This is a genomic window from Azospirillum oleiclasticum, from assembly GCF_013423485.1.
GTDB classification, from domain to species: domain Bacteria; phylum Pseudomonadota; class Alphaproteobacteria; order Azospirillales; family Azospirillaceae; genus Azospirillum; species Azospirillum oleiclasticum.
In genome coordinates, this window is sequence record NZ_JABFFR010000013.1 from 51,093 (window position 1) to 107,757 (window position 56,665).

At 70.4% G+C, this 56,665-nt stretch carries 48 protein-coding genes (2 of these 48 only partly in view); 25 read left to right on the forward strand and 23 right to left on the reverse strand.

Features of this window, described 5'->3' with window-relative positions; all coding sequences use genetic code 11:
- A protein-coding gene (locus tag HL658_RS16010) for an SDR family NAD(P)-dependent oxidoreductase (RefSeq protein WP_180283316.1) crosses the window boundary here: on the forward strand, positions 1-223 show its final stretch. It extends 572 nt beyond the left edge of the window; the window shows 223 of its 795 coding nt (coding positions 573-795); its start codon lies beyond the left edge, outside the window; it ends in the stop codon at positions 221-223.
- Between the two features lie 8 nt (positions 224-231).
- On the opposite strand, the gene HL658_RS16015 is transcribed toward HL658_RS16010, so the two are convergent.
- Entirely contained in the window at positions 232-2,262 is a 2,031-nt protein-coding gene (locus tag HL658_RS16015; RefSeq protein ID WP_180287643.1) for an ATP-binding protein, read from the reverse strand.
- 242 nt (positions 2,263-2,504) lie between these two features.
- On the opposite strand from HL658_RS16015, the gene HL658_RS16020 reads away from it, so the two are divergent.
- The 5 genes from HL658_RS16020 to HL658_RS16040 all read left to right on the forward strand — a co-directional run bounded on the left by HL658_RS16020 (position 2,505) and on the right by HL658_RS16040 (position 8,470).
- A complete protein-coding gene (locus HL658_RS16020; protein ID WP_180283318.1) occupies positions 2,505-2,873 on the forward strand; it encodes a hypothetical protein in 369 nt (122 codons plus the stop codon).
- 117 nt (positions 2,874-2,990) lie between these two features.
- Positions 2,991-5,300: a glycogen debranching protein GlgX gene (gene glgX / locus HL658_RS16025; RefSeq protein WP_180283319.1), complete on the forward strand. Its 2,310-nt coding sequence runs from the start codon at positions 2,991-2,993 to the stop codon at positions 5,298-5,300.
- A gap of 58 nt (positions 5,301-5,358) precedes the next feature.
- The gene (fbaA, locus tag HL658_RS16030; RefSeq protein WP_180283320.1) at positions 5,359-6,438 is read left to right on the forward strand and encodes a class II fructose-bisphosphate aldolase; all 1,080 of its coding nucleotides are present in this window, start codon (positions 5,359-5,361) and stop codon (positions 6,436-6,438) included.
- A gap of 96 nt (positions 6,439-6,534) precedes the next feature.
- On the forward strand, positions 6,535-7,566 hold the full coding sequence (locus HL658_RS16035; protein ID WP_180283321.1) for a YeiH family protein: 1,032 nt from the start codon (positions 6,535-6,537) through the stop codon (positions 7,564-7,566).
- A 10-nt stretch (positions 7,567-7,576) separates the two neighbouring features.
- Complete coding sequence (locus HL658_RS16040) at positions 7,577-8,470, forward strand: LysR family transcriptional regulator (RefSeq protein WP_180283322.1); 894 nt, start codon at positions 7,577-7,579, stop codon at positions 8,468-8,470.
- Here HL658_RS16040 and HL658_RS16045 read toward each other — a convergent pair.
- From HL658_RS16045 to HL658_RS16060, 4 genes are all read right to left on the reverse strand, one after another.
- Complete coding sequence (locus HL658_RS16045) at positions 8,451-8,816, reverse strand: response regulator (protein WP_180283323.1); 366 nt, start codon at positions 8,814-8,816, stop codon at positions 8,451-8,453. The two genes, HL658_RS16040 and HL658_RS16045, sit on opposite strands and share 20 nt — an antisense overlap.
- Positions 8,817-8,827: 11 nt before the next feature.
- Entirely contained in the window at positions 8,828-10,300 is a 1,473-nt protein-coding gene (locus HL658_RS16050) for an ATPase domain-containing protein (RefSeq protein ID WP_180283324.1), read from the reverse strand.
- Between the two features lie 226 nt (positions 10,301-10,526).
- A complete protein-coding gene (locus tag HL658_RS16055; RefSeq protein WP_180283325.1) occupies positions 10,527-10,940 on the reverse strand; it encodes a DNA-binding transcriptional response regulator in 414 nt (137 codons plus the stop codon).
- Positions 10,937-11,740: a Crp/Fnr family transcriptional regulator gene (locus HL658_RS16060; RefSeq protein ID WP_246337634.1), complete on the reverse strand. Its 804-nt coding sequence runs from the start codon at positions 11,738-11,740 to the stop codon at positions 10,937-10,939. Before HL658_RS16060 ends, HL658_RS16055 begins: the two co-directional genes overlap by 4 nt.
- A 225-nt stretch (positions 11,741-11,965) precedes the next feature.
- Here HL658_RS16060 and HL658_RS16065 point away from each other — a divergent pair, with 225 nt between their 5' ends.
- Both HL658_RS16065 and HL658_RS16070 read left to right on the forward strand, forming a co-directional pair.
- Positions 11,966-12,220 carry a hypothetical protein gene (locus HL658_RS16065; protein ID WP_180283327.1) on the forward strand — a complete coding sequence of 85 codons (255 nt, stop codon included), beginning with the start codon at positions 11,966-11,968 and terminating at the stop codon, positions 12,218-12,220.
- Positions 12,221-12,311: 91 nt separating this feature from the next.
- A complete protein-coding gene (locus HL658_RS16070) occupies positions 12,312-12,530 on the forward strand; it encodes a hypothetical protein (protein ID WP_180283328.1) in 219 nt (72 codons plus the stop codon).
- 45 nt (positions 12,531-12,575) lie between these two features.
- Here HL658_RS16070 and treY read toward each other — a convergent pair whose 3' ends face one another.
- The 3 genes from treY to HL658_RS16085 form a co-directional block, all read right to left on the reverse strand.
- The gene (gene treY / locus HL658_RS16075; RefSeq protein ID WP_180283329.1) at positions 12,576-15,359 is read right to left on the reverse strand and encodes a malto-oligosyltrehalose synthase; all 2,784 of its coding nucleotides are present in this window, start codon (positions 15,357-15,359) and stop codon (positions 12,576-12,578) included.
- A gap of 105 nt (positions 15,360-15,464) precedes the next feature.
- Positions 15,465-17,159, reverse strand: coding sequence for a methyl-accepting chemotaxis protein (locus tag HL658_RS16080; RefSeq protein ID WP_180283330.1), 1,695 nt, complete (start codon positions 17,157-17,159; stop codon positions 15,465-15,467).
- A gap of 43 nt (positions 17,160-17,202) precedes the next feature.
- Positions 17,203-18,168, reverse strand: a complete 966-nt coding sequence (locus tag HL658_RS16085) for a tripartite tricarboxylate transporter substrate binding protein (RefSeq protein WP_180283331.1) — start codon at positions 18,166-18,168, stop codon at positions 17,203-17,205.
- Positions 18,169-18,509: 341 nt separating this feature from the next.
- On the opposite strand from HL658_RS16085, the gene hutU reads away from it, so the two are divergent.
- The 3 genes from hutU (at position 18,510) to HL658_RS16100 (ending at position 23,452) form a co-directional block, all read left to right on the forward strand.
- Complete coding sequence (gene hutU / locus HL658_RS16090; protein WP_180283332.1) at positions 18,510-20,198, forward strand: urocanate hydratase; 1,689 nt, start codon at positions 18,510-18,512, stop codon at positions 20,196-20,198.
- Positions 20,199-20,214: 16 nt separating this feature from the next.
- Positions 20,215-21,219, forward strand: a complete 1,005-nt coding sequence (locus HL658_RS16095; RefSeq protein ID WP_180283333.1) for an ornithine cyclodeaminase family protein — start codon at positions 20,215-20,217, stop codon at positions 21,217-21,219.
- 100 nt (positions 21,220-21,319) lie between these two features.
- A complete protein-coding gene (locus HL658_RS16100; RefSeq protein WP_180283334.1) occupies positions 21,320-23,452 on the forward strand; it encodes an AMP-binding protein in 2,133 nt (710 codons plus the stop codon).
- 15 nt (positions 23,453-23,467) lie between these two features.
- Here the strand turns inward: HL658_RS16100 and HL658_RS16105 are convergent, their stop codons facing one another.
- Positions 23,468-24,208, reverse strand: coding sequence for a DUF6065 family protein (locus tag HL658_RS16105; protein ID WP_180283335.1), 741 nt, complete (start codon positions 24,206-24,208; stop codon positions 23,468-23,470).
- 160 nt (positions 24,209-24,368) lie between these two features.
- Here HL658_RS16105 and HL658_RS16110 point away from each other — a divergent pair, with 160 nt between their 5' ends.
- The 3 genes from HL658_RS16110 (at position 24,369) to HL658_RS16120 (ending at position 28,272) form a co-directional block, all read left to right on the forward strand.
- Entirely contained in the window at positions 24,369-24,875 is a 507-nt protein-coding gene (locus tag HL658_RS16110) for a hypothetical protein (RefSeq protein WP_180283336.1), read from the forward strand.
- Between the two features lie 128 nt (positions 24,876-25,003).
- Entirely contained in the window at positions 25,004-27,772 is a 2,769-nt protein-coding gene (locus HL658_RS16115) for a bifunctional diguanylate cyclase/phosphodiesterase (RefSeq protein WP_180283337.1), read from the forward strand.
- Between the two features lie 71 nt (positions 27,773-27,843).
- Entirely contained in the window at positions 27,844-28,272 is a 429-nt protein-coding gene (locus HL658_RS16120) for an OsmC family protein (RefSeq protein WP_180283338.1), read from the forward strand.
- A gap of 10 nt (positions 28,273-28,282) precedes the next feature.
- On the opposite strand, the gene HL658_RS16125 is transcribed toward HL658_RS16120, so the two are convergent.
- A complete protein-coding gene (locus HL658_RS16125) occupies positions 28,283-29,434 on the reverse strand; it encodes an SDR family oxidoreductase (RefSeq protein WP_180283339.1) in 1,152 nt (383 codons plus the stop codon).
- Positions 29,435-29,526: 92 nt separating this feature from the next.
- Between HL658_RS16125 and HL658_RS16130 the strand changes: the two genes are divergently transcribed.
- The 3 genes from HL658_RS16130 to HL658_RS16140 all read left to right on the forward strand — a co-directional run bounded on the left by HL658_RS16130 (position 29,527) and on the right by HL658_RS16140 (position 32,426).
- Positions 29,527-30,036 carry a cupin domain-containing protein gene (locus HL658_RS16130; protein ID WP_180283340.1) on the forward strand — a complete coding sequence of 170 codons (510 nt, stop codon included), beginning with the start codon at positions 29,527-29,529 and terminating at the stop codon, positions 30,034-30,036.
- 78 nt (positions 30,037-30,114) lie between these two features.
- A complete protein-coding gene (locus HL658_RS16135) occupies positions 30,115-30,567 on the forward strand; it encodes a hemerythrin domain-containing protein (protein WP_180283341.1) in 453 nt (150 codons plus the stop codon).
- A 167-nt stretch (positions 30,568-30,734) separates the two neighbouring features.
- A complete protein-coding gene (locus HL658_RS16140; RefSeq protein WP_180283342.1) occupies positions 30,735-32,426 on the forward strand; it encodes a methyl-accepting chemotaxis protein in 1,692 nt (563 codons plus the stop codon).
- Positions 32,427-32,432: 6 nt separating this feature from the next.
- Here the strand turns inward: HL658_RS16140 and HL658_RS16145 are convergent, their stop codons facing one another.
- The 3 genes from HL658_RS16145 to HL658_RS16155 all read right to left on the reverse strand — a co-directional run bounded on the left by HL658_RS16145 (position 32,433) and on the right by HL658_RS16155 (position 34,723).
- Positions 32,433-33,242, reverse strand: a complete 810-nt coding sequence (locus HL658_RS16145) for a helix-turn-helix domain-containing protein (protein ID WP_246337635.1) — start codon at positions 33,240-33,242, stop codon at positions 32,433-32,435.
- Between the two features lie 30 nt (positions 33,243-33,272).
- Complete coding sequence (locus HL658_RS16150; protein WP_180283343.1) at positions 33,273-34,127, reverse strand: alpha/beta fold hydrolase; 855 nt, start codon at positions 34,125-34,127, stop codon at positions 33,273-33,275.
- A gap of 131 nt (positions 34,128-34,258) precedes the next feature.
- Positions 34,259-34,723, reverse strand: a complete 465-nt coding sequence (locus tag HL658_RS16155) for a YaiI/YqxD family protein (protein ID WP_343055152.1) — start codon at positions 34,721-34,723, stop codon at positions 34,259-34,261.
- Between the two features lie 330 nt (positions 34,724-35,053).
- Here HL658_RS16155 and HL658_RS16160 point away from each other — a divergent pair, with 330 nt between their 5' ends.
- Entirely contained in the window at positions 35,054-36,532 is a 1,479-nt protein-coding gene (locus HL658_RS16160; RefSeq protein WP_180283435.1) for a DEAD/DEAH box helicase, read from the forward strand.
- 6 nt (positions 36,533-36,538) lie between these two features.
- Here HL658_RS16160 and HL658_RS16165 read toward each other — a convergent pair whose 3' ends face one another.
- Positions 36,539-38,128, reverse strand: coding sequence for a regulator (locus HL658_RS16165; RefSeq protein ID WP_180283345.1), 1,590 nt, complete (start codon positions 38,126-38,128; stop codon positions 36,539-36,541).
- Positions 38,129-38,176: 48 nt separating this feature from the next.
- Positions 38,177-38,872 (reverse strand): cysteine hydrolase family protein, encoded by a 696-nt coding sequence (locus tag HL658_RS16170; protein ID WP_180283346.1) that lies wholly within the window; start codon positions 38,870-38,872, stop codon positions 38,177-38,179.
- 280 nt (positions 38,873-39,152) lie between these two features.
- Here HL658_RS16170 and HL658_RS16175 point away from each other — a divergent pair, with 280 nt between their 5' ends.
- On the forward strand, positions 39,153-39,980 hold the full coding sequence (locus HL658_RS16175) for an SDR family oxidoreductase (RefSeq protein WP_180283347.1): 828 nt from the start codon (positions 39,153-39,155) through the stop codon (positions 39,978-39,980).
- Between the two features lie 79 nt (positions 39,981-40,059).
- On the opposite strand, the gene HL658_RS16180 is transcribed toward HL658_RS16175, so the two are convergent.
- On the reverse strand, positions 40,060-41,751 hold the full coding sequence (locus HL658_RS16180; RefSeq protein ID WP_343055141.1) for a methyl-accepting chemotaxis protein: 1,692 nt from the start codon (positions 41,749-41,751) through the stop codon (positions 40,060-40,062).
- A gap of 158 nt (positions 41,752-41,909) precedes the next feature.
- Complete coding sequence (polA, locus tag HL658_RS16185; RefSeq protein WP_180283349.1) at positions 41,910-44,789, reverse strand: DNA polymerase I; 2,880 nt, start codon at positions 44,787-44,789, stop codon at positions 41,910-41,912.
- A 210-nt stretch (positions 44,790-44,999) separates the two neighbouring features.
- On the opposite strand from polA, the gene HL658_RS16190 reads away from it, so the two are divergent.
- The 3 genes from HL658_RS16190 to HL658_RS16200 all read left to right on the forward strand — a co-directional run bounded on the left by HL658_RS16190 (position 45,000) and on the right by HL658_RS16200 (position 46,640).
- Positions 45,000-45,422: a hypothetical protein gene (locus tag HL658_RS16190; protein ID WP_180283350.1), complete on the forward strand. Its 423-nt coding sequence runs from the start codon at positions 45,000-45,002 to the stop codon at positions 45,420-45,422.
- Positions 45,419-45,844, forward strand: a complete 426-nt coding sequence (locus HL658_RS16195) for a periplasmic heavy metal sensor (RefSeq protein ID WP_180283351.1) — start codon at positions 45,419-45,421, stop codon at positions 45,842-45,844. Before HL658_RS16190 ends, HL658_RS16195 begins: the two co-directional genes overlap by 4 nt.
- A 133-nt stretch (positions 45,845-45,977) precedes the next feature.
- On the forward strand, positions 45,978-46,640 hold the full coding sequence (locus tag HL658_RS16200; RefSeq protein WP_180283352.1) for a hypothetical protein: 663 nt from the start codon (positions 45,978-45,980) through the stop codon (positions 46,638-46,640).
- Positions 46,641-46,738: 98 nt separating this feature from the next.
- Here HL658_RS16200 and HL658_RS16205 read toward each other — a convergent pair whose 3' ends face one another.
- Together HL658_RS16205 and HL658_RS16210 are read right to left on the reverse strand one after the other, a co-directional pair.
- Positions 46,739-48,802 carry a putative bifunctional diguanylate cyclase/phosphodiesterase gene (locus HL658_RS16205; RefSeq protein ID WP_180283353.1) on the reverse strand — a complete coding sequence of 688 codons (2,064 nt, stop codon included), beginning with the start codon at positions 48,800-48,802 and terminating at the stop codon, positions 46,739-46,741.
- 331 nt (positions 48,803-49,133) lie between these two features.
- Positions 49,134-49,316, reverse strand: coding sequence for a zinc-finger domain-containing protein (locus HL658_RS16210; RefSeq protein WP_180283354.1), 183 nt, complete (start codon positions 49,314-49,316; stop codon positions 49,134-49,136).
- A 156-nt stretch (positions 49,317-49,472) separates the two neighbouring features.
- On the opposite strand from HL658_RS16210, the gene HL658_RS16215 reads away from it, so the two are divergent.
- Both HL658_RS16215 and HL658_RS16220 read left to right on the forward strand, forming a co-directional pair.
- Positions 49,473-50,471: an ABC transporter ATP-binding protein gene (locus HL658_RS16215; protein WP_180283355.1), complete on the forward strand. Its 999-nt coding sequence runs from the start codon at positions 49,473-49,475 to the stop codon at positions 50,469-50,471.
- A complete protein-coding gene (locus tag HL658_RS16220) occupies positions 50,468-51,478 on the forward strand; it encodes an alpha/beta fold hydrolase (protein WP_246337636.1) in 1,011 nt (336 codons plus the stop codon). The genes HL658_RS16215 and HL658_RS16220 overlap by 4 nt, the downstream gene beginning before the upstream one ends.
- Here the strand turns inward: HL658_RS16220 and HL658_RS16225 are convergent.
- Positions 51,432-51,605, reverse strand: a complete 174-nt coding sequence (locus HL658_RS16225) for a hypothetical protein (protein ID WP_180283356.1) — start codon at positions 51,603-51,605, stop codon at positions 51,432-51,434. The two genes, HL658_RS16220 and HL658_RS16225, sit on opposite strands and share 47 nt — an antisense overlap.
- Positions 51,606-51,874: 269 nt before the next feature.
- Between HL658_RS16225 and HL658_RS16230 the strand changes: the two genes are divergently transcribed.
- The gene (locus HL658_RS16230) at positions 51,875-52,294 is read left to right on the forward strand and encodes a response regulator (RefSeq protein ID WP_180283357.1); all 420 of its coding nucleotides are present in this window, start codon (positions 51,875-51,877) and stop codon (positions 52,292-52,294) included.
- A 21-nt stretch (positions 52,295-52,315) separates the two neighbouring features.
- On the opposite strand, the gene HL658_RS16235 is transcribed toward HL658_RS16230, so the two are convergent.
- The 3 genes from HL658_RS16235 to HL658_RS16245 form a co-directional block, all read right to left on the reverse strand.
- Positions 52,316-54,877, reverse strand: a complete 2,562-nt coding sequence (locus HL658_RS16235; RefSeq protein WP_180283358.1) for a methyl-accepting chemotaxis protein — start codon at positions 54,875-54,877, stop codon at positions 52,316-52,318.
- A gap of 77 nt (positions 54,878-54,954) precedes the next feature.
- Positions 54,955-56,082 (reverse strand): hydrogenase formation protein HypD, encoded by a 1,128-nt coding sequence (hypD, locus tag HL658_RS16240; RefSeq protein WP_180283359.1) that lies wholly within the window; start codon positions 56,080-56,082, stop codon positions 54,955-54,957.
- Between the two features lie 75 nt (positions 56,083-56,157).
- A protein-coding gene (locus tag HL658_RS16245) for a Fic family protein (RefSeq protein ID WP_180283360.1) crosses the window boundary here: on the reverse strand, positions 56,158-56,665 show its 3' portion. It continues 659 nt past the right edge of the window; the window shows 508 of its 1,167 coding nt (coding positions 660-1,167); the start codon falls outside the window, past its right edge — the gene reads right to left on this strand; its stop codon occupies positions 56,158-56,160.

Here is a 56,665-nt window from a genome sequence, read left to right on the forward strand (position 1 = left end):
GGTGATCGACTTCCTGAAGAGCCTGGCGGACGCCAGCGGGCGCAGCGTCGAGGAGGTGGAGACCGAGTTCTTCCGGACCGAACGGCCCGGCTCCCTGATCCGCCGCTTCGCCGATCCGGAGGAGGTGGCGAACCTCGCCGTCTATCTCAGCAGCCCCGCCGCGTCCGCCACCACCGGGGCCGCCCTGCGGGTGGACGGCGGGCTGGTCGGCACCATCGCGTAGGGAGGGCGCTACGGCGGCGGTGGGGACTCCCCCAGCGCCGCTTCCAGCAGCGTCACCAGCTCGGCGATCTGGTAGGGTTTGGGCAGGACGTGCACGTCCTGGATGTTCGAGACGTCCTCGCTGTAGCCGGTGGTCAGCACCACCGGCAGGCCGGGGCGGGCGCGCCGTGCGGCGTGGGCGAGGTCGATGCCGTTCATCGCGCCGGGCATGACCACGTCGCTGAACAGCAGGTCCACCGGCGCACCGCTGCTCAGCACCTCCAGCGCCTCCGCGGCGTTGCCGGTGCGCACCACCGCATAGCCGGCATCCTCCAGCGCCGCGGCGACCATGGAGGCGACCACCGGGTCGTCCTCCGCCAGCAGAACGCGGGCGCCGGCCCGGTTCCCCGTGGCGGCGGGCAGGTCGGGTGCCGTACCGGAGACCGGCTTGGTGGTGCGTGGCAGCAGCAGCGTGATGGAGGTGCCGCGGCCGGGTGCGCTGTCGATCTCCACCCGCCCGCCGGACTGGCGGGTGAAGCCGTAGACCTGCGCAAGCCCGAGGCCGGACCCCTTGCCGACCTCCTTGGTGGTGTAGAAGGGCTCGAAGGCGCGCGCCTGCACTTCCGGCGCCATGCCGGTGCCGGTGTCGGCGACCGTCAGCCGCACCATGTCGGGCGCATCGTCGCCGCCCGGCAGATTGGCGGCGCTGACCGTCAGCCGGCCGCCGGCGGGCATCGCGTCGCGGGCGTTGACGGCAAGATTGATCACCGCCAGCTCCAACTGCGTCGGGTCGACCTCGACCGGCCACAGGTCGGCAGCGAAGGCGGTTTCGATCGCGATGTCGGCGCGCAGCGCCCGCAGCAGCAGTTCCGACATGCCGAACACCCGGTCGCGCAGGCTCAGCGACTCCGGGTGGAGGCTCTGGCGCCGGCCGAAGGCCATGAGCTGCTGGATCAGCCGGGCGCCGCGGTGGATCGCCTGTTGCCCGGCCTCCACCAGCGGGCGGATGGCGGGGGCGCCGCCGGTCCGGCGCTCGATCATCTGCAGGCAGCCCGTCAGCGCCTGGAGCAGGTTGTTGAAATCATGGGCGACGCCGCCGGTGAGCTGGCCGATGGCCTCCATCTTCTGGGACTGACGGAGCTGCTCCTCCGCCAGCCGCTGCTCGGTCATGTCGCGCCCGCAATAGAGGAACAGCCCCTCGGTGCCCGTGGTCCCCTTCTCCAGCGGCGCCACTACGACGTTGAGCGTCATGGGCTGGCCGTTGAACCGCCGCTCCGTCTCGTAGCGCACGGGGCGGCCGAGCTTCAGGCATTGCCGGGCGCGCCGCACGATGTCGGCCGCGGTGGCGCGGTCCCACAGCTCCTCGGGCGACCGGCCGACGATGTCGCGCCGTGACAGCCCGTACTGGCGCTCGCCGGCCGGGTTGACGTCCTCGTAGACGAAGCGCCCGTCGGGTGTGATCCGGGCGAGGAACAGGAACTCCGGCGAGGCGTCGAAATAGCCCTGGAAGCGCGCCTCGCTGTGCAGCAGGGCGCGCGTGCGCTCCTGCACGCGCTCCTCGCCGGCCTTCAGCCGGGTAAGGGCGCGGGTGTGCGCCACCGCCGCCCAGATGCGGTCGGCGGCGATGCGGGCGAAGGTCACCTCGGCGCCGTTCCAGGCGCGCGGGGCCGAATCCTCGATCGTCAGCACCGCGGCGGTCCGGCCGCCCAACTCCACGGGAACGACCAGCAAAGCCCGGCGTAGGGCGTCGGCGGGGCGGCCGGTGGTGATGGTGCGCGGATCGGTGCCGGTGTCCCCGACCACCACCACCCGCCCGCCACGCAATTCGTCGGCCAGGCCCGACCATTGCCGGCCGGGCCAGGACGGTGCGCCGCCGTCACGGTCGCCATCGCCGCCATCCAGATCGGTGAATTCGGCCCGTGCCGGAGCAAGCGCCCGGCCGACGACCTCGAGCGCGCCAGCGGTGACCGCCGCGGCGTCATCCAGATCGCGCAGGCGGTCACCGAGCTCGATGAGTGCCCGGTCAAGCGCATCGCCGGTGGCCGCGGTGTCGTCATGCAAGGGATCGGCCGGAGGGCACGTCATCGTCGTCCCGCCGGGGCAAGGCGGGCCGGTGACGCAGGACCGAACTGACCGACACCCGTTCTCATGGACCAACTATACGCGCTACCACCGAATGCGCACAATCTTGGCGCGCGTGGACTTTGGGCATAGGCGGACATCCCCGGGCAACGGCGCCCGTGGACGGAACCACCGGCCGACACGATCTCACACGCGTCAGCCCCTCGAACCGGGAGACGGCCATGGCCGCCCGCAGAACCACGACAGCGCTCGCCCTCCTCATCCTCACCGGGTGCGCCACCGCCATCGCCCCGCCGCCGCGCGCCGCACCGGACCCGGGCACGTTGTCGGCGCTGGAACGGTTCGGCCGCCATCCCTGCACGGGCCGGGTGGCGGAGGTGCTGGCCGGCCTGGGCGTGCCGGGATCGGCGGTGACGGGCGTGACCTACGACGAGCGCCGCTACCTGAACCGCGAGCGGCCCTGGGGCTACGATGTCTGGGTCCAGCGCGCGGGGGAACCCGGCGCCCTCGTCGTCAGCGTCGACGACATCTGTGTCCCGCAGCAGGTCTATGCCCGCGGCGGGGCCAGCCTGCCAGGCGGGAGGGGCTGAACCGAGCCGGGCGCGCGGACGGAACATCCGGGCGCGTCCGGGGTTACCCCGCCGCCGCGGCGCACATGCCGCGGCTTGGCCGCGCTCTCGGCGCGGCAGCGGATCGGGGAGCCACGCATGGCGTTCATCAACAGGACCACCTCGCGCATCGCCGAAGGATCGCCTTTCCCACTCGGCGCCACCTGGGACGGGCTGGGCGTCAACTTCGCGCTGTTCTCGGCCAACGCCACCAAGGTGGAGCTGTGCCTGTTCGACGAGAACGGCGACACCGAGCTGGAACGCATCGAGCTGCCGGAATTCACCAACGAGATCTGGCATGGCTATCTGCCCGACGCGCGGCCCGGCATGGTCTACGCCTACCGCGTACACGGCCCCTACGCGCCGGAGGAGGGGCACCGCTTCAACCCGAACAAGCTGCTGCTCGACCCCTACGCCAAGGGGCTGATCGGCGAGATCCGCTGGGACCCGTCGCATTTCGGCTATGTGATGGACTCGCCGGACCTCGACCTGTCCTTCGACGAGCGCGACAGCGCGCCCTTCATGCCGAAATGCAAGGTGGTCGACCCCGCCTTCACCTGGGGTCACGACCGCCGGCCCTCGATCCCGTGGGAACGCACGATCTTCTACGAGACGCACGTCAAGGGCTTCACCAAGCTGCACCCGGCGGTGCCGCCGCAGCTGCGCGGCACCTACGGCGGCCTCGCGGTGAAGGAGGTGATCGACTACATCAAGAGCCTGGGCGTCACCTCGGTTGAGCTGCTGCCGGTGCACGCCTTCGTCCAGGACCAGCATCTGGTCGACAAGGGGCTGGCGAACTACTGGGGCTACAACTCCATCGGCTTCTTCGCGCCCGAGCTGCGCTATTCCGCCACCAACAAGCTGACCGAGTTCAAAGAGATGGTCGCCCACCTGCACGACGCGGGGCTGGAGGTGATCCTGGACGTGGTCTACAACCACACGGCGGAAGGCAACGAGCGCGGCCCGACCCTGTCCTTCAAGGGCATCGACAACGCCAGCTACTACCGGCTGATCCCCGACCAGAAGCGCTACTACATCAACGAGACGGGGACGGGGAATACGCTGAACCTGTCCCACCCCCGCGTGCTCCAGATGGTGACCGACAGCCTGCGCTACTGGGTCAACGAGATGCACGTGGACGGCTTCCGCTTCGACCTCGCCACCATTCTCGGCCGCGAGCCCTATGGTTTCGACGAGGGCGGCGGCTTCCTCGATTCGTGCCTGCAGGACCCGGTTCTGTCCAGCGTCAAGCTGATCGCCGAGCCGTGGGACTGTGGCCCCGGCGGCTATCAGGTCGGCGGCTTCCCGCCGGGTTGGGCGGAGTGGAACGACACGTTCCGCGACACCGTGCGCGCCTTCTGGAAGGGCGACGAGGCCAAGATGCCCGAACTCGCCGCCCGCCTCACCGCCTCCGCCGACCTGTTCAACCGCCGCGGCCGCAAGCCTTGGTCCAGCGTGAACTTCATCACCGCGCACGACGGCTTCACGCTCCAGGATCTCGTCTCCTACAACGACAAGCACAACGAGGCGAACGGCGAGGGCAACAACGACGGCCACTCCCACAACCTGTCCTGGAACCATGGTGCGGAGGGGCCGACCGACGACCCCGAGATCTGTGACCTGCGCTTCCGACAGAAATGCAACCTGCTGGCGACTTTGCTGTTGTCGCAGGGCACGCCCATGCTGCTGGCCGGCGACGAGTTCGGGCACAGCCAGGGCGGCAACAACAACGCCTATTGCCAGGACAACGCGGTCACCTGGCTCGACTGGGAGGCCATCGACGAGGACGGGCAGGCGCTGACCGCCTTCGTGCGCCGGTTGATCGCCATCCGCCAGTCCTTCCCCATGCTGCGCCGCAGCCGCTTCCTGACGGGGGACTACAACGCGGCGCTCGATGTGCGGGATGTGCGCTGGCTCACCCCCGACGCCACCGACATGGACGAGGCGCATTGGCACGACGGCAACGCCCGGTGCATGGGCATGCTGATGGACGGCCGCGCCCAGGCCAGCGGCATCCGCCGCCCGGCCATGGACGCCACCACCCTGCTGGTGGTCAACGCCCACCACGACGTGGTGCGCTTCACCCTGCCGGAGGTGGCCGGCGGCGACAGCTGGCGCTGCCTGCTCGACACCAACCTGCCGGAGCGCGACGACTCGCCCCGCTTCACCACCGGGCAGAGCTACGACGTGACCGGTCGCTCCCTGCTGCTTTTCGCCCTGGAGCCCAAGGACAAGTCGTCCGTGGCGCTGCGCCGCGCCGCCCGTGCGCTCCGTGCCATCAGCGAGGAACCGGCCCCCACGCCGCAGCTGGCGCCGGTCGAACCCGCCGCCCAGTCACCGGTGGAGCCGGCGCCTCCTGCGCCGACCGACCCCGCATCGACGGGACCGGCTGTGCCGACGCGCCCTTGACCAGGGGGGCGGGTGCGGGCAGGCTTGGTTGGAAACGCCGCCGAAAGGATCGCGCACCATGGCAGCCACGGCCCGACTGAAGCCCGGCGTCGTCTCCGGCCCCGACTATCGCGCGCTGATCGCCGCCTGCCAGGAGGGCGGCTACGCCCTCCCGGCGGTCAACGTGGTCGGTACCAACAGCGTCAACGCGGTGCTGGAGGCGGCGGCGAAGAACCGTTCCGACGTCATCATCCAGCTTTCCAACGGCGGTGCCCGCTTCTTCGCGGGGGAGGGGATGAAGGACGCCTTGCAGGCCCGCATCCTGGGGGCGGTGTCGGCCGCACGCCATGTCCATCTGCTGGCCGAGCATTACGGCGTGGCCGTGGTGCTGCACACCGACCACGCCAACAAGGGCCTGATCCCCTGGGTGGAGGGGATGATCGCCCATGGCGAGGCGGAGTTCGCGCGCACCGGCCGGCCGCTCTTCAGCTCCCACATGCTCGACCTGTCGGAGGAGCCGCTGGAGGAGAATCTGGAGGCCTGCGCCCGCATCCTGACGCGCCTCGCCCCGCTGGGCATGAGCCTGGAGATCGAACTGGGCGTCACCGGCGGCGAGGAGGACGGCATCGGCAGCGAGGATCTGGACAGCGCGCACAACGCCCATCTCTACACCCAGCCGGAGGACGTGCTGCGCGCCTACGAGCTGCTGGCGCCGATCGGGCATTTCTCGGTGGCGGCCAGCTTCGGCAACGTGCATGGCGTCTATGCCCCCGGCAACGTGAAGCTGAAGCCGGAGATTCTCGGCGCCTCGCAGGCGCTGGTGGCGGAACGGCATGGCGGCGGGCCGAAACCGCTGCCGTTGGTCTTCCACGGCGGTTCCGGCTCGGAGAAGGCGAAGATCGCGGAAGCGGTTGGGTATGGCGTGTTCAAGATGAACATCGACACCGACTTGCAATTCGCCTTCGCCGAGGCGATCGGCGGCTTCGTTTTCGCCAACCCCGCCGCCTTCCGCCACCAGATCGACCCCGACAGCGGCAAGCCCCTGAAGAAGCTCTACGATCCCCGCAAATGGCTGCGCGAGGGCGAAAAGGGCATCGTCCACCGCCTCGACGAGGCCTTCGCCGATCTGGGGTCGGCGGGGCGGTCGCTGGCCGGCTGATCCATCGATCCAGTCGAACGTTTCAACAAAACCAATGCGTTTGACCGAACGGTTGAGCGGCGCACATAAGGGGCGCCCTCAACGGTCTCCACGGTCATGAACGCCCACGCACCCGCCCGCCAACCCGCCGCATCCCTCGCTTCCCCCACCACCGGCCTCTGGCCCGGCCTTCTGTTGTCGGCCGGCATCGCCGGGCTGGCGATGGGGCTGAACCGGCTTCCCGGTCTGGCGGCGGTCAGCCCGATGATCCTGTCCATCGTGATCGGCATGGCCATTGGCAACACGCTGGGCATTCCGGCCAGCGCTCGCGCCGGGGTCGTCTTCGCCATGCGGCGGCTGTTGCGGGCCGCCATCGTGCTGCTGGGTCTGCAACTGTCGGCCGCGCAGGTGATGCAGGTCGGTGCCAGCGGCGTGGCGGTGATCGCGGCGACGCTGGGGGCCAGCTTCCTGTTCACCCTATGGCTCGGCCGGCGGCTCGGGGTGGAGCGGGGGTTGACCGAACTGATCGCCGCCGGGACCGCCATCTGCGGGGCCTCGGCGGTGGTCGCCGCCAACACGGTCACCCGCGCCCGCGACGAGGATGTGGCCTACGCCGTCGCCTGCGTCACGGTGTTCGGGTCGCTCGCCATGGTCGCCTACCCGCTGCTGGCCGGGCTGATGGGGCTGGGGCCGCACGCCTTCGGGCTGTGGGCCGGGGCGTCCATCCACGAGGTGGCGCAGGTGGTGGCCGCCGCCTTCCAGGCGGGGCCGCAGGCGGGGGAGTTCGGCACGATCGCCAAGCTGACGCGGGTGATGATGCTGGCGCCGGTCGTCCTGTTGCTCGGCCTTGTTGCCGCGCAGCGGATGGGTGGCGCCGGCCGGGAAAGGGCGTCGGTGCCGGTGCCGTGGTTCGTGCTGGGCTTCGCGGCTCTGGCCGCACTCAACAGCGTGGTGACCATCCCGACGGGGGTGAAGGAGGCGGCGGGGCTGGCCACCGGATTCCTGCTGTCCACCGCGCTGGCGGCCATGGGGCTGGAGACCGATGTCGGGAAGCTGCGCGCCAAGGGGCTGCGCCCGCTGCTGCTGGGCTTCGCGTCGGCGCTGTTCATCGCCGCCGTCGGGCTGGCGCTGGTGACGGTGACCCTGTAATCCCGTCGGCATGACCCTCGAACAGCTCCGCATCTTCGTCGCCGTCGCCCTCCGGGAGCATGTGACCCAGGGTGCCCGCGACCTCAACCTGACGCAGTCGGCGACCAGTGCGGCCATCGCCGCGCTGGAGGCGCGCTACGCCACCCGGCTGTTCGACCGGGTCGGCCGGCGGGTGGTGCTGACCGAAGCCGGCCGCCTGTTCCTGGCGGAGGCCAGGGCGGTGCTCGCCCGCGCCGCGGAGGCGGAGACGGCGTTGGCGGATCTGGCCGGGCTGAAGCGGGGGACGCTGCGGCTGGCCGGCAGCCAGACCGTCGCCAATTACTGGCTGCCGCCGCTGATGAACCGCTACCACGCGCTCTATCCCGGCATCGCGCTGTCGCTGGTGATCGGCAACACCAACAGCGTGGCCGCGCAGGTGCATGACGGCAGCGCCGATCTCGGCGTCGTCGAGGGGGAGGTGGTGGACCCCGCCCTCGGCGTCGAGCCGGTGGACGGGGACGAGCTGGTGCTGGTCGTCGCCCCCGGCCATCCCTGGGCATCCACGGCGCCCGGCGCACCGGCGGCCTTCGCGGCGGAGCGCTGGATCCTGCGCGAGCGCGGCTCGGGCACCCGCTCCGCCTTCGAAGCGGCGCTGCCGGAGTGGGGGCTGACGCCGGGCGACCTGCGGGTGGCGCTGGAGTTCCCGTCCAACGAGGCGGTGCGGTCGGCGGTGGAGGCGGGAGCGGGAGCGGCGGTGCTGTCGCGGCTGGTCGTGGCGGCGTCGCTGCTGGCCGGTTCGCTGGTCGCGGTGCCGGCCGCCTTGCCGCGGCGGCGATTCTACGCGCTGCGCCGGCAGGAGCGCCACGTCACCCAGGCGCAACGCGCCTTCCTGGCGCTGGCCGCCTCTACCGCGCGTCCGCCGTGAGGCTGCGCACGGCGTTGACCAGGGCATCGGCGCCGTAGGGCTTCTGGAGGAAGGCGGCGAACAGGCCGGGGTTGCGGGACACCACATCGCCCGGCACGGCGCTGACCAGCACCACCGGGATGCCGGCGTGCACGGGGTCGGCCCGGAGCGCCAGCGCCAGCTCCAGCCCGTTGCGCCGCGGCATCATATAGTCGGTCACGACCACATCCACCGTGCGTTGCGCCAGCATGGTGAGCGCGCGGTCCCCGTCGTGCGCTTCCAGCGTCTCGAAGCCGGCATCGCTGAGCACCATCGCGGCGGTCAGCGCCACCAGCGGCTCGTCATCGACCACCAGAACCGTGACCATGATTGCCCCCCTCAGTGGGGCTGGTCGGCGGGCGGGGTCTGCACTCTGGCAGACCCGGCGAGCAGCGCTTCGGCACTTTCCGCGGTCGGAGCGAGTTCGATCCCATGCCCGGTAATCCTGAACTCCCTGATCTGCGGATCGTAGGCGCTGTCGCGCATCTTGAGGATGGCGAGCAGCCGGTGGACCCGGGCGCCGACCTCCGCGAACCGGAGCAGGAGCAGGTTCTCCACGATGCTGGATATCTCGGGCATGGGCGCTTCCACGCTGCCGCCGAACAGCCTGGGCACCTCCCAGGTGGCGACCGTGGTAACACCGCGGGCCCGAAGCTCGTTCACCAGCGCCGTCGCGAAATTCAGGAAACGCGCCGGGTTCGTCGAGGCCTTGTGGAATCCGCCGAACCCATCGATGAACAGACGGCGCACCCCGCGACGCTCCACCGCGTCGAGCAGCCGGTGTCCGACCGCGTCGAGCAGGTTTTCCGTGGCCGGCTGCCACAGGATGTCGAGAGCGCCGGACGCGACCATACCGTCCAGATCGATCCCGAGGAGCTGCGCCTTCGCCCGCAGACGGGGCGGCGTCTCGTAGAAGCCGAAATGCAGCGCCGGCTCCTCCGGCGAAGCCTGGCCGAGGAAGTTGAGGCCGAGCGTGGTCTTGCCGGTCCCCGACGCGCCGAGCACCAGCGTGGTGGACGCGCGCGCGACCCCGCCGCCGAGGATGAAATCCAGCGCCGGGATGCCGGTGCTGGTCCGCTCGGTCAGCACGGTGTCCTCGATCGACGGGGTGGCGTAGACGGCTTCCAGCCGCGGATGCACCGACATGCCGCGCGCGCTGATCTCGAACTGATGCAGCCCGCCCAGCTTCTCGCTGCCGCGGTGCTTGCTGACGGTCAGACGCCGGATGGCGCGCACGCCGGCCAAGTCCTCGGCCAGTTCGATGATGCCGTCGGCCATGGTGTGCTCGGGGCTGACCTCGTCCAGGTCGGCGCTGGTCAGCATCAGCACCGTGCAGCCGGCGAACTCCGCATGCCCCTGCACGGCCTGGAGGCACTCCTTGAGGTCGATGTGCGAGCCCGCGGTCTCGCGGATGGTCAGCAGGCCGTCCACAACCAGCAGGGTGGCGCGGCGCCGCTTCATCTCCCCGCGCAGCAGGTCGACGAAGCCCGGCAAGCCGCTGTCCGCCAGCGTCCCGTTGGCGTTGATGTAATAGACTTGGTCGGGAATGAGCCCGCGGTCGAAGAACTCGAGCGTGGACAGATGACGGAAGAGGTGGGTGTGGCTTTCCGCCAGAAGCGTGACATACAGCACGCAACCGCCCTGACGGGCGTGATGGAAACAGGTCTGGTTGGCAAGGATCGTTTTGCCGGCGCCCGGCCGCCCCTGGACGATGTAGGCACCGCCCTGGACAAGTCCACCACGGAGAACCCGGTCGAGCCCGTCGATACCGGTGGTCAGACGTTCCAGAATATCCGCCAACCGTCCCCCCATCACCGCGGCGTCCGGCACCCGGGATACGTCGACATGAAGGAGGCCGTCAAACAAAAACGGGGCATCTCCACCGCCCTCGGGCTTTCGGCCAGGGTGGTGATATCCATTCGGGCAAGGTTGTAGGAAACGCGGTTCCACGCATTTCTTGCGTGTGAAAGCGTCACCGGAGATTCATGGCGAGCTATATTGCCGCTGTTCGAAACCCTCCATTACATTGCTACAGCGGCTACGGACGCCCCGAAGCACCCCCGTGTCCCGGCGATTCGGCCAGGGATTGCACGAGGGTCCTCAGTGTTTCCGGGGCGTACGGTTTTTCCAGCAGCAGCCAGCCGCGTGCCAGCAGCGCCGATGCCTCCTTCCGGGTGCGGTTGCCGGTGGTTACCACCACGGGCACCGGCCGGCCGAGCGTGGCCTGGATCTGGTCGACGGCGTCCGGGAACCCCGTCTCGCGACCATGGACGAGATCGGCGACGAGCACGTCGGGTTGGCGTCCCGACCGTTGCACCGTGCGCAGCAGCGCCGCGACCGAGCCGCCGCTCAACAGCCACATACCCCAGGCTTCGAACGCCATGTCCAGGGAAAGGCAGAGGACGGCGTCCGTCTCCAGGATGGCGACGGTCATGCCGTCCGCGTGCGTCATGCCAGTCTCACATCACCGCGATCGCCGCGGGTCGTGTCGAAGACCTGGTCCAGGCGCTTGGGCGCGCGGATCAGATGCAGGTAGAGTTCGTCGAACTGGCCGACCGAGGCGAGCTGCCGCAGGTCGTTCACGGTGATCTTCTGGCCGTTCAACTCGATGAGGCCGCCGTCGCGCAGGCGGCGCAGCGTGCGGTTCATGTGCACGATGCTGAGGCCCAGCGCGTCCGCCAGGATCTCCTGCGTCACCGGCAGCGTGAAGCGGCCGTTCTCCGCCAGGTTGACCACGGTGAGGCGCCGCAGCAGCTCGACGATCAGGTGCGCGGTCCGTTCCAGCGCCGTGCGCCGGCCGAGGCTCAGCAGGCGCTCGGCGACGATGGCCTCCTCCTTGGCACCGGCCCAGGCCAGTGCGGCGGCCAGACGCGGAAAGCGCTGGAACAGCTCCACCACCCGCTCGGGCGGAAAGTTGGCCACGCTTACGGCGGTCAGCGTGGTCACGCTGTGGTCGGCGATGTCGAACAGGTTGCAGTAGATGCCGATGATGTCGCCGGGGAGCACGAAATTGACCACCTGCCGCCGGCCGTCCGGCAGCGCCTTGTGGCGCATCGCCCAGCCGTCCCGCATCACGCGGACATCGCCGTAGCGTTCCCCCTGCCGAAGCAGGTCGGTGCGCGGAGGATGACCGACGATGGTGCGTTCCAGCTCGGCCAGAAATCCCTTCTCCTCGTCCCTGATCTCGAGATAGCTCCCGAGCTTTCGCCACAGGGGCGTTGCGGAAGGGGCCATCGCCCGCGCGCGTGTCATGCCTTCTCGTGCCTTCTCTCTCCCGCGGGCGACGGGTCCTTTCGGACGCGTACCCTTCCGGGTCTTGCCGAACCATTCCGCCTTTTGCGGGCGGTCGGCCATAACATAGGTTAAGGGCCTGCCGGATTCTTACCGTCCTGATGGGACACCCCTCCGTTCCAACTGTTGGACAAAGGGTTATCCGCGTCAGGTGAATCGGGCCGGTGAAGCGAACGGGAGCGTGAAATGGCTGCGCAAGGGGATGCGGCGGGTCTTGCGGCGCTTTCCATCTGTGAATCCTTGATGATTGCACTGGTTGAGAAAGGTATCCTTGAAGTGGAGGAGGCGAGGTCGGCGCTGGAGGATGCGGCGTCCGCCCATCAGGTTCTCCGATCCTCGCATCAGGACGATCCTCCGCACGCCCTTGCGGCCGAGTTGATCGAGCGCCTGATCACCCAGATGAACGCGGCCAATCCGAACGGTGGGAACGGCCAGGGCTGACGGCCAGGGCTGACGGCCAGGGCTGACGGATCGTCCGGATTTCGGGTACACTGGAATCCACGAATAACCCATCCGCGCAGGGGGCCAGGCCGTGTTCATGGTGAGCGACGAGGAAGCGGAGCTGATCCAGACCGCGTATCACCGCGGCGGCGAGCTGGCGGCCGTGGCCGAGCTGCGCCGCGTGTTTCCCGTGTTCCAGGGCAACGAACGGGCTGTGGACGCGGTGCGCATGATCGCCGGCTGGCGGCGCGTGCAGGTGGCCGGTGCGGTGGCGCGCCGCTCCCCGCGCGCTTCCCGCGACCCCGCCTGAACACCCGGGCAAGCGATCCGAGTCGCCCGCAACCGGCGCCGTCGGTCAGTCCCGCAGCGGAACCAGAGCGGCCGCCGGCAGCGTGGCGAACAGGTCGCCCGCCGCGAGCCGCCCGGCGGCGGTCGTGAGGTCGCGGCCGGTGAGCAGGTCGCGCCAGCGCAGACCCGCGGCGCTCTCCGGCACGGGGATGGCGGTGTCGTCCCAGCCCGGCCCGGCCTCGCCGCGCGCCGGAAATCGGGCGGCGGCGACCAGCAGGGCGGAGTCGTCGTGTCGGCGCAGGAAGGCGCAGACCCGGTCGGCCTGCGTCCCCTCCGCCGTCAACGCCTCGTAGCCGCCCGCGGCGTAGAGTTCCGCATGGTCGCGCCGGTGCGCCAGGATGGCGGCCACGACCGCCAGCTTCACCGCCCCATCGCGCCAGCGCTCCAGCAGCGCGGCCATGTCGGCACGGCCGCCGTCCAGCTCGTCCAGAAGCCGGATGCGGGCGTCGTAATCCACCGGACGGCGGTTGTCGGGATCAACGAGGCTGAGGTCCCACAGCTCCGCCCCCTGGTAGAGGTCGGGCACACCCGGCACCGTCAGTTTCAGCACCGTCTGGGTCAGGCTGTTCAGCACACCCAGCCGCGCCACCCGCTCCTGGAACGGCAGGAACTGGTCGAGGAAGGCGTTGGGGCGCGAGACGTCCAACGCGTCGCGCATGAAACCGGTCAGCGCCTCCTCGTAGGCGGTGTTGGGCGCGGCCCAGGTCGAGTGCAGCTTGGCCTCCCGCACCGACTTGATGAGCGCCCCTTCCATGCGGTCCGCGAACGCCGTCAGCGCCGCCTCGTCCGGCGTGCCGGTGCCGGTCAGCTCCGCCGGCCAGGCGCCGAGCATGAGCTGGTACAGCAGATACTCGTCGTTGCGGTCGGGCGGGGCGGTGCCTTCCACGTCGCCGCGCCGGGCGCGCAGGATGCGGCTCCAGGCGCGCACCTGCCGCTCCCACTCGTCGGGGATCTCGGACAGGACATGGAGGCGCGCGCGCGTGTCCTCGCCGCGCTTGGTGTCGTGGGTTGAACTGCCGAGCATCGCGTGCGGCCAGCGCCGCGCCCGCTCCGCGTTGGCGAAGTGGAAGGCGGCGAGGCTGACGCCGAAATGGTCGGGATGGCCGCCCACCTCGTTCAGCGAGACCAGCCGGTTGTAGCGGTAGAAGGCGGTGTCCTCCAGCCCCTTGGCCATCACCGGTCCGCTGTATTGCTGGATCTTCATGGCGAGCCGCACCACCGCCTGCCGGCTGAAGCCGCTGCGGGGGGCAGCCACCAGATCGCTGGTGAGCAGCTTGTGCAGGAAGTCGAAGACGCTGCCGTCGGGCGCGTTCTCCATCCGCCGCGCCTGCGCCACCGCCCAATCGATGTCGCGGCGGTCGGCGGCGTCGGGCTCCGACCCGTCGATGTAGGTGCGGTAGACGGGGAAGCTGGCGACGATCGCCTTCAGCCCCTGGTGAAGGATGTTCTTGGTGAAATCGGCGGTCAGCGGGTTGGTGCGGGCGACGCGCCCCGCCTCGCGCGCGAGCGTGTTCAGCTCGCTCGCCATCTCCTGCTCCATGATGCGGATCTTGCAGTCGACCACGATGTCGGCGAAGGGCCGCGTCTGCCCGGTGACGTCGGCGTAGAGGCGGGAGAAGGCCTCCTCCCCCGCGGGATCGACCAGCAGCCCGCCGACGAGGTTGGCGAACTCGTAGCCGCTGGTCCCCTCCACCGGCCAGTCGTCGCGCAGCTTCTCGTGCCGCGCCAGGATCTTCTCCACCACCAGATAGAAGGGCCGCGGCGCCTTGGCGCGCAGCCGCTCGAAATAGCCCTTGGGGTCGAGCAGCCCGTCCACATGGTCGAGCCGGATGCCGTCCAGCGTGCCGTCGGCCAGCAGGTCGAACACCAGCCGGTGCGCGTGCTCGAACAGCTCCGGCTCATCCATGCGCAGCCCGGCGAGGTCGTTGATGTTGAAGAAGCGGCGGTAGTTGATGTCGTCGGCCGCCACCTTGAAATAGGCGACGCGCCAGTGCTGGCGCTGGATCAGCGCGTCCAGGGCGCGGAAGCTGTCGGGATCTCCGGGGCGGCCGTTGAAGCGGGCGACGGCGGCGTGGATCCCGTCGGCCACACCCGGCTCGCCACGCGCGGCCTGCGCCAGCTCGGCCTTCAGATCGCGGGCGCGGCGGGCGACGTGCGGACGCGCGTTGGGCAGGCCGGCGAAGGCGTCGCCCAGCCGCTCCAGCGCCGGGTGCCCGTCGCCCAGTATGTCCACATAGTCGAGCGGGCAGACCGGCAGCTTGTGGCTGCCATAGGCCCAGACGGCGAACATGCCCTGCTCCGCGTCGAAGGCCAGCACGAGCTGGCCGTCGTGGAGGACGGCGCCGTACTGGTCGCCCAGGAAGGGCACCAGCACCTTGTCGTCGAGGTAGCGGCGGTCGGGCGACCAGTCGATGTCGAACCAGCCGGCGTAATCGGAGTCGGGCCCCCACTCCAGAACGTCCAGCCAGAAGCGGTTGTCCGACCCGCCCACACCCATGTGGTTGGGCACGAAGTCCAGCACCTGCCCCAGCCCCGCGTCCCGCAGCGCCGCGACCATGCGGTCGAAGTCGGCGCGGCTCCCGACCTCCGGGTTCAGCGCGTTGTGGTCGACGATGTCGTAGCCGTGCGTGCTGCCCGGCCGCGCCGCCAGATAGGGGGAGGCGTAGAGGTGGCTGACCCCCAGGCGGGCCAGATAGGGCGCCAGCTCCGCCGCCCGGCCGAAGCCGAAGTCCTTGTTGAACTGCAGCCGGTAGGTGGCGCGCGGGACGGGTCGATCGGATGGACGGTTCATGGACTTCCCCAGTGACGGGCGCCGGGCGATCGGCGCGCGGGCCGGCTGGGAAACCCCGGCCCGCGGCGCTGGTTCCTTGACCGGAAGGAAAGCCCGGCGGAACCGTCAGGCGGCGGTGATGCGGCGGGTGAACCCCTCGATCTCGCGGTCCAGGCTGGTGAAGTTGTCGGACAGGGTGGCCGCCGTGGTCTGCACGCTGCCGGCAGCCCGGCCGGTGGTCTCCGCCGCCTCCTGGACGAGGCGCATCTCCTGGAGCACCGCCATGGTGTCGGCGGCGGCGCGCTGGGAGCGCTCGCTGATCTCGCGGGTGGCGGCGTCCTGCTCCTCCACCGCGGCGGCGACGGTGCCGAGCGAGCCGTCCACCTCGCGGATGGTGGTGGCGATGCTGCGGATGGCGTTCACCGCGGCGGCGGTGGCGGCCTGCACCGCGGCGATCTCCGAGCCGATCTCCTCGGTCGCCTTCGCCGTCTGGTTGGCGAGGCTCTTGACCTCCGACGCCACGACCGCGAAGCCCTTGCCGGCCTCGCCGGCGCGGGCGGCCTCGATGGTGGCGTTCAACGCCAGCAGGTTGGTCTGACCGGCGATGTTGTTGATCAGCCCGACCACCTCCTCGATCTTGCGGCTGGCCTCCGACAGGCCCTTGACGATCTCGTCGGTGCGGCCGGCCTCCTCCACGGCACCACGGGCGAGCCCGGTGGAGCGGGCGATGGAGCGGGTGATCTCGTCGATGGAGGAGCGGAGCTGCTCCGCCCCCGACGCCACGCTCTCCACCTCCGTCGTCGCCTCCTGCACGGCGTGGGCGACGGTGTCGCTGTGGTGGCTGGTCTGGCGGGCGTTCTCCAGCATGCCGTTGGCCTCCTCCCGCATGGATGCGGCGGAGCGGATGACCTCGCCCATGGTCTTCTTGACCGACGCCTCCAGGTCGGCGGCCAGCTTGGCCAGCACCGCGCGCTGGTCGCGCTCGGACTTGGCGCGGAAGGCCTCCTGCTCCTCGGCCAGTGTGCGCACGCGCTGGGCGTTCTCCTTGAAGACCTGGACCGCGCGGGCCATGGAGCCGATCTCGTCCCGGCGGTCGGCGCCGGGGATCTCGCCGTCCAGATGTCCGGTCGCCAGCCAGTCCATCGCCGCGGTCAGCAGCCCGACGGGCCGCGTGATGTTGCGCCCGACCAGCAGGGCCACGCCCATCGTGACCAGCAGCGCCAGCACCGCCAGCGTGTAGAAGCCGTCGGTGATGACGCCGACCGAGGCGTTGACCGTGCGGTAGCGTGCCGTCGCCTCGTCACGCTGGAGGTTCAGATACTCCCGCGCGCCGCCGTTCACCCCGTCGTAGCCGGCCTGCAGCGCCTTCAGGAAGTCGAGCGGGTCCACCCCCATCTTGAGCAGGCCGAGGAAGCTGCCGACCGTCGCCTGGTAGGAGGCGGCGTCCGCCGCCATCTTGCCGGCCAGCGCCCGTTCATGGTCATCGAGGTCCGGTGTGTCGCGCAGCCGGACCAGCCGCTCGTTCAGCGAGCGCAGCAACCCGTTCAGCGCCTTCACCTCCTCGTCCACCGCGCTGTCGGGGGCGTTGGCGGATTTCAGCACCATGGCGCGGTACAGCCCGCCATGGGCGAGCGCCAACGTGTCGGTCAGCCCTTGCACCTCCGCCTCTCGCGCCAGCGAGCGGTTGAACAGGCTGTCGAGCAGGTCGGACTGCATGCGGATGGCGATGCCGCCGAGGACCGCGATCGCGACGATGGCCAGCACCGCCGTGGCGGTGGGGATCCCCAGCTTCCTGGGAATGCGGATGTGGTCGAGAAACATGTGGGGACCCTTGCGGATGGGCGGCAATGACGGGTGCGGGGGCTCACTTCAGCCAGGGGGCGTCCTTCCACAGCCGCTGGAACTCCACCGTCGCCCGCGCCAGCTCGGCGGCGTAGGCGTCGGGCGGCAGCACGCGCAGCGGCTGGTAGGTCTCCGCCGCCTTGTGCTTGAATTCGGGCTCCTCGACCGCCTTCAGGATGGCGTCCACCAGCTTGGCGCGGACGTCGGCGGGCAGCCCCTTGGGGGCGCCGATGCCGCGCAGCGCCGACAGCACGATGTCGAATCCCTGCTCCTTGAAGGTCGGAACCGATGTCGCCGGCTCCAGGCGGGTCGCGCTCATCTGCCCCAGGATGCGCATCGCGTCCGTCTTCAGGTGCTGCATCGCCTCGCCGACATTCACCGAGCTGACGGCGATCCCCTTGCCCAGCAGCGCCTTCTGATTCGGTCCGCCGCCGGGGAACGGGACATGGATGAGCTGCACCCCGGCCTGGCGCTGGAACAGCAGCAGACCGATGTGGTCGTCGGACCCGGCGCCGGACGTGCCGACCGCGACCGTGTTCGGGTTGGCCCTGGCGTGGGCGGCGAGGTCGGCCAGCGACTTGAAGGGGCTGTCGGCCAGCACGGCGAAGGCGCCGGGGTCGTCCACCAGATTGACCAGGGGGTCGATGCGGTCGAAGGAGAAGCGCGCCTGCCGCTCGATCGGGATGGTGATGACCGGCGGCGAGTTGATGAAGCCGATGGTGTAACCGTCCGCCGGGGCGTCGGCGATCACCGAGAAGCCGATCTCCCCGCCGGCGCCGGGCTTGTTCACCACCTCCACCTTGGCGCCGTCGCCGAGGTTCTTCGCGATGAAGGGGGCGATGGCCCGCGCCAGGATGTCGGTGCCGCCGCCGGTGCCGAAGGGGACGACCAGGGTGACGGGCTTTTCGGGGAAAGCGGCCCTGGCGGCGGGCGCCGCCAGGGCCAGGGCGCCGGCCGCCAGGGCCAGGAGAGCCGAACGGAATCGCATGTCGCACCTTCTTGGGTGGTCGCTGTTGTTCGATAGCGAACGAAGAATCTTCCGATCGCGGATGTCCGGAAAGAGGATATCCGCAGCATTCACGATCAATCCATGAGTTCATTACGAACGCACGGTGGAAATATTGCCGCACGTGTCCGCATATCCGAATATTTGAGTTTTGAAATCTTGTGTCTGTGGGTGGAAGAGCCATGGTTTTCCTTATGTAAACATCTCGTATTCAAACGAATGACCGTGCGTGCCTTGGCGTGACCCGGCGGAAAATCGGGCTGGTCATCGGCATCGGATGGGGGTAGAACCTTACTTGTCTATACAAGCCTAGGGGGGCTGGAATGGGATCGGGAACGGTGGACAACCGCAGGATCATCCGCGCGCCGCACGGCACGGCGCTGTCGGCGCGCTCGTGGCTGACCGAGGCCCCCTTGCGGATGCTGATGAACAACCTCGACCCCGACGTGGCGGAGAACCCGGACGAGCTGGTGGTCTATGGCGGCATCGGCCGCGCCGCGCGCAACTGGGCCTGCTTCGACGCCATCGTCGACGCGCTGCGCGCGCTGGGCGACGACGAGACGCTGCTGGTGCAGTCCGGCAAGCCGGTCGGTGTCTTCCGCACCCACGCCGACGCGCCGCGCGTGCTGATCGCCAACTCCAACCTCGTGCCGGCCTGGGCGACCTGGGAGCATTTCCGTGAGCTCGACGCCAAGGGGCTGATGATGTACGGCCAGATGACGGCCGGCTCCTGGATCTACATCGGCAGCCAGGGCATCGTGCAGGGCACCTACGAGACCTTCGCGGAGGTCGGGCGGCGCCATTACGGTGGCGACCTGAAGGGCCGCTGGATCCTGACCGGGGGCTTGGGCGGCATGGGCGGGGCGCAGCCGCTGGCCGCCACCATGGCCGGCGCCTCCATGCTGGCGGTGGAATGCTCCGCCCGCAGCATCGAGCGGCGGCTGGAGACCCGCTACCTCGACCGCAAGGCGGCCACGCTGGACGAAGCGATGGCGATCATCGGCGAGGCGAAGGCGCAGGGGCGGGCGGTGTCCGTCGGGCTGCTCGGCAACGCGGCGGAGGTCTTCCCCGAGCTGGTGCGCCGCGCCAAGGCGGACCCGTCCTTCCGCCCGGATGCGGTCACCGACCAGACCAGCGCCCACGACCCGCTGAACGGCTATCTGCCGGCCGGCTGGACGCTCGCCGAGGCCGAGGCCCTGCGCCTGAGCGACCCGGAGCGGGTGGTGAAGGCGGCCAAGCTGTCCATGGCCGCGCATGTCCGCGCCATGCTGGATTTCCACCGCATGGGCGTGCCGACGCTGGATTACGGCAACAACATCCGCCAGATGGCGAAGGACGAGGGAGTCGCCGACGCCTTCGACTTCCCCGGCTTCGTCCCCGCCTACATCCGCCCGCTCTTCTGCCGCGGCATCGGGCCGTTCCGCTGGGCCGCGCTCTCCGGCGACCCGGAGGACATCTTCCGCACCGACCAGCGCGTCAAGGAGCTGATCCCCGACGACCCGCACCTGCACAACTGGCTGGACATGGCGCGCGAGCGCATCGCCTTCCAGGGCCTTCCCGCCCGCATCTGCTGGGTCGGGCTGGGGCAGCGGGCGCGGCTCGGCCTCGCCTTCAACGAGATGGTGGCGCGGGGCGAGCTGAAGGCCCCCGTCGTCATCGGCCGCGACCATCTCGACAGCGGCTCCGTCGCCAGCCCCAACCGCGAGACGGAAGGGATGATGGACGGCTCCGACGCGGTGTCCGACTGGCCGCTGCTCAACGCGCTGCTGAACTGCGCGTCGGGGGCGACCTGGGTCAGCCTGCACCATGGCGGCGGCGTCGGCATGGGCTACAGCCAGCACGCCGGCATGGTCGTCGTCGCCGACGGGACCGAGGCCGCCGCCCGGCGGCTGGAGCGGGTGCTGACCAACGACCCCGCCACCGGCGTGATGCGCCACGCCGACGCCGGCTACGACATCGCCAAGGACTGCGCCCGCGAGCAGGGGCTGAACCTGCCGATGCTGGGACGCTGAGGAAAAGGGGCAGGGCATGGATCCGATCGACTTCACCTTCCTGAACCGGGCCGACGTCGAGGCCCTGGCGCTCACCGACGACGAGATCCTGGCGGCGGTCGAGGCCGGGCTGCACGCCCAGGGCAACGGGCAGACGGTGATCGAGCCGCGCGTGCATCTGGTGCCGGAAAGCTCCGCCAAAGGGCATTTCAACGTGCTGCGCGGCTATGTGAAGCCGATGGGCTTCGCGGGCGTGAAGGTGGTCGGCGACTTCGTCGACAACTACAAGCGCGGCCTGCCGTCGGAACTGGCGATCCTCAACCTCTTCGATCCGGAGACGGGGGCGCTGCGCGCCATCATCGACGCCACCGGCATCACCGAGATGCGCACCGGCGCCATGACCGCGCTGGGTGCCAAGCATCTGGCCCGAAAGAACAGCCGCGTGCTGGGCCATATCGGGGCGCGGGGCACCGCCTATTGGAACGTGCGGCTGCTCGACCACCTCTTCGACTTCGACGAGATCCGCGTGCATTCCCGCCGGCCGGAGAGCCGCAACGGCTTCGCCGAGCGGCTGTCGCGCGATCTTGGCAAGCCGGTCGTGGCGACCGACGACTGGGAAAGCTGCGTGCGCGGCGCCGACATCGTGGTCGAAGCCTCCCGTCTGCCGGAGCCCACGCCGATGCTGCGGACGGAATGGATCAAGCCGGCCGCTTTCGTCGTGCCCTACGGCACCATGAGTGCGGTGGAGCTGTCGCTCACCGACATCATGGACAAGGTGGTTGTGGACGACTGGGGTCAGTGCCGCAAGGGTCTGCCCTACGGCGCGCTGCGCCGCCACGTGGACGAGGGCAAGGTGACGGAGGAGAACCTCCACGCCGAACTCGGCCAGATCGTCGCCGGGCTGAAGCCCGGCCGCGAGAGCGACGAGGAGACCATCCTGTTCTGGCACCGTGGCCTCAGCCTCAGCGACATAGCACTCGGCCACGCCATGCTGGAGAAGGCGGCGCGGCTCGGCCTCGGCCGCATGCTGAACTTCGCCTGACGGCGCGGGGCGGCGGTGTGATACCGTCCCGCCCTTGACGAGCCGGGCGCGCCCCTCGGGGGAGGGGCGCCGGACGGCGTGCGCGGAGATGGGGGCGGGCATGGCGGGTGGGATCGTTGCGGCGCTGCTGCGGCTGCTCCATCGGGTGGAGGTGCGCGGGATCGAGGCTGCGCGCGGGGTGGGCGGCTGCGTGGTGGTCGCCACGCGGCGTTCGACCATCGACGCGCTGCTGATCGCCTCCGCCCTGCCCGAACCGCCGGTGATCCTCGGCCGTCCGGACGAGGGGGCGCCGGGCTGGGCGCGCCGGGCGCTGGACCGTTTCGAGCGGGTGGGGGGACTGCGCGCCGCGGTGCGGGCGGCGCGCGCCGGGCGCTGCTGTCTGGTGCTGACCGGCGACCGGCCCGACCTGGACGGGGTGGCGGCGGTGTACGGCCCGGCCGCCCTGATCGCCGGGGCGGCCGGGGTGCCGGTCCTGCCGCTGCACATCGACGGCAGCGGCGCCACGCCGCACGCCCTGGTGCGCTGGCCGGGAACGCGGCGGTTCCCGAAGATCGCGCTGACCGTCGGCACGCCGCGGCGCCTGTCCGCGCCTGCCGAGGCGCGTGGCCGGGCGCGCCGGGTGGCGTTGGCGGAGGGGGTGTACGACGCGCTGGCCGCCACGGCCTTCGCCGCCTTCGACCTCGACCGCAGCGTGTTCGACGCGCTGCTCGACGCCCGCCGCCGCTTCGGCCACGACACCCCGATCCTGGAAGACGCCGAGCGCCACCCCATGGGCTTCGGCCGGCTGGTGCTGGGCAGCGTGGCGCTGGGCCGCGCGCTCGCCCGCACCGCCGCGCGCGGGGAGGTGGTCGGGGTGCTGCTGCCCAACGCCAACGCGGCCGCCCTCACCATCTTTGGGCTGCACGCCTTCGGCCGGGTGCCGGCCATGCTGAACTACAGCATGGGGGCGGAGACGCTGGTGTCGGCCTGCCGCACCGGGCGTATCGGCACCATCGTGACCTCGCGCCGCTTCATCGCGCTGGGCCGCCTCGACCGCATCGCCGAGGCGCTGGGGGCCGAGGCGCGGCTGGTCTATCTGGAGGATCTGCGCAAGCAGGTCGGGCCTTTGGACAAGCTGTGGGGCCTCGCCGTGTCGCGCGTCCCGTGGCTGCTGCGCGGGCGCACGGCGCCGGCGGACAGCCCCGCCGTGCTGCTCTTCACCTCCGGCTCGGAAGGGGCGCCCAAGGGGGTGGTGCTGAGCCACGCCAACATCCTCGCCAACGTCGGGCAGGTCGGGGCTGTCGTGGAGCTGGTGCCGCAGGACCGGGCGGTCGACCCGCTGCCGCTGTTCCACAGCTTCGGCCTGACCGCGGGGATGCTGTTTCCGCTGCTGCACGGGGTGCCGGTCTGCCTCTACCCCAGCCCGCTGCATTACCGCGCGGTCGCCGAGCTGGTGGCCGACGACAAGGCCACGCTGCTGTTCGCCACCGACACCTTCCTGGCCGGTTACGGCCGCGCCGCGTCGGACGGGCAGCTTTCCAGCGTGCGCTACGCCGTCGTGGGGGCGGAGCCGGTGCGCGACGGCACCCGCCGGCTCTACCGCGAGCGCTTCGGCGTGGAGATCCTGGAAGGCTACGGGGCGACCGAGACGGCGCCGGTGCTGGCGGTCAACACCCCGACCCACAGCCGGCCGGGCACCGTCGGCCGTTTCCTGCCCGGCATCGCGCACCGGCTGGAGCCGGTGGAGGGGATCACCGACGGCGGCCGGCTGGCGGTGAGCGGCCCCAACGTCATGCACGGCTATTACTTGCCGGAGGAGCCCGGCGTGCTGCGCCCGCCGGCCGCCGGCTGGCACGAGACCGGCGACATCGTCGCTGTGGACGGCGACGGCTATGTCCGCATCGTCGGCCGCTTCAAGCGCTTCGCCAAGATCGCCGGCGAGATGGTCTCGCTGGCGGCGGTGGAGGCGCTGGCCGGGCAGCTCTGGGCGGACGAGTCGCATGTGGCGCTGGGCCTGCCCGACACCCGCAAGGGCGAGCGCGTCGTGCTGCTGACCACCCGCGCCGGGGCCGGGCGCGACGAGCTTGCCGCCTTTGCCCGCGAGCGCGGCATGCCCGAGCTGATGGTGCCGAAGACGGTCCTGTGGGTGGACAGCATCCCGACGCTGGGCTCCGGCAAGGCGGATTATCCCGCCGTGCGGCGGATGGCGGAGAACGCGCTCAGCGACGGTGCGGAGCGACGGACCGGCACCTGACTCGGCGGGCCGGTGTCACTCCCCGCCGTCGACGAAGGGCTTGGGGCGAAGCTTGGTCTGGTGGCCGGGGCAGCCGGGGGTGCCGTCGGGGTTGACGCCGCGGAAATAGCCCTTCTGCCAGCGTTCCCTGGCGGCCGTGGAGGCGGGGTCCGCGAGGTCCTTGTTGAACTGCCCGCGGGACGACGCCCAGCTGCGGTAGCGGGCGGCCAGGTCCGGGTCACTGTCGATATCGCGGAACTCCGGCTCCATGGCCTCCATCTGGCCGCGCTGGACGGGGAAGAGCAGGGCGATGGGCTCGTTCTCCTCCCATGTCACGTCCATGCCGGCGGTGGTGAATTTCCAGTTCATGGTGAAGGGATAGGGCGACCAGTCCGTCTCGACGATGCCCGACAGCGGCGCCACTCCATCCTTGGGGTCGTTCAGCGGGCCGGTGACGAACAGGTTTATGCCGGGATCCGTGCGGAACAGCGCGCCGACATGGAAGGTCATGATGCCGTGGCCGAAGTGGCTGGCCGGGGCCAGATGGGTGTCCGCCCCCTCCGCCTCCACGGCGATGGCGCCCAAATCCGGGCCACCGTCCCACCGCGCCCGCACCCGGCAGGGGCTCAGCACCTCCCACCCGAACTGGTTGGCGATGTGCAGCGGCAGGCAGCGGTAGGCGAACTGGTCGGGCAGCCCGTCGATCCAGTCGCGGGTCGTGCGCGCCGGCCGGATGCGCGGTGTGCGGCCCGAAAGTGGATAGGCGATCAGCGACATGCCGGAACTTCCTCGATGGGCGGTGGGCGGTGGGCGGTGGGCGGTGCAGTATTGCATCGATTTCCCGACTTATCGTGGGGTTGTGTGGATTTGACGCTCCACAAGACCGGGAAGGATGCGATAATCGACGGTGAGGATCGATGGGTGAAGGGGTGCGGCCATGCCCAGTGTGGTCGAGGTCGTGATCCAGATGGCGCGGAAGCTGCAGGGCGACGTGGCGGCGCTGGGTCGCCTGCGTGGCGCCGGGACACCGAAGACCTTTCCCCAATTCCGCGAAATCCGTAACAAACATCATGAGATTTCCGGATTGATCTTTTCGATCCAGGAGCGGCTGGAGGGCGCGAAACAGCATCTTCCTCCCAATTTCGCGCAGTGGGTGCTGCGGCAGAAACTGACCTCGCTGGCGATCTTCACCGACATCAGCCACCAATTCATCGGCAATCCGCCGATCGCTTTGACCTCGTCGCTCGGCGCCTTCGATCTTCTGGTGTCCGAGCGGCAGTCGTTCCAGGAGGCCCTGCAGTACTTCGACACGCTGCTGTTCGAGGCCGGCATCGACGACAAGATGGCCGACGAGCTCGACGCAACCCGCTGCAAGATCGAAGAAATTCTTCAGATGATCGAGAAGCTTCTGGTTTCGAGTCCGAAAATTCTGGAGGAATTCTGACCATCCGGGGGCGCGTTGCCGCGCCGTCATTATCCCTTTCCGCGAGTGGGGTCGTCGACTAATGTGACAGTCGGGCACGGCGGGGTGTGGCTTCAGGGGAGGCCGCCGGTTCCGATGCCGGTGGAACCATGTTCTGGCGCGACTCCCTCGACGCGAACTCGCCGGCGACGACCACCGAACGGGCCGACACCCGGCTCGCCTGGGTTGTCTTGCTGGTCGCGTTGTCGCTGACGGGATTGGTGTGGCTGAATGCATCGCGCGAGGTGCGTGCGGCGGCTGACGAGCGTTTCGCCCGCAGGGTGTCCGAAATCCATGATCAGATCAATGATCGATTGTCGATCTATGCCCATCTGCTGAATTCGGCCAGCGGCCTGCTGCGCGCCGTTCCCGAAGCGGGGCGGGATGCCTGGACCAGCTTCGTCGGCGACCTCGACCTCGAGGCGCGGTTCCCCGGTGTGCCGGCGGTCGCCTTCGCCGCGGCGGTCACGGATCGGGATTCGGACCGGCTCGTGGCGGAGGCGCGGGCGGACGGCATCGACGGCTTCCGCATCTGGCCGGCCCAGGCGGAGGGCGGGCTGCGCGTGATCAATCTCTACGCCGCCCCGGTCAACGGCATGAATTTGCGGGCGCTGGGCTTCGATCTGATGTCGGAGCCGGTGCGCCGGCGCGCGGTCGAGGCGGCGCGCGACAGCGGGACGACCACCGTCACCGGAACCATCACGCTGAAGATCGACGAGACCAGCCGGCCGCAACCCGCCTTCATCATGTTCGCCCCCGTCTACCGGTTCAACGCGACCCCGCGCACGGTGGACGAGCGGCGCGGCGCCTTCCAGGGGGTTGTGCTCAGCCCGATCCGGCTGGAGCCGATGTTCGCCACGGTGCTGGCGCTTTGGCCCGGCGATGTGGCGGTCGCCGTGCACGACGGCACGCCGGCCCCGGTGTTCCGCAGCCATCCCGAGCGGCCGGACGCGCCGATGCTGACCGCCACACGCGAGCTGAAGGTCGGCGGCCGTGTGTGGACCCTGCGCTTCGAATCGCGCGCGCCCTTCGAGGTGCCGGTCCGCGGCGGCTGGCCGACGGTGCTGCTGGCCGTGGGTGTCGCCATCAGCGTGCTGCTGTTCCTCATCGTCTGGGGGCTGGCGACCAACCGCAGCCGGGCGATGGCGCTCGCCCGGCGGATGACGGCATCGCTGCGGCGGCGGGAGACCGAGCTGAACCAGCTCTTTTCCCAATCGCCGCTCGGCATCGCGCTGATCGGGACCGACGGCCGGATCGTCGATTGCAACGACGCGGTGGTCCGCATGCTGGGCCTGCCGCGTCCGCAGCTCATCGGCTACCATGTCGGGGCCGGGCTGGGCGACGGCGCCGTCGCCACGGCCATCGAGGATGCCCTGGCCGGGGAGCCCCGCAGCCTGGAGACCGCCAACCTCCTGTTGCGCGACGGGCGGCGCGGGCACTTCAACCTGCATGTCCAGCCCGTATACGACGGCACGGACTTCCTGTTCGTCCTGTGCTTCCTGGAAGACATCGGGGAGCGGAAAAGGGCCGAACAGCATGTGCACTACCTCGCCCATTACGACGCGCTCACCGGGCTGCCCAACCGGGTGCTCCTGTACGAGCGGCTGAACCAGGAGCTGGCGCGGGCGCGGCGCGAGCGGACGCGGGTGGCGGCCCTGTTCATCGATCTCGACCGCTTCAAGGTCATCAACGACAGCCTCGGCCATTCCTTCGGCGACGAGTTCCTGCGCTCGATCGCGCAGCGGCTGCGCCTGTCCCTGCCGGATGGCGACTTCGTCGGGCGGCTGGGGGGCGACGAGTTCCTGGTTGTCTCGGGCGGTTGCTCCAATCCCGCGGACGCCGGCGAGTTGGCCGAGACGCTGCGGCGCGAGCTCGGGCGGCCGGTCATGCTGAACGGCCAGTCCTGCGTGCTGTCACCGTCCATCGGCATCGCCCTCTTTCCGGACGACGCGCAGGACGCGGAGGGGCTGATCCGCTGCGCCGACATCGCCATGTACAGCGCCAAGGACGCCGGACGGGACACCCACCGCTTCGTCACGGCGGAGATGGGCACCCGCTCGCGCGAGCGGCTGGACGTGGAGGCGAGCCTCCGCCACGCGCTGGAATCGGGGCAGCTCTTCCTGACCTATCAGCCGCAGGTGCGCATCGCCGACGGCACCATCGCCGGGCTGGAAGCGCTGATCCGCTGGCGCCATCCCGAGAACGGGGCGATGCTTCCCGGCCGCTTCCTGCCGGTGGCGGAGGAGTCCGGGCTGATCCTGCCGATCGGCGAATGGGTGCTGAACGAGGTGTGCCGGCAGATCCGGGAGTGGCAGGGCCGGATCGGCCTGTCGGTGCCGGTCGCGGTGAACATCTCGGGCGTGCAGTTCCGCGACAGCCGCCTGCCCGGCCAGATCCTCGCCGCGCTCGACACGCACGGGCTGAAAGGACCGGAGCTGGAGATCGAGGTGACGGAGAGCGTGCTGATCCACAACCTGGATTCCACCGCCGCCACGCTGCGCGCGCTGAAGCAGCGGGGCGTGCTGGTGGCGCTGGACGATTTCGGCACCGGCTACTCCTCACTCAGCTATCTGCACCGTTTTCCCATCGACACGCTGAAAATCGACCGCTCCTTCATCCTGAACCTGGAGTCCGATCCCATGGCGCGGTCGATTCCGCGGGCCGTCATCGGGCTTGGGACGGCCCTCGGCCTCTCGGTCGTGGCGGAGGGGGTGGAGACGCCGGGGCAGCTCGCCCTGCTGTCCGAGATGAAGTGCGACCTCGCCCAGGGTTATCTGTTCGGCCGCCCCCTGCCGGCGGCGGAGACCGAGCCGCTGCTTGCCGCCGGTGTCCTGCGACCGGCCGAACGTCAGACCCTGCCCCACATCGGGGCTGTCTGAACGGACGATGGCCGAGGGAGCCCGGCGCCCCATCTCGTTCGGCATCATCAACGCGACAGGGAGGCATGGTCATGCCGATGCGACGGTCGGAAGCGGAATGGACGGGATCGCTGCGCGAGGGCGGCGGCCGCATGAAGCTGGGCAGCGGCGCCTACGAGGGTGCCTATTCCTTCCCGTCCCGCTTCGAGAACGGGCAGGGCACCAACCCGGAGGAGCTGATCGCCGCCGCCCACGCCGGCTGCTTCTCCATGGCACTGTCGGCGGCGCTGACCAAGGCGGGTTTCACGCCGGAGCGCATCCACACCACCGCCAGCGTGCATCTGGAGGCGGACGGCGGCGGCTTCGCCATCACCCGCATCGAGCTGGTGACCGAAGCCTCCGTCCCCGGCATCGACGACGCCGGCTTCCAGCAGCAGGCGGAGGGTGCCAAGGCCAACTGTCCCGTTTCCAAGGCGTTGGCCGGCACCAAGATCAGCCTGCAGGCGACGCTGCTGGGCTGAGCGGCGTCCGCTATTCCGGGAACACCACGTGCCCCTCGCGCGCGGCGATACCGGCGGGCTTGGCGTTGTGGCCGATCTCACCCTCCTCCAGGTCCGGGTATTCTTCGATGTAGCGGCGGCGGGGACGCTGCATGGAGCCGCGGGTCCCGCCGTCCTGGCCGCTGCTGCGCCCGAAGGCCAGCCAGGCGGCGGCCCCGAGCCCGGCGAGCAGGGCCGTGGTCGTCCAGGGGTGCAACTGCGCCTCGGTGTAGAGGCTGGTTCGGCGGACATAATCGTGATGGCCGAGACTCTCCTGCCCGTCGTGGGAAGGGGCGTGCAGGCTGTCGTCGAAGCTGCGGCGGCGGCGGCGGTCGGTCTGCATCCGCCGCATGCTGCGCTCCATCATGTAGTCGGTCAGGCGCGGCGCCCAGGTCTCGGACATCGAGATCAGCTTGCCGCCACCGCCGACGATGAGGTCGCGCACGGGATGCTCGGCCGCGTGCAGGATGGCGCGGGCGACCAGCTCCGGGTCGTAGACCGGCGGCGGCAGGGTGGCCGCCCCCTCCGGCAGCAGGTTCTTGGCGTGCTCCTCGTACATGGTGTCGATGGAGCCCGGCTTGATCAGGGTGACGGAGACGGGGACGTCGTCCATCTCCAGCTCCATGCGCAGCGCGTTGGTGAAGCCCTTGACCGCGTGCTTTGTGGCGGAGTAGGCGCCCTGGATCGGGATCGCCCGGTCGGACAGCACGCTGCCGATATTGATGATGGCCCCGCCATGGCGGCGCAGGTGCTTGGCCGCGACCAGCGAGCCGTTGACCACGCCCCAGTAGTTCGTCTCGAACAGGCGGCGGTGGTCCTCCATCGGGGTGTCCTCCAGCCGGGCGTAGATGGAGACGCCGGCGTTGTTCACCCAGCTGTCGAGATGACCCCAACTGCGGATCGCGGCGTTCGCGATCTGCTCCACCGCCTCCCCGTCGGCCACGTCGGCCACCACATGGACGGCGTCGCCGCCCTGCTCGCGGATGTCGAGCGCGACGCGCTCCAGCGCCTCGCGGTCGCGGGCGGCCAGCACCAGCTTGGCGCCCCGGCGGGCGGCGCGGTGCGCGGTGGTGAGGCCGATGCCGCTGGTGGCACCGGTGATGACGATGACCTGGTCCTCGACGGGTTTCAGACTGACGCTCATGGAATTGCCTCCGGTGTCGCGATGTTGTCGCTCACAAGGGCCCCAACAGCGCGAGGGGCGGGCCGTGCCCCGGTCAAAGGAAGAAGATGGCGATGCGCGTGGAAACCCACCGGTTCGACGATGACGGGCGGATCCCCAACAACCCCGACCGCCCGCTGATCCTCTATCGCGGTGCCCTGCCGGCGGACGGCGACCTCGCCGCCGCCTTCGAGGAGCGCTTCGCGCGCAACGGCTGGAGCAACGGCTGGCGTGACGGCATCTTCACATACCACCACTACCATGCGAACACGCACGAGGTGCTGGGCATCGCCCGCGGGCGGGTGACCGTGCGTTTCGGTGGCGACGGCGGCGAGGCGGTGACGGTGGAGGCGGGCGATGCGGTGGTCATCCCCGCCGGGGTCGGCCACCGGAACGAGGAAGCCACACCCGACCTGCTGGTCGTCGGCGCCTATCCCGGCGGGCGTTCCCCGGACCTGAACACCGGCGAAGCCACCGAGCGCGTCCGCGCGCTGGAATCCATCCCCCGCGTGCCGGTGCCCGACCGCGACCCCGTCGAGGGTGCCGGAGGTGCGCTGCCCCACCTTTGGGGTGCCGCCGGCTGAGGGCGGGAACCGGCGGGTCCGGGCGGGGTTCCTCTCCGGAACGCCGACACCGGCACGACACCGCGGAGTTCCGACCCCATGGACATCTACCAGCGCATCCTGAAGGACCACGAGACCCTGCGCGCCCTCATGGACAAGGCGGAGAAGGGCAAGGGCGACCTGCGCGCCGTCTACGACGAGCTGCAGCGCGAGCTGTGGGCCCACGCCAAGGTCGAGGAGACCGTCTTCTACGCCGCGCTGGCCGGCTCCAAGGAAGCCCGCAGCGAGGCGAAGGAGGGGGTGAACGAGCACCACCTGATCAACACCCTGGCCGACGAGCTGAACTCGCTGGAGCCGGGCGGCGAGAACTGGAAGGCCAAGGTCCAGGTGCTGGGCGAGCTGCTGCGCCACCACCTGGACGAGGAGGAGGAGGAGCTGTTCGAGGAGGCCAGGGAGGTGCTGGACGACAAGCGCGCCAAGGCGCTGGGCGCCACCTTCGACGAGCGCAAGAAGCACGCGCTGGCGGCGCTGGCCCCGCTGGAGGCGCACTGACGCCCGCCGCCTTTCCCCGGTGCTCCCTTTGCGGCATCGGGGAGCGGCGGCCGGCAACCCGCGTGCGGCGCAGCACTCTGCCGCAATTGGTCACTTGCCTCAACCAACGTTTGTATACGTATCTTCGCCGGACGGGGTAATCCGTTTGAAGCGAAGGGGGCGAAGAGATGGGCGGGGTTCTGGCGCGCGCAAGCATCAGTGTGAAGATTTATGCGATCGTGACGATCCTGGCGGCGGTTGCCGTGTCGGTCGGCGTGATCGGTTTTCTTGGTATGGAAACCTATGACCGGAAGGTGGACGAGATCCAGAACCGGTCCGAGCGCGCGTTGTTGGGAGAGCAGGTCAACGGGTTGATCTTCAAGGTCGTCATGGACACCCGCGGCCTCTACGCCGCCCGCACGCCGAAGGAGCTCGAACTCTTCGCCAACAGCATGCGGGATTCGACCGCGCAGATCGGCCGGCGGATGGACGCCTGGTTCGCGCTGCTGCCCGAGGCCGGCCGCGCCGAGTTCCGGCCGATCGCCGCCGACGCGCACGAGTTCATCCGCCAGCGCGACGAGGTTGCGCGGCTGGGCGCGGAGGGCAAGGTCGATGACGCCCGCGCGCTCGCCGACACGCCGGAATCACGGGCCAACCGCACCAGTCTCGGCAAGGCGATCGAGGCGCTGATCCAACGGAACATGGACGGCATCCGCAACGCCAACGACGATCTCGATGAGTACAACCGCTTCATCACCACGCTGATGCTGGCCGTCGGGCTGGGCGGTCTGGTCGGCGGCGTGCTGATCAGCGTGATGGTGGCCCGCAACGGCATCGCGCGGCCCATCGCGCGCATCACCGGGACCATGGCGCGTCTGGCGACCGGCGACACCGCCGCCGCCATTCCCGACACCGACCGCGGCGACGAGATCGGCGGCATGGCGAAGGCGGTGGAAGTCTTCAAGCGCAACGCCGTCGAGCGCGAACGGCTGGAAGCCGAACAGGCGCGCGACCAGGAGGCCCGGCAGCGCCGCACCGCGGAGGTGGAGCGTCTCGTCCGCGGTTTCGACGAGGGCGTCTCCGGCATCCTGCGCACCGTCTCGTCGGCCGCGACCGAGCTGGAGGCGACCGCCGGGAGCATGCGCCACACCGCCGAGCAGACCAAGGGCCAGTCGGCCGACACCGCCGCGGCGGCCGAGCAGGCGTCGATGAACGTGCAGACGGTGGCGAGCGCGACCGAGGAGCTGACCGCGTCCATCGGCGAGATCGGCGGGCAGGTGACACGCTCGACCAGCATCGCCGGCCAGGCGGTGGCCGAGGCGGAGCAGACCAACCAGCGCGTCCAGGGGCTGGTCGAGCAGGCGCAGCGCATCGGCGACGTGGTGCAACTCATCACCGACATCGCCAGCCAGACCAACCTCCTCGCACTCAACGCCACGATCGAGGCGGCGCGCGCCGGCGAGGCCGGCAAGGGCTTCGCCGTGGTGGCGAGCGAGGTCAAGAACCTCGCCGCCCAGACCGCCAAGGCGACGGAGGAGATCGCCGGCCAGATCGCGTCGATGCAGGCGGCCACCAGCGGCGCCGCCGCGGCCATCGGCGGCATCGGTGGGACCATCGGCACGATCAGCGAGATCGCGACGGCCATCGCCTCCTCCATCGAGGAGCAGGGGGCCGCGACCGGCGAGATCGCCCGCAACGTGCAGGAGGCGGCGCGCGGCACCCGGCTGGTCAGCGCCAACATCGTGTCGGTGAGCGAGGGAGCGACCCAGACCGGCAGCGCCGCCACCCAGGTTCTGGGCGCCGCCGGCGAGCTGTCGCGCCAGTCCGAGCTGCTGAAGACCGAGGTCGAGCGGTTCCTCGCCGGCATCCGCGCGGCCTGATCCGCGTCAGGGCGGCGGCAACGCCGCCCGCAACGCGTCGGCCGTGGCGGCGTCGGCCGGAAAGAAGGCCTCGATCGCCAGCTCCGACAGGGTGACATCGACGGCCGTGCCGAACACCGTCGTCGTGCTGAGGAAGGCCAGTTCCCCGGCGTCGGTGCGCAGCCGCAGCGGCACCACGACCCCGGGATGCTCACCGTCCTCGGCCGCCGTGCCGTCGCCGTCCTTCGGCACGGGATAATCCGCCAGCTCCGCCCGCAAGGCCGCCAGCACCGGGTCGCCGCCGGCGTCGATCTGGCGGGCCAGGCGCAGCAGCACATGCTCCCGCCACTGCCCCAGATTGGCGATGCGCGGGGCCAGCCCCGCCGGGTGCAGGCTGAGGCGCAGCACATTCACCGGCGGGCGCAGAAGCGACGTGTCGGCGCCGGCGAGCAGCGGGGCCACGGCGCGGTTGGCGGCGACCAGCGTCCAGTGCCGGTCCACGGCCAGCGCCGGGAACGGCTCGTGCCCGGTCAATACCAGCTCCACCGCCCGCTTCGCCGCCTGGAGCGCCGGGTCGTCCAGCCGGTGTTCGGTGTAGACCGGGGCGTAACCGGCGGCCAGCAGCAGCGCGTTGCGGTCGCGCAGCGGCACGTCCAGCCGCTCGGCCAGATGGATCAGCATGGGGCGGCTGGGCTGCGCCCGCCCGGTCTCCACGAAGCTGACGTGGCGTGCGGAGATGTCGGCCTCGCAGGCGAGGTCGAGCTGGCTCAACCCCCGCCGCCGGCGCCAGTCGCGCAGCAGCGCGCCGACGGGGCGGGTGGCGGTGTGCGGCATCATGATCGGTCCTCCCCTCCAGGCGACGGCACACTAGCATCCACGCGCGAAGTCCAGCAGCTCGCGGTTCAACCGGTCCATGTGGGTGAGGAACAGGCCGTGCGGCGCACCCTCGAAGATGGACAGGCGGGCGTCCGGCATCAGCGCCGCGGTGCGGTGCGCCAGCGCCACGGGGCTGGTGACGTCCTGGTCGCCGTGGATGATCAGCGCGGGCACCGTGATCGACCGCAGCTCCTGCCGGAAGTCGGCGGCGGCGATGGCTCGGTGGCAGTCCAGCAGCGTGCGCAGCGACGCCTGGAGCGCCATGGCCTTCACCCACTCCATCATCGACGGCGAGGTGTCCGGCGTGACGAAGGGGCGGATGTTGTCCTCCAGCCATTTCGGGAAGTCGCGGGCGAGCTGCTCGGTCTGGAACTGGTCGAAGTAGGCCGGCAGCACGCCGTCGGGGTTGTCGTCGCCGCGGGCCAGCATGGGCGTGATGGTGCCGATCATCACCACCCGCGCCACCCGCCGGGTCCCGTGGCGGGTGAGGTAGCGCACGATCTCCCCCGGTCCCATGGAATGGCCGACCAGCGTGACGTTCCGCAGATCCAGCGCCTCCAACACCGCGGCGAGGTCGTCGGCCAGCCGGTCGAAGCCGCAGCCGCCGTCGGCCGGCCGCAGCGCGGTGTCGGAGGAGCGGCCGTGGCCGCGGCGGTCGTAGGCGACGCAGCGCAGCCCGGCCTCCGTCAGCGCCAGCATCTGGTAGGCCCAGCTGTCCGAGGGCAGCGACCAGCTCGACACGAAGACGACGGGACCGCCATCTCCGCGCTGAGGGGCCCAGTCGCGGAAGAACAGGCTGGCGCCGTCGTCGGTGCGGATGAAGCCCGGTTCGGTGATGCGGTTCATGCCCGGTGTCCCTTTCCCTGTCGGCCCGCCCGGTTGGACGGATGTTTCCGGCGGGGACACCATCGCGCCGCTTGCGGCACGGAATCGATTACCTTGGGGGTAAGGATGGGCGGGTAAGGGCGACGCGTTTCCTACCGCCAGCGCGGCATCTGCCCGCGCCGCAGCGCCTGCACCGCCTGGTCCAGTGTCTGCAGGAATTGGGAGCGGTCGCGCTGGCTCAGCGGCGGCGGACCGCCGGATGCCACCCCCATGTCGCGCAGATCGGCCATCAGCGCGCGGCCGGCGAGCGCCGAGCCGATGCTGTCCGACGTGAAGGGCCTGCCCGTCGACCCGATCACCACGGCGCCCTTCTTCACGCAGCGGTCGGCCAGCGGGATGTCGGCGGTGACGACGATGGAGCCGGCCGCGGCCCGCTCCGCGATCCAGTCGTCGGCCGCATCGAAGCCGGAGCCGACCACCACCAGCTCGGCCCGGCATTCGGTCGGCAGACGCAGTGGCGCGTTGGACACCAGCCAGACCTTCAGGCCATAGCGTGCGGCCACCTTGTAGGCCTCCGCCTTCACGGGGCAGGCGTCGGCATCGATGTAAAGGGGGATGTCGGGCGTCGTCATGGCGCGGAGTGTGCCCGCGGCGCACACACCGGGTCAACGGGTGCGGTGCGGCAAAGTCCTTGACCCGCCGGGCTTTCGCGGTCATATCAGAGTCCGACCAGCGCTGTGTCCGAACCCGGAGCGGCGTCGGTGTCGTGTCGTGATCGCGCGAAACGGCGCCTGAGGCCCCAAGGGGGCCCGGCGACGCTGCATTCCGAGACGCTTTCCCTTCCACTAGGCCCTTCCCGGCGCGCGCGGAACAGGGCATGCGCGCCGGGCCGCCAGGGCCGCACCGCAGGACGCGGGCGGGGCGGGGTGCGCGTGATCAAGGACAGCATGACCGCCTTTTCCGACCTCGCCCTCCGCCCCGAAATCCAGGCCGCCATCGCCGCCCAGGGCTATGCGACCCCCACGCCGATCCAGGCGAGCGCCATCCCGCCGGCCCTCCAGGGCCGTGATCTGCTGGGCATCGCCCAGACCGGCACCGGCAAGACCGCCGCCTTCACCCTGCCCATCCTGCAACGGCTGGCCGAGGGTGGCGCCAAGGCGGGGCCGGGCACCATCCGCACGCTGATCCTGACGCCGACCCGCGAACTCGCCATCCAGATCGGCGAGAGCATCGCCAATTACGGCGCCGGCCTCGGGCTGCGGCACACGGTGATCTTCGGCGGTGTCGGCCAGAACCCGCAGGTGGACGCGCTCCGCCGCGGGCTCGACATCCTCGTCGCCACGCCGGGCCGGCTGCTCGACCTGATGAACCAGGGTCATGCGAAGCTGGACGGGCTGTCCATCTTCGTCCTGGACGAGGCCGACCGCATGCTCGACATGGGCTTCATCCATGACGTGCGGAAGGTGGTCGCCAAGCTGCCGGCGAAGCGCCAGACCATGTTCTTCTCCGCCACCATGCCGGACGAGATCACCAAGCTCGCCAACCGTCTGCTGTCCGACCCCGTGCGGGTCGAGGTGGCGCGCGTGGCGACCACGGCGGAGCGCATCGACCAGCGTGTCATGCACGTTCTGGCGGCCGAGAAGCGCCAGATCCTCGTCGATCTGCTGTCCGCCGATCCGGCGATGGACCGGGTGATGGTGTTCACCCGCACCAAGCACGGCGCCAACAAGGTGGCCGAGCATCTGATGAAGGCCGGCATGGGCGCCGCCGCCATCCACGGCAACAAGTCCCAGAACGCCCGTCAGGCGGCGCTGGAATCCTTCAAGAACGGCACGATCCGGGTGCTGGTCGCCACCGACATCGCGGCCCGCGGCATCGACATCGACAACGTGTCGCACGTCGTCAATTTCGAGCTGCCGAACATTCCCGAGAGCTACGTGCACCGCATCGGCCGCACCGCGCGGGCCGGGGCGTCCGGCGTCGCGATCGCCTTCTGTGACGAGGCGGAGGAGCGCGCCTACCTCCGCGACATCGAGAAGCTGACCCGTCGCCCGCTGACCGTCGTCACCGAGCGCCCGCCGCGCGCCGCCATCGTGCCGGTCGAGCTGCCCAAGGCCCGCCCGCAGCAGCAGCCCGCCGCGTCGCGCGGCCGTGGCCCGAAGCCGGACCAGCGCCGCGACCAGCCGCGGGCCGAGCGGGCCCCTCGCGAGCCCGCCGCGCACGGGCACGGCCACCGCCCCGGCGAAGGCCACGCCCCTGCCCAGAAGCACGGCCACGGCGCCACCGTGAAGCGGTCCGCGCCCCCGCGCGATGCCGCCCGCCCGGCGTCCCAGCCGCAGGGCCAGCGGCGCACCCTGTCGGCCTTCGGCGACCTCGTGTCGGCGCTCGACGGCGCCCCGTCGGGTGGACGCGGGCGCCGTCGGTAAGGTCGCTTACTCAGCCGGCTCCGCCGCCAGTTGCGCGGCCGGGGCCGGTTCTGGGGCCAGGGCCTTCACCCGCGCGCAGGCGAGGAGGAAGCCGGCCACCACCAGATAGGCGAGCGCCACCATCGGCGACACGCCCAGCCCGTTGGGGCCGAAGCCCACCGCCGGCCCGTGCATGAAGCCGAAGTAGCTCAGCACCGCCCCGGCGAAGGCGAAGCAAGCCGCCATTTCGAAGCGCCGCTCGATCACGAACACCGCGATGGCGCCCAGCACCAGCCCGGTCAGGATGGCGCCGTCGCCGAAGGTGGCGAGGCCCTGGTAGAGCACGCCGTTGCCGGCCATCTTGTCGATCCCGACCGCCACCGCCGTGGTGCCCGCCGCGGCAAGCGCGCCATCGACCAGCACCTTGGCCCAGGCGGCCAGATGCGGCGTCACCGCCAGCACCACCGCCGGGGCGTGGCTCTGCGGGCTGGTCTGGAACGCCTGCGCCCCGATCAGCATGCCGATGTAGAGCAGGATGGGGGAGATGGCGACGACCGGCACCGCGCTCAGCAGCAGCGACAGGATGCCGAGCCAGGACAGCGCGATCACCAGCAGGCCGGTGGCCGCCGAATAGCCGATGCGCCCCCCCATCTGCTTCCAGCCGGGATGGCCGATGTAGACGGCGTTGGCGAAGCAGCTTCCCATCAGCGTGCCGATCAGGCTGAACACCCCCTCCGCGGCCAGCGCCTCGGTGGTGTTGTAGCTGTCGCCCGCGGCCTCCGCACTCTCCACATTGTCCATCGCCTCCACGAGGTCGTAGACGCCGAAGGGGATGGCCGTGACCAGGATGAAGCCCAGGAACTCGAAGCCGGAGAAGACGTGCCCGACCGCCGGGATCGGCACCGAGAAGCCGAAGCTGGCGAAGGACGCCGCCACCTTGTCGAAGCCCACCCCGCCCAGCGGGAAGCCCAGCAGGGTCGATCCCCAGGCGATCACCATGCCGACGATGATGGCGACCAGCCCGGCCGGCATGTTCTTCGGGTAGCGCACCCCGCCGAACCAGCTCACCATGATGATGGCGAGGCAGACCAGCCCGATGATGCTGGTCATGAAGATCTCCATCGCCGGGCGCATGGAGATGAAGGCGATGGACACGCCGGCCAGCGTGCCGAGCAAGGCGGCGCGCGGCGTCACCTTGCGGATGAGCGGGGCGATGAAGCCGCCGCCGATCAGGATGAAGCCCTGCAGGAAGACCCAGGCCAGCCCCGCCTCCCACGCCTTCACCGGGTCGCCGGTCTTGCCCAGGATCGGCATCATGATCACGAAGACCACGATGAACATGTGCGGCACGCTGGGGCCGGAGGGGAGCGCGCAGACATCCGTCCGCCCGGTCCTCACCGACAGCTTCCAGGCCATCCAGGCGTAATAGAGGTTGCCCAGCATCAGCATCAGCCCGACCGCGGGCAGGATGCGGCCGAAGGTGATGGCGTCGGGCATGCCCAGCACGAACTTCAGCAGCCCCGTCATCACCAGCATGTTCACCAGCACGTTGGTGCCAAGGCCGAACAGCGCGTTCCAGTCCCCCGGCGTCCACAGCGGCACGTTCTTCGCGATCATGGTGCCCTCCTCGTTTGAACCGTCCTCGTCCCCCGCGTCGCGCGCCCTCTACTCCGCCGCGGCGCGCACCCCGGCCGACGCCAGCGCCCCCGCCGCCGCGGCCGAATCCGTGACCCAACCGAAAATCCCGCCCTGCGCGCTGATCATCGCCAGCCCCACCCGGTGGAACTCCGGGAAGTAGGAGCCGCAGGCGTCGCCCACGGCGACGCAGCGGTAGCCGCGGTCGTTCGCCTCCCGGATCGTGGTGTGCACACAGACCTCGGTGGTGACGCCGCAGACCAGCAGCGTGGCGATGCCGCGGGTGCGCAGGATCAGGTCCAGGTCGGTGGCGAAGAAGGCGCCCTTGCCCGGCTTGTCCACCACCGGCTCGCCCGCCGCGGGGGCCAGCTCCGGGATGATGTCGTGCCCCGGCTCGCCGCGGATCAGGATGCGGCCCATCGGGCCGGGATCGCCGATGCGGGCCGAGGGCTTGCCGCGCGACACCTTGGCCGGCGGCGCGTCGGCCATGTGGGGCGCGTGCCCCTCGCGGGTGTGGACGACCAGGATGCCGGCGGCGCGCGCCGCCTCCAGCACCGTCCGGCAGGGCGCGATGGCGCCGCGCAACTGCCCGACGTCGTTGCCCAGCGCCTCCCCGAAGCCGCCCGGCTCCAGGAAGTCGCGCTGCATGTCGATGATGACGAGGGCCGTGGAGCCCGGGTCGATGGGAATGGGGTAGGGGTCCGCCGCTAGCTCGATGGTGGTCATGGCACTGCCTTCCCGCCGGTGGCGATGCCTGCTGCATTGCAACGTCGGGGCCAGTGGTGCGCGGATTCTTTTGTTATGATCAAACAATGGGTTGAATGAGATTGGATGTAATCCTGTGTACGATCATGCATACGATTTGTGCGGCGGGCGCACGGAGCTTGGGCAGCTGCCGCGCATGGTGGCGCATCAACTGCCGTTTACGTAAAGGGAATGCGGCGACTTGGCGGAAGCATCCACCCGTGCTATCGTCCGCGCCACCAACAAAGGGGAGGATCGGGGAATGGGCGACGGGCGCAGCCTGCGGGGCAAGACACTGTTCATCTCGGGGGCCAGCCGCGGCATCGGCAAGGCCATCGCTCTGGCCGCCGCGCGCGACGGCGCCAATGTGGCGGTCGCCGCCAAGACCGAGACGCCCCATCCCAAGCTGCCCGGCACCATCCACAGCGCGGCCGAGGAGATCGAGGCGGCCGGCGGCCGTGCGCTGCCGCTGCTCTGCGACATCCGCGACGAGGCGCAGGTCGCCGCCGCCGTCCAGAAGACGGTGGAGAGTTTCGGCGGCATCGACATACTGGTCAACAACGCCAGCGCCATCAGCCTGACCGGCACGCTGGACACGCCGATGAAGCGCTGGGACCTGATGATGGGAATCAACGGGCGCGGCACCTACGCCTGCTCCCAGGCCTGCATCCCCCACCTGCTGAAGGGGGAGAACCCGCACATCCTGACGCTGTCGCCGCCGCTGAACCTGAACCCGCGCTGGTTCGCGCCGCACACCGCCTACACCATCGCCAAATACGCCATGTCCATGTGCGTGCTGGGCATGAGCGCGGAGTTCGCCGGCCGCATCGCCGTCAACGCGCTGTGGCCCCGCACCGTCATCGCCACCGCCGCCGTCGCCATGCTGGGCGACGCCGTGAAGCCCGAAACCTGCCGCAAGCCCGACATCGTCGCCGACGCCGCCCACGCCATCCTCACCCGCGACGCCCGCAGCACCTCCGGCAACTTCTTCATCGACGACGAGGTGCTGGCGGCGGAGGGGGTGACGGACTTCGACCGTTACGCGGTGGTGCCGGGGGCGGAGCTGATGGGGGACATCTTCCTGGATTGAGCGCGCCGCCGTGGGCGCGTCCGGCAGAAGGCCCGGACGCGCCCACGGCCTCGTGTCGTGCCCGATCCGTGGCGGTCCTTCAACCCGCCTTCACGCCAATGATGAAGGTCTGAACGCTGCCGCGGATCGTCTCGACGTGGTCGGCGACCGCCTTGGCGGAGTCCAGCACCTCGCCCGAGCCGGTGGCCGCGCCATGTGCCGCCTCCTGGATGATGGCCATGGTGTTGGCCACCTCGCCCGTGCCCTGGGCCGCCTGGACGGCGTTGCGGCCGATCTCGGCGGTGGCGGCACTCTGCTGCTCGACCGCGGCGGCGACGCCGGTCGCCATCTGGTTCAGGCGCTGGATGACGCCGGCGATGCTGCGGATGGCGGTGACGGCGCGGCCGATGGTCTCCTGCATGGACCCGACCTGACTGCGGATCTCCTCGGTGGCTCCGGCCGTTTGGTTGGCGAGCGCCTTCACCTCGCTGGCGACCACGGCGAAGCCCTTGCCCGCCTCGCCCGCGCGTGCCGCTTCGATCGTGGCGTTGAGCGCCAGCAGATTGGTCTGGCTGGCGATGTTCTGGATGAGGTCCACGACCTCGCTGATCTTCTGGCCGGACTCGGTCAGCGCGTGGATCTGGCCCTGCGCCTGTTCGGCCTCGCGCGAGGCGTCCTCGGCGACCGAGCGGGCCTGGTTCATCTGGCGGGCCACCTCCTGCACGGTGCTGGTCAGTTCCTCCGTCGCGGCGGCGACGGTCTGGACGTTGACCGTGGCCTGCTCGGCGGCGGCGCCAACGGTCACCACTTGGCGTGACGTCTCTTCCGACGAGGCGGCGAGCCCGTTCGCCGTGGTTTCCAGCCGGTCGGAGGCTTTGCGCATGGCGGTCAGCGCCTCGTTCACCTCGTCGTCGAAGCGACGGACGAGTGCGGCAACCTCGTCGGCCCGTTCGGCCCGGCGGCGTACCTCGGCTTCACGTTCGGCGGTCAGGCGGGCGGTCTCTGTGGCGTTGCGGCGGAAGACCAGCAGGGCCTTGGCCATGGCGCCGATCTCGTCGGCCCGGTCGGTGGCCGGTACCTCCAGCTCCTGGTGGCCGGCGGCCAGCGCCTCGGTGGCGGCCGTGATCGACACCAGCGGGCCGACGATGGTGCGGCGGACGATGACGACCGCCAGCGTGCAGGACAGCAGCACCGCGCCGAGCAGCACGGCGAGGTTCGTGCGCTCGGCCCCGCTGCGCACCTCGTCCCACAGGTTCCCGGATTGCTCGACGAAGGTCAGGTGCTTTTCGGAAAGCTGGGCGAGTGCCGCGTTCACCGCCTGCCGGGCGGCGCGGTTCGCGTCGTTGTCGCTGTAGGCGCGGGCGGCGGCGAGGCTCTCGGTGCGCGCCAAACGCACCGTCTCGCGCCGGAACTCGTTGAAATGCTTCAGCGCGGCGTCGGCCTTGTCGAAGTTGGCACGCTGGTCGGCCGGAAGTATGGCGCCCAGCTCGCGCACCAGCGCCTCGATGCCCTCCAGGTTCTTCAGCAGAGGGCCGGCGAAACGTTCCGCGTCCTTCTGGTCCTTCGCCATGAACACGCCGCGGGTGTCCATCACCACGGCGTAGACCAGGCTGTTGATCCGTTCCACCGTCCCCGACGCGCGCGCGTTCAGGATGATCGTGTCGACGGTGCGGTCGGCGGTCTGCATGGTGCGCAGATCCAACCAACCGACAGCCAGCAGCGCCACAACCAACGCCGATAGCGCGAGATAGATGCGTCGCGCAACCTTACCATTAAAAAAATTCAACACCACTCAACCTCCCTCGGGCCGATTGTTCTAGCGGCACCGAGAGAAGAACGATTCGTTTAACGCACGGTTTAAAAATTCCTCGGCGAGTGACATTCGCCGAGACAATTTGTCTCGGAAAGTGCGAATGGCTGCAAAGCTCGGGATGGGTACCGTGCCACCCCTCAATGCGCATCCCCCCAGGTATCCCCGATCCCCGCCTCCGCCACCAGCGGGACGCCCAGCGTGGCCGCACCCTCCATCACCCGGCGGACGATGCGAGCCGCCTCCTCCGCCTCGCCCTCGGGCACCTCGAACAGCAGTTCGTCGTGCACCTGGAGCAGCATGCGGGCCTTCGAGCCGCCGGCGGCCAGGGCGTCGGGGACACGGGCCATGGCGCGTTTCATGATGTCGGCGGCGGTGCCCTGGATGGGGGCGTTGATGGCTTGGCGTTCGGCGAAGGCGCGCTTGGCCGGGTTCTTCTCCTGGATGCCGTTGATGCGGCATTTGCGGCCGAACAGGGTCGGCACGTGGCCGTGCTCGCGGGCGAAGGCCTTGGTCTTGTCCATCCAGGCCTTCAACTCGTGGAAGCGCTCCAGATAGGCCTTGATGAAGGCGTTGGCCTCCCCCGGCGGAATGCCGAGCTGGCGGCCCAGCCCGAAGCCGGAGATGCCGTAGATGATGCCGAAGTTGATGGCCTTGGCCTTGCGCCGGATCTCGCCCGTCATCTTGTCGAGCGGAATGCCGAACACCTGCGACGCGGTGGCCGCATGGATGTCCAGCCCGTCGTGGAAGGCCTGCTTCAGGGCCGCGATGTCGGCGATGTCGGCGACCAGCCGCAGCTCGATCTGCGAATAGTCGACCGACAGCAGCTTGCAGCCGGGTTCCGCCACGAAGGCGCGGCGGATCTTGCGTCCCTCCTCGGTGCGGATGGGGATGTTCTGCAGGTTGGGGTCGGTGGAGGACAGCCGGCCGGTGCTGGTGGCGGCCATCGCGAAGCTGGTGTGCACGCGGCCGGTCCTGGCGTCGATCTGCTCCTGCAGCGCGTCGGTGTAGGTGCTCTTGAGCTTGGCGAGCTGGCGCCAGTCCAGCACCCGTTGGGCGATCTCCGCCCCTTGCTCGGCCAGCCCCTCCAGCACGCTCGAATCGGTGGAGTAGGCGCCGGTCTTGCCCTTTTTGCCGCCGGGCAGGCTCAGATCCTCGAACAGGATCTCGCCGAGCTGCTTGGGGCTGCCGATGTTGAAGGGGCGGGGGGAGAGGCGCTGGACCTCGCCCGCGATCTCCTCCAGCCGCGTGCCCAGGTCGCGCGACAGGCGGCTGAGCTCGGCGCGGTCGATGCGCACGCCGCAGCGTTCCATGTCGGCCACCACCGGCACCAGCGGACGATCGATGGTCTCGTAGACGGTGACCATCCGCTCCGCGACCAGACGCGGCTTCAGGGCCTTCCACAGGCGCAGCGTGATGTCGGCGTCCTCCGCCGCGTAGGCCAGCGCCTTGTCCAGCGGCACGCGGTCGAAGGTGATGGCGTTCCTGCCGGTGCCGCAGACGTCCGAGTAGGGAATCGTGGTGTGGCCGAGCAGCTTCAGCGCGAGATCGTCCATCCCGTGCCCCTGGCCGCCGCCCTCCAGCACGTAGGAGATGAGCATGGTGTCGTCGGTCGGGGTCACCCGGACGCCGGAGCGCGCGAAGAGCTGGTGGTCGAACTTGAAGTTGTGGCCGATCTTGAGGACGGATGGGTCCTCCAGCACATCCTTCAGCGCTTCCAGGCAGGCGTCGGTCGGGATCTGCGGCGGTGGGGCGCCGCCATCGAAGTCGAGCTGGCCGCTGCCCTGCGCGGGTCCGTGGGCGAGCGGGATGTAGCAGGCCAGCCCCGGTTCGGTCGCCAGCGAGATGCCCACCAGCGTGGCGGTGGAGGGCGTCAGCGAATCGGTCTCCGTGTCCACGGCCAGCAGCCCGGTCTCCCGCGCCCGGTCGATCCAGACGGCGAGCGCGTCCAGCGACTGGACGAGTTCGTAGCGCTGCACCACCTCGCCCGCCGGGGTGGCCGGGCTGCGCACGGGCGGCGGCGCGGCGGCGTCCGGCGGGGGCGCGGTGGCCGGGTCGGGGGCGGCCGGAGCGGCGCCGTCGACGATGCGGCCGTCCTTCTTGAGCTCCGCCTCCAGACGCGCCACCACGCTGCGGAAGCCCTGGGCACGCAGGAAGTCGATGAGCTTCTGGTGGTCGGGCTCCCGCACCGTCAGCTTCTCCAGCGGCTCCGGCACCGGGACATTCTGGTCCAGCAGCACCAGCCGGCGGCTCACGCGGGCCTGGTCGGCGAAGTCGATCAGCTTCTGGCGGCGCGCCGGCTGCTTGATCTCCCCGGCGCGGGCCAGCAGCGACTCCAGGTCGCCGTATTCCTGGATGAGCTGTGCGGCGGTCTTCACGCCGATGCCGGGCACGCCCGGCACATTGTCCACGCTGTCGCCGGCCAGCGCCTGCACGTCCACCACCTTCTCCGGCGGCACACCGAACTTCTCCGCCACCTCGGCCGGTCCGATCGGCTTGTTCTTCAGCGGGTCGAACATGCGCACGCCGGGGCCGACGAGCTGCATCAGGTCCTTGTCGGAGGACACGATGGTGACCGGGCGCCCGGCCTCGCGCGCCAGCCGGGCGTAGGTGGCGATCAGGTCGTCGGCCTCGAAGCCTTCGAGCTCCAGGCAGGGCAGGCAGAAGGCGTGGGTCGCCTCGCGGATCAGGGCGAACTGGGGCTTCAGCTCCTCCGGCGGCTCCGGGCGCTGGGCCTTGTAGGCGGGATAGATGTTGCTGCGGAAGGTGTCTCCCTTGGCATCGAACACCACGGCCACGGCTTGCGCCTTGAGGTCGGCCAGCAGCTTGGTCAGCATGTTGGTGAAGCCCAGGACCGCGTTCACCGGCGTGCCGTCGGGGCGCGTCAGGATCGGCAGGGCGTGGAAGGCGCGGAAGATGAAGCCGGAGCCGTCCACCAGATACAGCTCCTCGCCCGCGGTCGTCGTGGTGGCGTCGGCGGCGGTATCGGCGGTGGTGTCGGCGGCGGTCTGGTCGGTCATGGCGGCGTCGTTCCGTCCCTCGGGCTGGCGGTCGCTACCTTGGCGGATGCGCGGCCGGGAGTCGAGTGGATGGGGCATGGAAGGTGCAGGGCGGCTTGGCCCGGCAGGAATTGCCGGGAAAAAAATGCCGGGCCGACGCGCTGGAAGTGTCGCCCCAACCGCGTATAACCGGTTGAATGCGTGAGGTACCGGCAGGCGGCAGGGCGAGCGATGAGGATAGCACGGTTCATCCATCTGGCCGAAGCGCACGGGGGCGACCTGGAGCGCTGGCCGGTCGCGGAGCGGGAGGCGGCGCGCGAGCTGCTCGGCTGGTCGGACGAGGCGCGCCGCGCGCTGGAGGAGGCGCAGGCGCTCGACATCTGGCTTGACCGGGCGACGCCGGCGGTGGATGCGAAGCGCGTCGAACGGCTGGCGTCCCGAATCGAGGAGGCGCTCGACCGCCGCGGCCCGGCGCCGGTTCCGCCGGCATGGACCTTGCCGCGGCTGTGGCCGGCGGCCACCTTCCTGGCGGTCATGGGCCTGATGGGGGTGGTGGTCGGCAGTGTGGGTCTCGTTCCGGCCAGCGCCGGTGCCACCGGTCTCGCCGGTCTCGTCACCGCCGGGCCGAGCTATCTGAGCGTGTGGGTCCAATGATCGCTTTTCTCCGCCGCCGCTGGATGCCGGTGACGCTCGTCGCCTCGCTGGGCATCAACATGTTCCTCGTCGGCTTCATCGTCGGCAACCATGGCGGCCCGCCGCCGCCGCCGCCGGATCCGCAGCGCATCGTGGATCGGGCGATCGAGATCCTGCCGCCGCAGGACGCCGCGGTGCTGCGGGCGGTGTGGGAGCGGTTGCGGCCCTCGATCCCGCCCGGGCCGCCGCTGCGCGACTTTCCGCTGCGGGTGAAGGCGATCCTGTTGCGCGAGCCGTTCGACGCCGCCGCGTTGTCCCGCCTCTTCGACGAGCAGGACCGCCGGGATGAGGAGAGGCGGGCGCTGCTGCGGACCGGCCTGATCGAGGCGGCCTCGGCCATGTCGCCGGAGGGGCGGAAGCGGCTGGCGGAACTCCGCCCCTGAGGCATCATTTCTGCGCATTTTTTTGCAGGTCGCGCGCAGGATTCCGCCGCGCCGCGCGTCCAACCTTGCGCGACCGAATCCTCCGCGCGCCCGCGCGCCGGCCGGAACGGCTTGCGAAGGCAAGGAGTGCGCCATGTCCATCTCGTCCGCGACATCATCCGCCAGCGTTGCGGCCTACCAGCGCCCGCAGGGACCGGGGCGGGAGATCCGCGAAGGCATCGACCAGTTGAAGTCCGCCGTGGAATCCGGCGACATCGCCGCCGCGAAGGAGGCGTATTCCTCCCTCTCGAAGCTCCAGGAGAGCAGCGGCCGCAAGACCGACGGCAAGGATCCGCTGTCCACCCTGCTGTCCAACGTCGGCAGCGCCCTGGAGAGTGGCGACATCACCCAGGTCCAGCAGGCCTTCGCCCAATCCGGTCCGCCGGACGGCGCCAAGGGCGGCCCCCAGGCAGCGGGCGGCGGCCAGCCGCCGGGACCGCCGCCGGGTGGCGGTGGGCCGTCGCAGGAGGTGCGCGACGCCATCGGCGGCCTCGCCGATGCGCTGCGCTCCGGCGACGTCTCCAGCGCCCAGGACGCCTACTCCTCGCTCGCCTCGCTGCTGGAGGAGGAGGCGGAGGACGAGGAAACCGACGAGACCACCACGGAGTCCACCGACTCCGACTCTCCCGCCGACCGCTTCAAGGCCATGCTGGAAAAGGTCGGCAGCGCGCTGGAATCGGGCGATCTGTCCGGTGCGCAGACGCTCTTCGCGGCGATGACGCCGCGGGGGTCGCAGGGCGTGGACCTCCACGCCTGATCGCGACGCAAACCGGACCCGCCGTCGAAACCCCCGCCGGCGGGTCCGTGTTGCAAGGGAGTTGAAGGCGGGGGTCGCGCGTCGCGGCCCGCCCGCCGTCAGGACACCGCCGCCGCGCTGCTTTCCCGCACGAAGGTCTCAAAGCTGATGACGTCCAGCGGGCGGCTGATCAGGAAGCCCTGGATGCGGGAGCAGCGGTGGTTGCGCAGGATGGTGGCCTGCTGCTCCGTCTCCACCCCTTCGGCGATGGTGTCGAAACCCAGACTTTCCGCCAGATTGACGATGGTGCTGACGATCGCCGGGTCGGTGGCGGACTTGACGATGTCGCGCACGAAGGAGCGGTCGATCTTCAGCGTGTCGATGGGGAAGCGCTTGAGGTAGGCGAGGGAGGAATAGCCCGTCCCGAAATCGTCGATGGACAGCCGCACCCCGATGTCCTTCAGCCCGCCCAGGATGGCGACGGCCTTCTCGATGTCGCCGATCATGGCGGATTCGGTCAGCTCCAGCTCCAGACGGCTGGGGTCGATGCCCGTCTCCTCCACCACGCTGGTGACCAGCCCGACCAGACGGGCGTCCTGGAACTGGCGCGGCGACAGGTTGACCGACACCGACGGCAGCGACAGCCCGGATGCGGTCCAGCCGGCCAGACGGCGGCACGCCTCGTACAGCGTCCAGCAGCCGATCTCCCAGATCAGCCCGGTCTCCTCGGCGATCGGGATGAACTCCGCCGGGCTGACCAGGCCGCGGGTGGGGTGGCGCCAGCGGATCAGCGCTTCCGCCCCGATCACCTGGCGGGTGTCCAGATCCACCTTGGGCTGGAAATGCAGCTCGAACTCGCTGCCGGCGATGGCCCGGCGCATGTCGTTCTCCAGCCCCAGATGGAAGCCGGACTGTTCGCGCATGCCGGGCTCGTAATAGACGAAGCGTCGTTCCGGGTTGCGCTTGGCGTGGTACATCGCGAGATCGGCGTTGCGCAGCAGCTCGTCCGCGCTGTCGCCGTCGTCGGGGTAGAAGGCCACGCCCACCGACCCGCCGCAGTAGATTTCCTGCCCGCGGATGGTGAAGGGCTCCGACATGGAATACTGGATCTTCTCCACCAGCCGGGTGCCGGCCCCGCGGTCGGCGGCGTCGGGCGCCACGATCAGGAACTCGTCGCCGCCCAGCCGGCCCACCGTGTCGGACACGCGGGTGCTGTTGCGCAGCCGCCGCGCCACCATCTTCAGCAACTCGTCGCCGGCGTGGTGGCCCAGCGAGTCGTTCACCTGCTTGAAGCGGTTGAGGTCGATGAAGACCACGGCGACCTTGGTGCGCGCACGCTGGGCGCGCAGGATCGCCTCCTCCAGCCGCTCGCACACCAGCCAGCGGTTGGGCAGGTCGGTCAGCCGGTCGAAGCTGGCCTGATAGCGGATCTGGTGCTCCTGGTATTTGCGCTGGCTGATGTCGGCCAGCGTCAGCACGAAATGCTCCAGCGCACCGGTGGGGGAACGCACCGCCGTCACCGACAGCGAGGCGGCGAAGGGCTCGCCGGTGCGGCGCATGCTGGTCACCTCGCCCTGCCAGGCGCCGGCGTGGCGGGCGGTGGTCCAGATGGTCTCCACGAAGGCGCGGTCGTGCGCGCCCGGCGCGAAGAGGGTCAGCGGCTGGCCCAGCAACTCCGACGGGTCGAAGCCGGCGATGGACACGAAGGCGGGGTTGACCGCCTGCACGGTCAGGTCGGGCTCGACGATCAGGATGCCGTCGGCGACGCTCTCGAACACCGTCGCCAGCAGACGGATCTTCTCCTCGTGCTGCTTGCGCTCGGTGATGTCCTGGACGGTGCCTTCGTAGAAGCGGATGTTGCCCTGACCGTCGCGGGCGCAGCGCGCGTTCTCGGAAATCCAGATGATGGAGCCGTCGCGGCGGTAGACCCGGGCTTCGAAGTTCTTGACGATGTCCTGCCGCGCCATCAGATCGGCAAAGGCCTCGCGCCGGCCGGGATCCACATAGAGCTGGCCCGCGATGTCGGTCAGGCCGTGGATCAGTTCGTGAGGGTTGTCATACCCATAGATGCGCGCCAACGCGGGGTTGACCCGCAAGTAACGACCATCAATCGTGGTCTGATAGATGCCTTCGATCGCGTTCTCGAAAATACTGCGGTACTGCTCCTCGGTCTCCTGACTCATGGAGCGCTTCCCTTCACCAACTCGATCCAACATCGCAGTGTATAGCATTCCGATGCTCAAGCGAATGTCCAATCGATGTTGACCGACGATTGGTACGTGAAGGCCGATTTGGCACCGCAGCGGAATAGAGGAGATCCCGTCGGTATCTGCAACCCATCATATTTCAGATTTGGAACAGGTAGAAGGGAATTGTGACACGAATGATATGCGACACAGTGCGCCCACGGCTGCTGTTCGCGCATGCGAAAAGCCGGCCGGAGCGATCCGGTCGGCGCGATGGGGGGAGGCAACCGGGGCGGCGGATCGTGTGGATCCGGCCGCGCGGCGGTGGTCAGTGCCCGTGTGTGCCCGTCTTGGCGCCCGCCTTCAGCACATAGAGGCGCGAGCAGTAGGGGCATTCGACCCGGCCGTCGGCGCTCAGCGTCAGATAGACGAGCGGATGGCCCAGTGCGCCGCCACCGCCGTCGCAGCCCACCGTCTCGGTTTCCACCTCGATCGTCTCGACCGGCTCCATGAAGGGCGTCCTCCCTTTGACACGCGTGGAACTTCGCGGCACCGTTAGGATGGTCGGCGCCGCCCGCGCGGGATCATACGCAAAGGCGCGCGGCGTTCAACGGGTTCCGTGGACGCACCCCGGCCGCACCGTCGCAACGAAGGCATCCGTTCCCCCATGGCCCACGCCGTTCCCGTCTCCCCCATCCGCTTGCCGGCCTCGGCCGTGGAGGTGCGGGGGCTGACCAAGACCTACGCCGGCACCGGCAAGGCCGGCCCGAAGCTGGCGCTGAAGGGCATCGACCTGACGATTCCCCGCGGCTCGCTGTTCGCCCTGCTCGGCCCCAACGGGGCCGGCAAGTCCACCCTGATCAACATCCTGGCGGGGCTGGTGAACAAGAGCGCCGGCAGCGTCGCCATCTGGGGCACCGACATCGACGAGCACCCGCGCCAGGCGCGCGCCTCGATCGGCGTGGTGCCGCAGGAACTGAACATGGACCCCTTCTTCACCCCGCGCGAGATCCTGGAGCTGCAGGCGGGCCTCTACGGGGTGCCGAAGCGCGAGCGGCGCACCGACGAGCTGCTGGCCGCCGTCGGCCTGTCCGACAAGGCGGACGCGCACGCCCGCTCGCTGTCGGGCGGCATGAAGCGGCGGCTGATGGTGGCCAAGGCCATGGTGCACAGCCCGCCGGTGCTGGTTCTGGACGAGCCCACCGCCGGGGTGGACGTCGAGCTGCGCCACCTGCTGTGGGAGCATGTCCGCATGCTGAACCGGGCGGGCAGCACGGTGCTGCTGACCACGCACTACCTCCAGGAGGCGGAGGAGCTGTGCGACACCATCGCCATCATCAACCACGGCGCCGTGGTGGCGTGCGAGGCGAAGTCGTCGCTGCTGCGCCGGGTGGACGCCAAGGCGGTGATCATGCTGGTCGACCGTGACCTGGACGCGGTGCCCGCCACACTGGCGGGCTTCACCGCCGACCTGCCGGAGCCGCGGCGCCTCGTCGTCCGCTACCAGCCGAGCCGGCAGCGCATCGACGCGGTGCTGGCGGCGGTGGCCGCCGCCGGCCTGTCGATCGTCGATCTGACCACCGAGCAGTCGGACCTGGAGGACATCTTCCTCCAGCTCACCGGTGGTGCCCATGCGGCGGCTTCGGGGACGGGGGCGGCGGCATGATCCTGCCGGGCGGCCTGCCGCGGCTGCTGGCCGCCGCACTCCTCGCGCTGGGCCTTGCCGGCTGCAGCACCGCCTTCCAGCCGATGGGGCCCAGCGTGGAGGTTGCGCGCATGACGGACGCCGAACTGGTGGCGCCCGATGGTTTCCGCCTGCCGCTGCGCCGCTGGGCGCCGCCGGAGGGGATGCCGGTGCAGGGCGTGATCCTTGCCCTGCACGGTTACAACGACTATTCCAACGCCTTCGACGGGGCCGGCCGCTGGTTCGCCGGGCGGGGCCTCGTCACCTACGCCTACGACCAGCGCGGCTTCGGCGCCACCCGCAACGCCGGGATCTGGGCGGGGGCGGACACCATGGTGGCCGACCTGCGCATGGCGGCCGATCTGCTGCGCGCCCGCCATCCCATCGGCACGCCTTTCTACCTGCTGGGGGAGAGCATGGGCGGGGCGGTCATCATGGCGGCGCTGGCCGGACCGCACCCGCCGCGCACCGACGGCGCCATCCTGGTGGCGCCCGCCGTGTGGGGTTTCAACAGCATGGGCTTCCTGCCGCGCACGGCGCTGCGGCTCAGCTACGCCGCGGTGCCGGGCTGGGTCGTCCATCCGCCGAAGGAGCTGAACATCCAGCCCTCCGACAACATCGAGATGCTGCGCGCGCTGGGCCGCGACCCGCTGGTGATCAAGGGTTCGCGCGTCGATGCGCTGTACGGCCTGACCGAGCTGATGGGGCGCGCCATGGACGCCTGCGGGCGGTTGCGGGCGCCGGCCCTGATGCTCTACGGCCGCCACGAGCAGGTGCTGCCGAGCGGCCCGGTGGAGAAGGCCATGACCGCCCTGCGAAGCTCCGCGCGCAACCGCGTGGCCCTCTATCCCAAGGGCTACCACATGCTGCTGCGGGACCTGTCGGCGGAGGTCGTGCTGGCCGACATCGCCCACTGGATCGGCAATCCCTCCGAGCCGCTGCTCAGCGGCGCCGACCGTACGGATCCGGCGCTCGTCGCGGCGCGGTGAGGGCCGCGGCCAATGCCGCGCGCCGCCGTCCGGCGGCCGACGCGGCGGCGGCGAGCGCCAGCGTGGACAGGGTCATCAGGATGCCGGCGACCAGGGCGCCGTTCAGGGCGACGATCAGGGTGTCCATGGCGCACCTCCGCAGGGGGCAGGGGCAAGGGGGGTAGGACCCCAGCCTGCGCCCGGATGCGGCGGCTGGGAATGATCGGGATCAAATGATCAGCGATCCGGCGAATCCGCCGTCGGCGGGTCCGCCGCATGGACGGGTCAACCCGGACCTTCGTCACGGCCGCAAGCCGTAGCCTATCGCCGATGGTGAAAGCCGGCGCAGCCACTATTGAAGGCAGAGAAACGCTGCCCATTTTCGGCGCACAGTCCACGAAGAAATCGGGTTGCGTTGTGAAGATTCTCGTCGTCGAGGACGATCCGCTGATCGGCCCCGCCATGAAGGCCGTGCTGACCAGCGTCGCGCACGAGGTCGTCGGCCCCGTCCGCGCCGCCGCCAAGGCGAGCCGGCTGGCGGCCCGCATGCGTCCGGATCTGGCGCTGGTCGATTACCATCTGGCGGGCGGCGAGGACGGGCTGAGCCTGGTGCGCAGGCTGCGCCGCGACCTGGGCGTGCCGTCGCTGCTCGTCACCGGCTTCGACCACCGCTTCCAGGAGGTGCGGGACGACGCCCTGGGCCTTCTGCGCAAGCCCTTCACGCCGCAGGCGCTGACCGACGCGGTGGCGGCGGTGGAGCGCCTGCTGCACGGGCTGCTCCCCCCGGTCCTGCCGCCCTCGCTGGTGCTGTTCGGGGAGCCGCGGCCGGCGGCGTAAAGCCGGCCGGGCAGGGGGGGCTCACCCGCCCGCGGCGTTGCGGAAGAAGGCGATCATCCGCCGGAGGTCGCCGGCCTGATCGGCCAGCGACCGTGCGGCTCCGCTCGTCTCCTCCACCATGGCGGCGTTCTTCTGGGTCATCTCGTCCATCTGCGAGACCGTGGCGTTGATCTCGTCCAGGGCACCCGCCTGTTCGGCCGAGGCGGTCGCCATGCCGGCGATGCGGGTGGCGACGTCCTGCACCCCGGCCATGATCCCGTCGAGTGCCGAGCCGGCCTGGCGCACCAGCGCCACCCCGTCGCGTACCTGTCCGTCGCTGTCCAGGATCAGGGCCTTGATCTCCTTCGACGCCTGGGCGGAGCGCTGGGCGAGCTGGCGGACCTCCTGTGCCACCACGGCGAAGCCGCGCCCGGCGTCGCCGGCGCGCGCTGCCTCCACCGCGGCGTTGAGCGCCAGCAGATTGGTCTGGAAGGCGATCTCGTCGATCACCCCGATGATGTCGGTGATGCGGCGCGCCGACTCCTCGATGCGCTGCATGGCGGTGACGGCCGAGCCGGCGACGCTGCCGCCGCTTTCGGCCGCCTTGCGGGCCTGGGCGGCCAGCTGGTTGGCCTCGTGCGCGCTGTCGGCGTTCTCGCGCACGGTGGCTCCCAGCTCCTCCATGGCGGCGGCGGTCTGCTCCAGGCTGGCGGCCTGCTGCTCGGTGCGGTGGGCGAGGTCGTCCGAGCCGGCGGAGATCTCGGCGGCGGCGGACGCGATGGTCTCCGCCGCCGCGGCGATGCCCGACACGATGTCGCTCAGCCGGTCGGCGGTGCGGTTGGCGTCGTCGCGGATGCGGGCGAACATCCCCTCGTGCTCGCCGGTCATGCGCCGGCCCAGGTCGCCGTCGGCCAGCGCCTCCAGGAAATCCACCACGTCCCGCAGCGACCGCGCCGCGGCCTCCGATTGGGCGTTCAGGCGCCGGGCGAGGTCGAGCATGAAGCCGCTCTTGCCCGCCGGGTCGATGCGCCGGGTGAAGTCGCCGGCCGCGGCGGCCTCGGACATGGCGGCGATCTCCGCCTGGATGGTCAGCTCCTGCGTCACGTCGCGCCATTCCACGACGGTGCCGTGCCGCTCGCCCGCCGCGTCGATCACCGGGGTGGCCACCAGGTCGAATCGGCGGGAGCCGACCTCGATGCGGGCGCGGTGGGGGGCGGTGAGGTCGCGGATCATGGCGCGCTGCTCCGCCGGGTTCTTATGGAACCGGTCGAAATCCGCCCCGATCAGGCTCGACGCGTCGAAGCCCGGCAACTGCCGGCGGATATCCTCCTCCGCCGTCTTGAACATCTCCTGCACGGCGCGGTTGACATAGATGAGCGTGCCGTCGCGGTCGGCCATCATCACGTTGGCGGACACGGTGTCGAGCGCGGTCTTCACCCGCATCGCCGCCACACCGGCGTTGCGGATGGCGTGGATGGCGCGGGCGAGGTGGCCCAGCTCGTCGCCGCGCTCCTCGCCGGGAACGGTCACCTGCACGTCGCCCTCCGCGATCCGCGTGGTGGCGCCGGTCAGCCCGCCGATGGCGCGGGTGACCGAGCCCACCACCATCAAGCCGATGGCGACGGCCCCCGCCGACGCCACCAGCGCCACCCCCAGCAGGATCGCGAAGTCGGTGGCGGCCCGCTTGGCAGCCGCCGCCGCGGTCGCGCGCAGGGCGTTCGCGGTCGCATCCTCCACCGCCTTCAGCCGGTCGATGCGCGCGGTGGTCGCCTTGAACCAGTGGGGTGCGGGCGTGCCCTTCAGGTCACCGCCGATACCGGCGTCGATCGCCAGCCGGCGAAGCCCCTCGACTCCCTGGCTGTCCGCCCCCTCCAGCTCGCGCGTCAGCGCGGCGCCGAGCTCGGCCGGGGCGGACGCTCGGTGCACGCCGAAATAGGCGTCCTGCGCCGCGATCAGCCCGATCAGCCGGGCGTAGAGCGTGCCGTCGAATCGCCCGGCGGCGAAGCCGGCGGAGCCGGTCGCCCGTTCCTGCCCCGCACGCTCCTTGCCCTGGAGCAGGGCTGCGTAGGCGTGGACGAGCTGGCGCACCTCCGCGTCGGTGGAGGCGCGCGCCAGCTCCCCTGTGGCGTCGAGCAGCCCGCTGATCAGGCGGGTGTACTGCGCGAAGCTGTCCGGCCCTTTGACCGTCAGCCGGTCGATGCCGGCGCGCCGAGCGTCCTGCCCGGCCAGAAGCCCCTCCGCCTCCGCCAGCCGGGTCAGGAAGGCGGCGTAGGCCGGCTGGTCGCGCAGCGGGGCCAGCGCGTGCGTCAGCGCGGCGGCGGCCTGGCTGGTCAGCCGGCGCTGCTCGGTCAACTCGCTGCGGAACTGGGTGCCGCCGCTGGCGAGGAACAGGGCGGACGCGCCGCGTTCCTTCTGCAGCTCGTGGGCGAGGGACCCGATGGCCACCGCCGCCTCGGTCAGCGTCTCCACCCGGCCAAGGTCGGCCAGGGTGCGCCAGCGTTCATACACGGTGACGGCGGAAATCCCGACCAGGGCCAACACCGCGACCAGCAGGCCGGCGAGGACCTGCTGCCGGATCGGCCGGTTGGAAAGGCGCAGGCTCATGACCGACTCCTGATGCGCAAGGGTTGCGCCGGCGGTTGCCGGCTCACCCTTCGGTGTAAGGTTCTATGACGTTCGGATCAAGCCGCGTGGTTACGGAACCGGCCATAGGTATAGTGTGCGGCGCAGGCCCCCTCCGACGACACCATGCAGGAGCCGACGGGGTTCTCCGGCGTGCAGCCGGTGCCGAACAGCGCGCAGTCGGCAGGCGCCTTGCGCCCGCGCAGGATCTCGCCGCAGGCGCAGCCCTTGTGGTCGGCGACCGAGCGGCCGGGCACGGCGAAGCGCCGCTCGGCGTCGAAGGCCGCGAACGCCTCCCGGATGCGCAGCGCGCTGTCGGGGATGGCGCCCAGCCCCCGCCATTCGAAGGAGGGGCGAAGCTCGAACACCTCGGCCACCAGCGCCTGCGCCTTGCGGTTGCCGTCGCGGGTGACGGCGCGGGTGAACTGGTTCTCCGCCAGGGCGCGGCCGTCGTTGATCTGCCCGACCAGCATCAGCACCGCCTGCATCACGTCCAGCGGCTCGAACCCGGCCACCACCACCGGCTTGCGGTGCTCCTCCGCGAAGATCTCGTAGGGGCGGCTGCCGATGACGACGGAGACGTGCGCCGGGCCGATGAAGCCGTCCAGCGGCACGCCGGCCCCGGCCTCCTCCGGGCTGTCCAGGATGGCGCGGATCGCGGCGGGGGTCAGCACATGGTTGCAGAAGACGCTGAAGTTGGTCAGGCCCTTGTCGCGCGCCGCGCGGATGACCACGGCGGTGGGCGGAGTCGTGGTCTCGAAGCCGATGGCGAGGAAGACCACCTCCCGCTCCGGGTTGCGTTCGGCGATGGCGAGCGCGTCGCCGGCCGACAGCACCATGCGGATGTCGGCGCCCGCGGCCTTCGCCTTCAACAGGCTGGTGCGCCCCGACGCCGGCACCCGCATCAGGTCGCCGTAGGTGCACAGGATCACCCCCGGCTGGCGGGCGATGGCGATGGCGTCGTCGATGCGCCCGACCGGCAGCACGCAGACCGGGCAGCCCGGCCCGTGGATCAGCCGGATCGCCGGCGGCAGCAGGTCGGGCAGGCCGTAGCGGGCGATGGCGTGGGTGTGGCCGCCGCAGAACTCCATGATGTGGTAGCGGCGGTCGGGCCGCACCGCCGCCGCGATGGCACGGGCCAGCCCGCGCGCCAGCGCCGCGTCCCGGAACTCGTCGATGTACCTCATGCCGCCCGCCTCTTCTCCGCGCACCGTCGCCGCGGCATTGGGCCGCAAGGGGCGGTGCGGCCGCATTGATGCGGGTCAAGCCTTGGTTGCGGGCGTGTTCACGCGCGGCGACCGGTGCGGCGACGATTCGAACAGGGCGATGACCTCGGGCGCGACGAACAGACGATCCCGCGCCCGTGCCCCGGCCGCCGTCACGATCCCCATGCCGGCAAGCTGGCCGACGGCCCGGTTCACGCTGGCGAAGGTGCCGCGGCCGATGCCCGCCACCGCATCCCGGATCGTGAAGGCGGGCGTGGTCAGGATCCACGGCACCAGATCATGCACGGCGCTGTCGGAACGGACGCTCCCCGTCGTGCGCTTCCAGCCGTCGAGAAGCGTTCCCAGCTTGCCGATGCGGTCCAGGTTCAGCCCGGCGGTCTGCGCCGTCAGCGCCAGGAACACACGCGTCCATGCGCCCATGTCGCCGGTCAGCCGTCCCCGCTTCAGCGCGGAGACGTAGGTCTGTTTGTCCCGGTGCACCGCCTCTCCGAGGAAGCAGCAGGCGTTGCGCGTCGCCCCCTTGGCGCGGAGGACGAGCGGCACC

Excerpts from the sequence above, each read along its gene's own strand:
- HL658_RS16225 (WP_180283356.1), bottom strand. The coding sequence starts at position 51,605 with ATGGACACCCTGATCGTCGCCCTGAACGGCGCCCTGGTCGCCGGCATC.
- HL658_RS16035 (WP_180283321.1), top strand. The coding sequence starts at position 6,535 with ATGAACGCCCACGCACCCGCCCGCCAACCCGCCGCATCCCTCGCTTCC.
- HL658_RS16135 (WP_180283341.1), top strand. The coding sequence starts at position 30,115 with ATGGACATCTACCAGCGCATCCTGAAGGACCACGAGACCCTGCGCGCC.
- HL658_RS16220 (WP_246337636.1), top strand. The coding sequence starts at position 50,468 with ATGATCCTGCCGGGCGGCCTGCCGCGGCTGCTGGCCGCCGCACTCCTC.
- HL658_RS16130 (WP_180283340.1), top strand. The coding sequence starts at position 29,527 with ATGCGCGTGGAAACCCACCGGTTCGACGATGACGGGCGGATCCCCAAC.
- HL658_RS16120 (WP_180283338.1), top strand. The coding sequence starts at position 27,844 with ATGCCGATGCGACGGTCGGAAGCGGAATGGACGGGATCGCTGCGCGAG.
- HL658_RS16170 (WP_180283346.1), bottom strand. The coding sequence starts at position 38,872 with ATGACCACCATCGAGCTAGCGGCGGACCCCTACCCCATTCCCATCGAC.
- HL658_RS16235 (WP_180283358.1), bottom strand. The coding sequence starts at position 54,877 with ATGAGCCTGCGCCTTTCCAACCGGCCGATCCGGCAGCAGGTCCTCGCC.
- HL658_RS16150 (WP_180283343.1), bottom strand. The coding sequence starts at position 34,127 with ATGAACCGCATCACCGAACCGGGCTTCATCCGCACCGACGACGGCGCC.
- hutU (WP_180283332.1), top strand. The coding sequence starts at position 18,510 with ATGGGATCGGGAACGGTGGACAACCGCAGGATCATCCGCGCGCCGCAC.
- HL658_RS16020 (WP_180283318.1), top strand. The coding sequence starts at position 2,505 with ATGGCCGCCCGCAGAACCACGACAGCGCTCGCCCTCCTCATCCTCACC.
- HL658_RS16145 (WP_246337635.1), bottom strand. The coding sequence starts at position 33,242 with ATGATGCCGCACACCGCCACCCGCCCCGTCGGCGCGCTGCTGCGCGAC.
- HL658_RS16175 (WP_180283347.1), top strand. The coding sequence starts at position 39,153 with ATGGGCGACGGGCGCAGCCTGCGGGGCAAGACACTGTTCATCTCGGGG.
- HL658_RS16200 (WP_180283352.1), top strand. The coding sequence starts at position 45,978 with ATGTCCATCTCGTCCGCGACATCATCCGCCAGCGTTGCGGCCTACCAG.
- HL658_RS16080 (WP_180283330.1), bottom strand. The coding sequence starts at position 17,159 with ATGTTTCTCGACCACATCCGCATTCCCAGGAAGCTGGGGATCCCCACC.
- HL658_RS16190 (WP_180283350.1), top strand. The coding sequence starts at position 45,000 with ATGAGGATAGCACGGTTCATCCATCTGGCCGAAGCGCACGGGGGCGAC.
- HL658_RS16105 (WP_180283335.1), bottom strand. The coding sequence starts at position 24,208 with ATGTCGCTGATCGCCTATCCACTTTCGGGCCGCACACCGCGCATCCGG.
- HL658_RS16195 (WP_180283351.1), top strand. The coding sequence starts at position 45,419 with ATGATCGCTTTTCTCCGCCGCCGCTGGATGCCGGTGACGCTCGTCGCC.
- HL658_RS16050 (WP_180283324.1), bottom strand. The coding sequence starts at position 10,300 with ATGGGGGGACGGTTGGCGGATATTCTGGAACGTCTGACCACCGGTATC.
- HL658_RS16165 (WP_180283345.1), bottom strand. The coding sequence starts at position 38,128 with ATGATCGCGAAGAACGTGCCGCTGTGGACGCCGGGGGACTGGAACGCG.
- HL658_RS16095 (WP_180283333.1), top strand. The coding sequence starts at position 20,215 with ATGGATCCGATCGACTTCACCTTCCTGAACCGGGCCGACGTCGAGGCC.
- hypD (WP_180283359.1), bottom strand. The coding sequence starts at position 56,082 with ATGAGGTACATCGACGAGTTCCGGGACGCGGCGCTGGCGCGCGGGCTG.
- HL658_RS16100 (WP_180283334.1), top strand. The coding sequence starts at position 21,320 with ATGGCGGGTGGGATCGTTGCGGCGCTGCTGCGGCTGCTCCATCGGGTG.
- HL658_RS16205 (WP_180283353.1), bottom strand. The coding sequence starts at position 48,802 with ATGAGTCAGGAGACCGAGGAGCAGTACCGCAGTATTTTCGAGAACGCG.
- HL658_RS16215 (WP_180283355.1), top strand. The coding sequence starts at position 49,473 with ATGGCCCACGCCGTTCCCGTCTCCCCCATCCGCTTGCCGGCCTCGGCC.
- HL658_RS16085 (WP_180283331.1), bottom strand. The coding sequence starts at position 18,168 with ATGCGATTCCGTTCGGCTCTCCTGGCCCTGGCGGCCGGCGCCCTGGCC.
- polA (WP_180283349.1), bottom strand. The coding sequence starts at position 44,789 with ATGACCGACCAGACCGCCGCCGACACCACCGCCGATACCGCCGCCGAC.
- HL658_RS16040 (WP_180283322.1), top strand. The coding sequence starts at position 7,577 with ATGACCCTCGAACAGCTCCGCATCTTCGTCGCCGTCGCCCTCCGGGAG.
- HL658_RS16115 (WP_180283337.1), top strand. The coding sequence starts at position 25,004 with ATGTTCTGGCGCGACTCCCTCGACGCGAACTCGCCGGCGACGACCACC.
- HL658_RS16045 (WP_180283323.1), bottom strand. The coding sequence starts at position 8,816 with ATGGTCACGGTTCTGGTGGTCGATGACGAGCCGCTGGTGGCGCTGACC.
- HL658_RS16060 (WP_246337634.1), bottom strand. The coding sequence starts at position 11,740 with ATGACACGCGCGCGGGCGATGGCCCCTTCCGCAACGCCCCTGTGGCGA.
- HL658_RS16140 (WP_180283342.1), top strand. The coding sequence starts at position 30,735 with ATGGGCGGGGTTCTGGCGCGCGCAAGCATCAGTGTGAAGATTTATGCG.
- HL658_RS16110 (WP_180283336.1), top strand. The coding sequence starts at position 24,369 with ATGCCCAGTGTGGTCGAGGTCGTGATCCAGATGGCGCGGAAGCTGCAG.
- HL658_RS16065 (WP_180283327.1), top strand. The coding sequence starts at position 11,966 with ATGGCTGCGCAAGGGGATGCGGCGGGTCTTGCGGCGCTTTCCATCTGT.
- glgX (WP_180283319.1), top strand. The coding sequence starts at position 2,991 with ATGGCGTTCATCAACAGGACCACCTCGCGCATCGCCGAAGGATCGCCT.
- treY (WP_180283329.1), bottom strand. The coding sequence starts at position 15,359 with ATGAACCGTCCATCCGATCGACCCGTCCCGCGCGCCACCTACCGGCTG.
- HL658_RS16055 (WP_180283325.1), bottom strand. The coding sequence starts at position 10,940 with ATGACGCACGCGGACGGCATGACCGTCGCCATCCTGGAGACGGACGCC.
- HL658_RS16125 (WP_180283339.1), bottom strand. The coding sequence starts at position 29,434 with ATGAGCGTCAGTCTGAAACCCGTCGAGGACCAGGTCATCGTCATCACC.
- fbaA (WP_180283320.1), top strand. The coding sequence starts at position 5,359 with ATGGCAGCCACGGCCCGACTGAAGCCCGGCGTCGTCTCCGGCCCCGAC.
- HL658_RS16160 (WP_180283435.1), top strand. The coding sequence starts at position 35,054 with ATGACCGCCTTTTCCGACCTCGCCCTCCGCCCCGAAATCCAGGCCGCC.
- HL658_RS16210 (WP_180283354.1), bottom strand. The coding sequence starts at position 49,316 with ATGGAGCCGGTCGAGACGATCGAGGTGGAAACCGAGACGGTGGGCTGC.